51 protein-coding genes, 4 tRNA genes, 1 rRNA gene and 1 pseudogene (1 of these 57 running past the window's edge) are annotated in these 57,671 nt (G+C 41.8%); 18 read left to right on the top strand and 39 right to left on the bottom strand.

Going from position 1 to position 57,671, the window contains the following annotated elements; translation table 11 throughout:
• From mqo to MN869_RS10990, 3 genes are all read left to right on the top strand, one after another.
• On the top strand, positions 1 to 716 hold the 3' end of the coding sequence (gene mqo / locus MN869_RS11000; protein WP_004804731.1) for a malate dehydrogenase (quinone). It extends 925 nt beyond the left edge of the window; only the last 716 of its 1,641 coding nucleotides appear in the window; its start codon lies beyond the left edge, outside the window; the stop codon is at positions 714 to 716.
• 79 nt (positions 717 to 795) lie between these two features.
• On the top strand, positions 796 to 2,037 hold the full coding sequence (locus tag MN869_RS10995; protein WP_033133483.1) for an MFS transporter: 1,242 nt from the start codon (positions 796 to 798) through the stop codon (positions 2,035 to 2,037).
• Positions 2,038 to 2,079: 42 nt separating this feature from the next.
• A complete protein-coding gene (locus tag MN869_RS10990; RefSeq protein WP_171549344.1) occupies positions 2,080 to 2,535 on the top strand; it encodes a hypothetical protein in 456 nt (151 codons plus the stop codon).
• Positions 2,536 to 2,587: 52 nt separating this feature from the next.
• Here MN869_RS10990 and MN869_RS10985 read toward each other — a convergent pair whose 3' ends face one another.
• Together MN869_RS10985 and MN869_RS10980 are read right to left on the bottom strand one after the other, a co-directional pair.
• Complete coding sequence (locus tag MN869_RS10985) at positions 2,588 to 4,648, bottom strand: choline transporter (protein ID WP_005312420.1); 2,061 nt, start codon at positions 4,646 to 4,648, stop codon at positions 2,588 to 2,590.
• Between the two features lie 117 nt (positions 4,649 to 4,765).
• Positions 4,766 to 6,376: a BCCT family transporter gene (locus MN869_RS10980; RefSeq protein WP_033133481.1), complete on the bottom strand. Its 1,611-nt coding sequence runs from the start codon at positions 6,374 to 6,376 to the stop codon at positions 4,766 to 4,768.
• Positions 6,377 to 6,640: 264 nt separating this feature from the next.
• Here MN869_RS10980 and betI point away from each other — a divergent pair, with 264 nt between their 5' ends.
• The 4 genes from betI to MN869_RS10960 all read left to right on the top strand — a co-directional run bounded on the left by betI (position 6,641) and on the right by MN869_RS10960 (position 11,366).
• Positions 6,641 to 7,267, top strand: coding sequence for a transcriptional regulator BetI (betI, locus tag MN869_RS10975; protein WP_004804724.1), 627 nt, complete (start codon positions 6,641 to 6,643; stop codon positions 7,265 to 7,267).
• Complete coding sequence (gene betB, locus MN869_RS10970; protein WP_004804721.1) at positions 7,260 to 8,732, top strand: betaine-aldehyde dehydrogenase; 1,473 nt, start codon at positions 7,260 to 7,262, stop codon at positions 8,730 to 8,732. The genes betI and betB overlap by 8 nt, the downstream gene beginning before the upstream one ends.
• Positions 8,733 to 8,823: 91 nt before the next feature.
• Complete coding sequence (betA, locus tag MN869_RS10965; protein ID WP_033133480.1) at positions 8,824 to 10,518, top strand: choline dehydrogenase; 1,695 nt, start codon at positions 8,824 to 8,826, stop codon at positions 10,516 to 10,518.
• A 65-nt stretch (positions 10,519 to 10,583) separates the two neighbouring features.
• Positions 10,584 to 11,366 (top strand): TorF family putative porin, encoded by a 783-nt coding sequence (locus MN869_RS10960; protein ID WP_033133479.1) that lies wholly within the window; start codon positions 10,584 to 10,586, stop codon positions 11,364 to 11,366.
• Between the two features lie 71 nt (positions 11,367 to 11,437).
• Here the strand turns inward: MN869_RS10960 and MN869_RS10955 are convergent, their stop codons facing one another.
• A complete protein-coding gene (locus tag MN869_RS10955) occupies positions 11,438 to 12,613 on the bottom strand; it encodes a zinc-binding dehydrogenase (protein ID WP_005205683.1) in 1,176 nt (391 codons plus the stop codon).
• Positions 12,614 to 12,969: 356 nt separating this feature from the next.
• Here MN869_RS10955 and MN869_RS10950 point away from each other — a divergent pair, with 356 nt between their 5' ends.
• The 3 genes from MN869_RS10950 (at position 12,970) to MN869_RS10940 (ending at position 16,445) form a co-directional block, all read left to right on the top strand.
• Positions 12,970 to 13,854, top strand: coding sequence for a phosphoribosyltransferase family protein (locus tag MN869_RS10950; protein WP_033133478.1), 885 nt, complete (start codon positions 12,970 to 12,972; stop codon positions 13,852 to 13,854).
• An 18-nt stretch (positions 13,855 to 13,872) separates the two neighbouring features.
• On the top strand, positions 13,873 to 15,360 hold the full coding sequence (locus MN869_RS10945; RefSeq protein WP_243307502.1) for a nicotinate phosphoribosyltransferase: 1,488 nt from the start codon (positions 13,873 to 13,875) through the stop codon (positions 15,358 to 15,360).
• A 329-nt stretch (positions 15,361 to 15,689) separates the two neighbouring features.
• The gene (locus tag MN869_RS10940) at positions 15,690 to 16,445 is read left to right on the top strand and encodes an NUDIX domain-containing protein (protein ID WP_033133476.1); all 756 of its coding nucleotides are present in this window, start codon (positions 15,690 to 15,692) and stop codon (positions 16,443 to 16,445) included.
• Positions 16,446 to 16,484: 39 nt separating this feature from the next.
• Here the strand turns inward: MN869_RS10940 and MN869_RS10935 are convergent, their stop codons facing one another.
• Entirely contained in the window at positions 16,485 to 18,089 is a 1,605-nt protein-coding gene (locus MN869_RS10935; protein ID WP_243307500.1) for a choline dehydrogenase, read from the bottom strand.
• Positions 18,090 to 18,492: 403 nt separating this feature from the next.
• Between MN869_RS10935 and MN869_RS10930 the strand changes: the two genes are divergently transcribed.
• A complete protein-coding gene (locus MN869_RS10930) occupies positions 18,493 to 19,023 on the top strand; it encodes a PAAR domain-containing protein (protein WP_033133474.1) in 531 nt (176 codons plus the stop codon).
• Complete coding sequence (locus MN869_RS10925; RefSeq protein ID WP_033133473.1) at positions 19,013 to 19,654, top strand: T6SS effector amidase Tae4 family protein; 642 nt, start codon at positions 19,013 to 19,015, stop codon at positions 19,652 to 19,654. The genes MN869_RS10930 and MN869_RS10925 overlap by 11 nt, the downstream gene beginning before the upstream one ends.
• Positions 19,655 to 20,034: 380 nt before the next feature.
• Here MN869_RS10925 and MN869_RS10920 read toward each other — a convergent pair.
• The 14 genes from MN869_RS10920 to rpe form a co-directional block, all read right to left on the bottom strand.
• Positions 20,035 to 20,111, bottom strand: a tRNA-Pro gene (locus MN869_RS10920).
• Positions 20,112 to 20,115: 4 nt separating this feature from the next.
• Positions 20,116 to 20,191: transfer RNA gene (locus tag MN869_RS10915), tRNA-His, on the bottom strand.
• Between the two features lie 36 nt (positions 20,192 to 20,227).
• Positions 20,228 to 20,304, bottom strand: a tRNA-Arg gene (locus tag MN869_RS10910).
• A 68-nt stretch (positions 20,305 to 20,372) separates the two neighbouring features.
• Positions 20,373 to 20,449, bottom strand: a tRNA-Pro gene (locus MN869_RS10905).
• A gap of 143 nt (positions 20,450 to 20,592) precedes the next feature.
• Positions 20,593 to 21,657, bottom strand: coding sequence for a quinolinate synthase NadA (gene nadA, locus MN869_RS10900; RefSeq protein ID WP_004655525.1), 1,065 nt, complete (start codon positions 21,655 to 21,657; stop codon positions 20,593 to 20,595).
• A gap of 143 nt (positions 21,658 to 21,800) precedes the next feature.
• The gene (gene argJ, locus MN869_RS10895) at positions 21,801 to 23,021 is read right to left on the bottom strand and encodes a bifunctional glutamate N-acetyltransferase/amino-acid acetyltransferase ArgJ (protein ID WP_033133471.1); all 1,221 of its coding nucleotides are present in this window, start codon (positions 23,019 to 23,021) and stop codon (positions 21,801 to 21,803) included.
• 349 nt (positions 23,022 to 23,370) lie between these two features.
• Complete coding sequence (locus MN869_RS10890) at positions 23,371 to 23,859, bottom strand: methylated-DNA--[protein]-cysteine S-methyltransferase (RefSeq protein WP_033133470.1); 489 nt, start codon at positions 23,857 to 23,859, stop codon at positions 23,371 to 23,373.
• 17 nt (positions 23,860 to 23,876) lie between these two features.
• Complete coding sequence (locus tag MN869_RS10885; RefSeq protein ID WP_004655532.1) at positions 23,877 to 24,194, bottom strand: multidrug efflux SMR transporter; 318 nt, start codon at positions 24,192 to 24,194, stop codon at positions 23,877 to 23,879.
• Between the two features lie 168 nt (positions 24,195 to 24,362).
• The gene (locus MN869_RS10880; RefSeq protein ID WP_033133469.1) at positions 24,363 to 24,908 is read right to left on the bottom strand and encodes a hypothetical protein; all 546 of its coding nucleotides are present in this window, start codon (positions 24,906 to 24,908) and stop codon (positions 24,363 to 24,365) included.
• A 1-nt stretch (position 24,909) separates the two neighbouring features.
• Positions 24,910 to 25,410 (bottom strand): hypothetical protein, encoded by a 501-nt coding sequence (locus MN869_RS10875; RefSeq protein ID WP_033133468.1) that lies wholly within the window; start codon positions 25,408 to 25,410, stop codon positions 24,910 to 24,912.
• Between the two features lie 82 nt (positions 25,411 to 25,492).
• Entirely contained in the window at positions 25,493 to 26,395 is a 903-nt protein-coding gene (locus tag MN869_RS10870) for a copper resistance protein B (protein ID WP_033133467.1), read from the bottom strand.
• A complete protein-coding gene (locus MN869_RS10865) occupies positions 26,382 to 28,403 on the bottom strand; it encodes a multicopper oxidase domain-containing protein (RefSeq protein ID WP_033133466.1) in 2,022 nt (673 codons plus the stop codon). The genes MN869_RS10870 and MN869_RS10865 overlap by 14 nt, the downstream gene beginning before the upstream one ends.
• A 70-nt stretch (positions 28,404 to 28,473) precedes the next feature.
• Complete coding sequence (locus tag MN869_RS10860) at positions 28,474 to 28,899, bottom strand: hypothetical protein (protein ID WP_033133465.1); 426 nt, start codon at positions 28,897 to 28,899, stop codon at positions 28,474 to 28,476.
• 369 nt (positions 28,900 to 29,268) lie between these two features.
• Positions 29,269 to 29,955 carry a ribulose-phosphate 3-epimerase gene (rpe, locus tag MN869_RS10855; RefSeq protein ID WP_004804570.1) on the bottom strand — a complete coding sequence of 229 codons (687 nt, stop codon included), beginning with the start codon at positions 29,953 to 29,955 and terminating at the stop codon, positions 29,269 to 29,271.
• A gap of 181 nt (positions 29,956 to 30,136) precedes the next feature.
• On the opposite strand from rpe, the gene MN869_RS10850 reads away from it, so the two are divergent.
• Both MN869_RS10850 and MN869_RS10845 read left to right on the top strand, forming a co-directional pair.
• Positions 30,137 to 30,412, top strand: coding sequence for a DUF2218 domain-containing protein (locus tag MN869_RS10850; protein WP_004655547.1), 276 nt, complete (start codon positions 30,137 to 30,139; stop codon positions 30,410 to 30,412).
• 116 nt (positions 30,413 to 30,528) lie between these two features.
• The gene (locus tag MN869_RS10845; protein WP_033133464.1) at positions 30,529 to 31,536 is read left to right on the top strand and encodes an OmpA family protein; all 1,008 of its coding nucleotides are present in this window, start codon (positions 30,529 to 30,531) and stop codon (positions 31,534 to 31,536) included.
• Between the two features lie 90 nt (positions 31,537 to 31,626).
• On the opposite strand, the gene fghA is transcribed toward MN869_RS10845, so the two are convergent.
• The 7 genes and pseudogenes from fghA to MN869_RS10810 form a co-directional block, all read right to left on the bottom strand.
• Entirely contained in the window at positions 31,627 to 32,466 is an 840-nt protein-coding gene (gene fghA / locus MN869_RS10840) for an S-formylglutathione hydrolase (RefSeq protein WP_033133463.1), read from the bottom strand.
• A pseudogene (locus MN869_RS10835) lies at positions 32,435 to 33,881 on the bottom strand (C13 family peptidase). The gene fghA and the pseudogene MN869_RS10835 overlap by 32 nt, the downstream one beginning before the upstream one ends.
• A 203-nt stretch (positions 33,882 to 34,084) precedes the next feature.
• A complete protein-coding gene (locus MN869_RS10830; protein WP_033133461.1) occupies positions 34,085 to 34,894 on the bottom strand; it encodes a class I SAM-dependent methyltransferase in 810 nt (269 codons plus the stop codon).
• Positions 34,894 to 35,715 carry an undecaprenyl-diphosphate phosphatase gene (locus MN869_RS10825; protein ID WP_004655558.1) on the bottom strand — a complete coding sequence of 274 codons (822 nt, stop codon included), beginning with the start codon at positions 35,713 to 35,715 and terminating at the stop codon, positions 34,894 to 34,896. Before MN869_RS10825 ends, MN869_RS10830 begins: the two co-directional genes overlap by 1 nt.
• 8 nt (positions 35,716 to 35,723) lie before the next feature.
• Positions 35,724 to 36,422, bottom strand: coding sequence for a tRNA (adenosine(37)-N6)-threonylcarbamoyltransferase complex dimerization subunit type 1 TsaB (gene tsaB / locus MN869_RS10820; protein WP_005205726.1), 699 nt, complete (start codon positions 36,420 to 36,422; stop codon positions 35,724 to 35,726).
• A 131-nt stretch (positions 36,423 to 36,553) separates the two neighbouring features.
• On the bottom strand, positions 36,554 to 37,081 hold the full coding sequence (locus tag MN869_RS10815) for a gamma carbonic anhydrase family protein (RefSeq protein ID WP_162180581.1): 528 nt from the start codon (positions 37,079 to 37,081) through the stop codon (positions 36,554 to 36,556).
• A 24-nt stretch (positions 37,082 to 37,105) separates the two neighbouring features.
• Positions 37,106 to 37,720: a CoA pyrophosphatase gene (locus MN869_RS10810; RefSeq protein ID WP_162180579.1), complete on the bottom strand. Its 615-nt coding sequence runs from the start codon at positions 37,718 to 37,720 to the stop codon at positions 37,106 to 37,108.
• A gap of 120 nt (positions 37,721 to 37,840) precedes the next feature.
• Between MN869_RS10810 and MN869_RS10805 the strand changes: the two genes are divergently transcribed.
• Positions 37,841 to 38,389 (top strand): NUDIX hydrolase, encoded by a 549-nt coding sequence (locus MN869_RS10805; protein ID WP_033133506.1) that lies wholly within the window; start codon positions 37,841 to 37,843, stop codon positions 38,387 to 38,389.
• Between the two features lie 43 nt (positions 38,390 to 38,432).
• Here the strand turns inward: MN869_RS10805 and MN869_RS10800 are convergent, their stop codons facing one another.
• The 6 genes from MN869_RS10800 to MN869_RS10775 all read right to left on the bottom strand — a co-directional run bounded on the left by MN869_RS10800 (position 38,433) and on the right by MN869_RS10775 (position 46,799).
• Complete coding sequence (locus tag MN869_RS10800) at positions 38,433 to 40,451, bottom strand: hypothetical protein (protein WP_033133459.1); 2,019 nt, start codon at positions 40,449 to 40,451, stop codon at positions 38,433 to 38,435.
• A 19-nt stretch (positions 40,452 to 40,470) separates the two neighbouring features.
• Positions 40,471 to 41,709 carry a putative pilus assembly protein FilE gene (filE, locus tag MN869_RS10795; protein ID WP_033133458.1) on the bottom strand — a complete coding sequence of 413 codons (1,239 nt, stop codon included), beginning with the start codon at positions 41,707 to 41,709 and terminating at the stop codon, positions 40,471 to 40,473.
• A complete protein-coding gene (locus MN869_RS10790; protein WP_171066456.1) occupies positions 41,709 to 43,373 on the bottom strand; it encodes an outer membrane protein transport protein in 1,665 nt (554 codons plus the stop codon). Before MN869_RS10790 ends, filE begins: the two co-directional genes overlap by 1 nt.
• Positions 43,374 to 43,388: 15 nt before the next feature.
• Positions 43,389 to 44,537 carry a hypothetical protein gene (locus MN869_RS10785; protein ID WP_243307498.1) on the bottom strand — a complete coding sequence of 383 codons (1,149 nt, stop codon included), beginning with the start codon at positions 44,535 to 44,537 and terminating at the stop codon, positions 43,389 to 43,391.
• Between the two features lie 45 nt (positions 44,538 to 44,582).
• Positions 44,583 to 45,416: a C39 family peptidase gene (locus MN869_RS10780; RefSeq protein ID WP_004804539.1), complete on the bottom strand. Its 834-nt coding sequence runs from the start codon at positions 45,414 to 45,416 to the stop codon at positions 44,583 to 44,585.
• Between the two features lie 423 nt (positions 45,417 to 45,839).
• Positions 45,840 to 46,799 carry a DUF6160 family protein gene (locus MN869_RS10775; RefSeq protein ID WP_033133456.1) on the bottom strand — a complete coding sequence of 320 codons (960 nt, stop codon included), beginning with the start codon at positions 46,797 to 46,799 and terminating at the stop codon, positions 45,840 to 45,842.
• 509 nt (positions 46,800 to 47,308) lie between these two features.
• Here MN869_RS10775 and MN869_RS10770 point away from each other — a divergent pair.
• Positions 47,309 to 48,652, top strand: a complete 1,344-nt coding sequence (locus tag MN869_RS10770; RefSeq protein WP_033133505.1) for an anthranilate synthase component I family protein — start codon at positions 47,309 to 47,311, stop codon at positions 48,650 to 48,652.
• A gap of 14 nt (positions 48,653 to 48,666) precedes the next feature.
• Here MN869_RS10770 and hisC read toward each other — a convergent pair whose 3' ends face one another.
• Positions 48,667 to 49,752, bottom strand: a complete 1,086-nt coding sequence (gene hisC / locus MN869_RS10765) for a histidinol-phosphate transaminase (protein WP_033133455.1) — start codon at positions 49,750 to 49,752, stop codon at positions 48,667 to 48,669.
• Positions 49,753 to 49,813: 61 nt separating this feature from the next.
• The gene (hisD, locus tag MN869_RS10760; protein ID WP_033133454.1) at positions 49,814 to 51,103 is read right to left on the bottom strand and encodes a histidinol dehydrogenase; all 1,290 of its coding nucleotides are present in this window, start codon (positions 51,101 to 51,103) and stop codon (positions 49,814 to 49,816) included.
• Between the two features lie 256 nt (positions 51,104 to 51,359).
• Between hisD and MN869_RS10755 the strand changes: the two genes are divergently transcribed.
• A complete protein-coding gene (locus MN869_RS10755) occupies positions 51,360 to 51,791 on the top strand; it encodes a carboxymuconolactone decarboxylase family protein (protein ID WP_005191407.1) in 432 nt (143 codons plus the stop codon).
• 5 nt (positions 51,792 to 51,796) lie between these two features.
• Positions 51,797 to 52,669, top strand: coding sequence for a sigma-70 family RNA polymerase sigma factor (locus MN869_RS10750; RefSeq protein ID WP_033133453.1), 873 nt, complete (start codon positions 51,797 to 51,799; stop codon positions 52,667 to 52,669).
• Positions 52,670 to 52,714: 45 nt separating this feature from the next.
• Here the strand turns inward: MN869_RS10750 and hisG are convergent, their stop codons facing one another.
• The 6 genes from hisG to rrf all read right to left on the bottom strand — a co-directional run bounded on the left by hisG (position 52,715) and on the right by rrf (position 57,425).
• Positions 52,715 to 53,404: an ATP phosphoribosyltransferase gene (gene hisG, locus MN869_RS10745; protein ID WP_005151374.1), complete on the bottom strand. Its 690-nt coding sequence runs from the start codon at positions 53,402 to 53,404 to the stop codon at positions 52,715 to 52,717.
• On the bottom strand, positions 53,401 to 54,660 hold the full coding sequence (murA, locus tag MN869_RS10740; protein WP_004804524.1) for a UDP-N-acetylglucosamine 1-carboxyvinyltransferase: 1,260 nt from the start codon (positions 54,658 to 54,660) through the stop codon (positions 53,401 to 53,403). The genes hisG and murA overlap by 4 nt, the downstream gene beginning before the upstream one ends.
• Before the next feature lie 6 nt (positions 54,661 to 54,666).
• Positions 54,667 to 54,918 (bottom strand): BolA family iron metabolism protein IbaG, encoded by a 252-nt coding sequence (ibaG, locus tag MN869_RS10735; protein WP_005151378.1) that lies wholly within the window; start codon positions 54,916 to 54,918, stop codon positions 54,667 to 54,669.
• Between the two features lie 137 nt (positions 54,919 to 55,055).
• Entirely contained in the window at positions 55,056 to 55,397 is a 342-nt protein-coding gene (gene raiA, locus MN869_RS10730; protein WP_004655596.1) for a ribosome-associated translation inhibitor RaiA, read from the bottom strand.
• Between the two features lie 172 nt (positions 55,398 to 55,569).
• Positions 55,570 to 57,018, bottom strand: a complete 1,449-nt coding sequence (locus MN869_RS10725; RefSeq protein WP_005205749.1) for an RNA polymerase factor sigma-54 — start codon at positions 57,016 to 57,018, stop codon at positions 55,570 to 55,572.
• A gap of 292 nt (positions 57,019 to 57,310) precedes the next feature.
• Positions 57,311 to 57,425 (bottom strand): 5S ribosomal RNA (rrf, locus tag MN869_RS10720).
• Positions 57,426 to 57,671 lie beyond the last annotated feature (246 nt).

Raw genomic sequence — 57,671 nt, 5'->3', positions numbered from 1 at the left:
CAGCAGTAACAGCAAAACACACAGCGAAAGTCTATGGTCGTGCTGATCTTGGCGCGCCTCCGATGTCTGTACCACATATCGATACTCGTTATATCGACGGTAAAAAATATGTGTTGTTTGGCCCATTCGCAACTTATTCAAACAAGTTCCTGAAAAATGGTTCACAGCTTGATTTGCTTGCATCGACCAACAAAAACAACGTGTTGCCTATGGCTGCAATTGGTCTACAAAATGCTGATCTTGTTCAGTACCTCGTAAGCCAAGTGTTAATGTCTGATGCAGATCGTTTCAATGAGTTGAAAAAATACTACCCTGAAGCTGATCCAAAAGACTGGCATTTACAACAAGGTGGTCAACGCGTTCAGATCATCAAAAAAGAGCCGGGCAAACCTGCTAAATTGCAATTCGGTACAGAAATCTTTGCATCTAAAGATAAGTCTGTAACTGCATTGTTAGGTGCTTCTCCGGGTGCGTCTACATCACCTTACATCATGCTTAACTTGCTTGAAAAAGCATTCCCTGAGCAAACCAAAGGTGTATGGAATGCTAAGTTACATGAAATCGTACGTTCTTATGGTAAAGACCTTTCAACCGATCCAGCGTTGTTAGATCAAATCCGTCAGTACTCAAGTTCAACTTTAGGCTTGAACTATACGACTCCAGCAAACTTAGTTCCTGCTAAGAAAGTTGTTAAAGCTGAAGCTGTTGCTCAATAAGTAACGCTAAGCACATCAAAAAGGGAGGAGTTTCAGCTCTTCCCTTTTTCTTTATTTGTATGTTTTAAATCTACGCCTTATGTCCTCTGCTGTACCTCATTCTGCTTTTGCTGCATTTGCCAGTCGTGACTTCACGTTATTGACCATCAATCAATGCTGCCTAACGTTTGCGGTGCTGATTCAGGAAGTGCTGATCGCGTATTATCTATATCAAATTACCAAGAATCCGCTTATCCTCGGCTTGGTCGGGATCATGGATTTTTTGCCCTTTCTCGTCCTCTCTTTGTGGGGTGGTTATATTGCTGACCGTTTTAATCGGCAGCGTATTTTGCAGATCAGCTTTAGCTTTGCCATCCCCTTATCATTTGCTTTGTGGATAAGCTTTGATCTTTTCCACACTCAAACCATCAGTGCAAATTTATTATTAATCTCATGCTTGAGTATTCTGTTTTTATTTGGCTGTATTCGCGGCATATACAGTCCCTGCTTTAATTCTTTACGTCCTTTTGTCGTACCGGAGCATTTGTATACCAATGCCGCCACTTGGACCAGCATGTGCTGGCAAGCCAGTGGTATTCTCTCTCCCGTCATTGGTGGCTTCCTGTTGGCTCATCTGGATTTAGATATTACGTTTAGCGTCATCGTGGCACTTTTTTTAAGTGGTAGTATTGCCCTCTGGTGTTTGCAAAAACGAGATTTTCCTCAAATCCAAACAGAGTCAGTAACTCAGAGTCTAAAAGAAGCGCTGCATTTTATTTTTAAAACTAAAATTATTTTTTGGGCGATGTTTCTCGATATGAGCTCAGTTTTTTTTGGTGGCATCATCGCGCTCTTGCCCATTTTTGCCCAAGATATTTTACATATCGGTGCAGATGGTTTTGGTCTATTACGCGCGGCACCTGCTTTTGGCGCATTGGTGATGATGATCATTTTAATTCGCTATCCACCAAAATCTAGACCGTGGCAGATGATGTTGATAGCAGTGACAGGCTTTGGCCTGTGTACCTTGTTATTTGCTGTTACCAGACAGCTGTATTTTTCAGTCGCAGTTCTCATTATTATGGGAGCATGTGACAGTATAAACATTGTCATTCGTCAAACGATTCTGCAACTGATTCCACCCAAGGACATGCTTGGACGTGTCGCTGCCATTAATGGCATTTTTGTCACCTCGAGTAATGAGCTTGGTGCGTTGCAATCCAGTGTGATGACGCGCTTTTTCAGCGTGATTCCTGCAATGTTGATGGGTGGTTCACTGTCTTTGCTCTGCGTTGTCTTAACCAAGCTCAAGACCAAAGATTTATTGAAGTTCCGTTTTTAATCCCCGTATTAAACAAATAGTTATTTTAAAATTCAATGTCATATGAAACATACTTTGCCCGCGTCTTCAGGCCTCTCTAAATTTATTATTTTTTCCGTTTTTGTATGGCTGGTCTTGCTGTGGCTGCAATCGACCTATATCGTCATTATCGGTGGGCATGCCTATCTATTCTGGACCTCGTTTGGCCTTTTGATATTGAACATTCTGAGCTTGCGCCCAACGATTTTAAAAAACCGAATTGCTTTGGTGACGACCGCTGCCTTGCTGATTTATCTGGTGTTTAACTCACTGTTTTGCACCTATTTGATGATTGCCTTCTATTGTATTTTCTACCTCTATTCAGATGAATATAAGAATAAACGCGCCATTAAATTGATCAGCTTATTCTTGATCATGATCATCTTTGCGATCTACCAGACCCAATCGCTGCATGAACTCAAAAGCCACTATGAAACCTATGAAACGGGTGAAACATGGCAAAAATATGGCGCCTTATAATCAGGCCAATAAAAAACCTCACTTCACGTGAGGTTTTTTATTATTCAGCAGACTAATCTTGAGAGTCTGGATACAAAGGACGATTTCCGGGACTAATACGATTGATATGCAAGAAAGTCATATGCCGTTCGTACTTATCAAGAATGTCGTTAATCACCTGTTCTTTGGTGTATCCAACCAGATCATTGTCCTGCGAACCCTCATACAAGAAGGTTTCCAGACGGTAGTAGAACTGCTTACCGCGTTTACCACGTTCACTGAAGTTAGGCGCGATATAACGTACCGGCCAAATTTGATAAACGAAGTTGTGCTCTTCTTCCAAGTAGATGGTTAAATCTAAATGATAGAGTGCATCGTTGTCTTCCAATGCTGTTTGGGTGACATCGACTTGCATACCACGTTTAACCAGTTCATCGGCAACTGTGCGTACTGCAGGCTCACAGACACTATCAAGCATGCGTTGGGTTTCACTGGTACCTGGGTGATGCATCACACGGGCTAAACGCTTTTTCCAGTTCAGGATATCCACGTTTCCGACCACGGGCGCTGCATTCATACTACGACTCGCCTTCCGATAATCTTCCAGACGCAAAGACTTGTACAGACCCGCCATCACCAACAACATGACAAAACTAAAGGGTAAGCCCATGATTACCGTAGCACTTTGTAGCGCGGTAATCCCGTTTGCCATCAGCATTGCCAAGGTGAGCAAGCCAATTGCCGTTGCCCAAAACACTCTTAACCAGCGTGGCGCATCATTATCAACATTGGAAAATTTAGTGGTGAAGTTCCCTAAAACCAACGCACCAGAATCGGCAGAGGTTACATAGAACAACAGACCTGTAATCGTCGCCACACCTGCAATAAATGCAAACCACGGATATTGCGCCAATAGGTCATAAAAACCATGCGCAGGATCAGTTAGAACCGTTTGAGCCAGTGCCGTATTGCCTTCAAAAATGACGTTATATAAAGCACTGTTTCCAAAAATAGATAACCATGTGATGGTAAACAACAATGGAATAATTAAGGTACCGCAAACAAATTCACGAATGGTACGACCACGGGAAATCCGCGCCAAGAACAGACCGACAAAAGGTGACCAAGCTACCCACCATGCCCAGAAGAACAAGGTCCAGCTATTCATCCAATCCTTAGGCTGATCAAAGGCAAAACTTTCCAAGGCCAAACTTGGGAATCGACTGATGTAGTCACCAAAGTTTTGTACCAATGCATTGAGTAAAAATCCGGTATTGCCCAAGAACAAGACAAACAACATTAAGCCAATTGCGGCAAAAATATTGATTTCAGATAAAACCTTAATACCTTTATTGACCCCAGCTGTCACCGAAATAATGGTGACAATCACAGCAACCAAAATCAGTGCCGACTGAATCAACAGGTTTTCAGGCCAACCAAATAAGACATGCAAACCATAATTGATCTGGACGACGGCGATACCACAGGTGGTGGCAATACCAAAGATGGTCCCGATAACTGCTGCAATATCTACACTATGCCCAATTGGACCATCAATTTTTTTACCAAAAATTGGGTAGAGCGCGGAACGAATGGTGAGAGGTAGGTTATAGCGATAACTAAAGTAGCCCAAGGCCATCCCGACCAGCGCATACATGCCCCAACCCGTTAAACCATAGTGGAACAGCGTCCAAACCATACCCTGACGCGCAGCTTCATAGGTTTGACCTTCACCCACAGGCGGATTCATATAATGAGATAAAGGTTCTGCAACAGAGAAGAACATTAAATCTGTTCCGATCCCCGCCGCAAACAACATCGCTGACCAACTGAGTAAGCTAAACTCAGGTTTGGAATGCTTAGGACCAAGTTTGATATCGCCATAACGTGAGCAAGCAATAAAAACCACAAAGATTAAATACAATGTTGCAGCTAATAGGTAATACCAGCTGAATTTATCACTGACCCAAGCCAGCACCACGTTGAGTAAATGGTTGGCAAAATCGTTAAATAAAATCGTAACAAGTGCAAATGTTAAAATAAGTAGAGCTGAAACATAGAAGACCACACGATTTAAATGGTCTTTATTCGCTAATGTAGCATCATCAACCGCTCTTGGATTATCTGTCGCCATACAATCCTCAGGGAGTTAGAGAAGAAAAAGAAAATATTCATCCACGTCTTTTCATCACGAGATCAATGAAAAGACATATCTGAATAGAAAATGAAAAACAAAAGTTATTTACCCGAATTACAATATTTCTGATTTTTCAGTGGTGTGATGTGATGACTGAGTTACCTGCGTTATCACTTGCGGTGGTGTAGGACTAAATTGATCCTGTTTCAGTGCTTTGGCCAAGCCAAACATATACAGCAAAATAATAACGGAGAATGGCAAACCACACAGCACCACAGCGCTTTGCATAGAGTGAAAACTCCCTGCCAACAGCAGCCCGATACTGACAATGGTAATCACCACAGACCAGAAAATTCGCAACCAAATCGGTGAGTCACTTTCATTGCTACCCCCTTTCGAGGACAGATTTGCGATCATGAGTGTACCAGAACCCACAGGGGTCAAAAACAATACGAAACAAATCACAACAACAATCCCAGCAACATAAGGATTGAATGGTAGAAATTCGAGAAGCTTAAATAAGGACAAAGCAGGATCGGTTAACACCAGATCACCTAAGATTTTTTGCTTTTGTTCCAAAATAAAATAGATTGCGGTGTTACCAAAAATCGAGATCCAAGCCAACGTAAAACCTAATGGAATCAGACAGACACCGAGCACAACTTCACGAATGGTACGGCCTTTGGAAATACGCGCAATAAACATACCTACGAATGGCGCCCATGCAATCCACCATGCCCAATAGAACACTGTCCATGAACCTAACCACTCACCTGCTTTGGCATTGTAGAGGTACATATCAAAGCTCTTCGCTAGAAAATGATCGAGATAATCACCCACGTTCTGTACTAATCCATTGAGCAAATGGTTGGTTGGTCCTGTAAGGAATACAAACAGCAAGAGCGCATAGAGCAAACGCAAATTGATACGCGATAACCAAGCCAAGCCCTTTTCAATCCCGACCACAGTGGTAATGGTCGCAACTGACATCATCAGCAACACCACCGTAATTAGAGTGGTTTGGTTATTTGGAATCTCAGGCAAGAGATAATGTACACCCGAAACCAGTACCAAAGCACCAATACCGAGATTCGTCACCAAAGAAATGACTGTGGCTAAAATCCCAAAACCATCGACAAAATCACCGATCAAACCATGAATACGTTCACCAAAGATTGGATACAGCGCAGAGCGCAACGCCAATGGCAAGTTCTGACGAAAAGCAAAATAACCGAGTGTCACACCCAATAAGGCATACAACACCCAACCATGAATGCCCCAATGTAAAAAGCTATACATCATGGCATCACGTGCGGCTTGAATGGTTCCACCCTGACCTTCTGGCGGTCGAATAAAATGGTCAACGGGTTCAGCTACACCGTAATACAGCAGCGCAATCCCGATTCCTGCGGAAAACAGCATCGACACCCAAGCCAGATAGCCAAACTCAGGTTTATCGTCATCTTTACCTAAAGGAATCTGCCCAACCCGAGAAAAAGCCAGCCATGCGACAAAACCTAAACAAACTACAATCACCAGCATGTAGTACCAGCCAAATAATTGATTGGCCTGCCCTTGTATATAGGTTAACCAGAACTGACTGCGCTGTGGAAACAACACAAACAATAGGCCAAAAATGCCGATACTGATTGCGGAGCTCCAAAAAACAAACAAATTTAAACGTATAGGTTCAGATGGGGACCCTTCATTACTTTCTGACACCATGTTCTTGCTCCTTGCAATTGGTGTTTTTTCTTAAAAAATAATGTGATAAGTGTTCAATTCTGCTTATCGCCTTATCCATAAGAATCTTTGATTTATTACGCTACTTCTATTCTTTCCAATCAAAAATTCATTGATTTTTACAGATTATACTTTTTATTGATTGAACGTTCAATCAATAAAAAGTATGATAAAAAAATGTTATGATGCTCTACATCGAGAAATGTTGAATAAAAAGCACCTTGGCAGGGCTTTAAATGGATAAGCATGACAAAGCGTAGAGTAAAACCAGAGCATGTGCGACGTGAAGAAATTATTAGCGCCGCATTTTATGTAATTTCTGAAGTGGGGTTATCCAATACCACCATTGCACAGATTGCAAAAAAGGCCGAACTATCGACTGGTATTGTGAGTCACTATTTTGGTGACAAACAGGGATTGATCAATACCTGTATGCAAGAAATGCTCAACGTTTTGCGTCAAAAGACTGACCAATACAAAGCCGAAGCAGATACGCATCCAGAAAGCCAGATCAAGGCCATTATTGATTCCAACTTCGATATCAGTCAGGTCAACAAACAAGCCATGCGGGTCTGGTTAGACTTTTGGTCTGCCAGTATGCACCTTCCCGAACTTGGACGTTTACAACGAATTAATGATCAACGCCTGTATTCCAACTTGAAACATTATTTTCTTATGTTGGTCGATGATAAACAACAGGCAAGCATCGCTGCTCGCGGATTAGCAGCTTTGATTGACGGATTATGGTTACGCGGCAGTTTAAGTAGTCACGACGAGTTTGACAGCCAACTGGCCCGTTCCATTGCTTACGATTATGTAAAAACGCAAATTCAATTTGCGAACAAGCCTTTGCAGGAGAAACAGAATGAGTGATGCACAAGTTCACCAGTTATATATCCACGGACGTTATGTCGCAGCGACCAGTGGCAAAACATTTAACAGCATTAACCCTGCCAACGGTGAAGTGATCGCAACACTTCAACAAGCATCACAACAAGACATTGAAGCGGCTGTTCAAAGCGCACAACAAGGCCAAAAAATCTGGGCAGCGATGACGGCGATGGAGCGTTCACGCATCTTACGTCGTGCAGTTGATATCTTACGTGAACGTAATGACGAACTTGCCCAGCTCGAAACCCTCGATACCGGTAAAGCCTATAGCGAAACCTCAACTGTGGATATCGTAACAGGCGCAGATGTACTCGAATACTACGCAGGTCTTGCAACCGCGATTCAAGGCGAGCAAGTGCCACTGCGCGAATCAAGCTTCTTTTATACTCGTCGTGAACCCCTCGGTGTAGTGGCTGGTATCGGTGCTTGGAACTATCCAATTCAAATCGCCATGTGGAAATCTGCGCCTGCCCTAGCAGCGGGTAATGCCATGATTTTCAAACCAAGCGAAACCACCCCACTGACTGCATTTAAACTTGCTGAAATCTATACCGAAGCGGGCGTACCAGACGGCGTATTTAACGTGGTCCAAGGTGCGGGTCGTGATATCGGTCAATGGTTAACTGAACATCCTGTGATTGAAAAAATCTCGTTCACGGGTGGTGTCGAAACAGGCAAGAAAGTGATGGCCAGTGCTGCGGGTTCAACCTTGAAAGAAGTCACGATGGAGCTGGGCGGTAAATCCCCCCTGATTATTTGTGATGATGCCAACCTCGACCGCGCTGCGGATATCGCAGTGATGGCAAACTTCTTTAGCTCAGGTCAAGTCTGCACCAATGGTACCCGTGTGTTTGTACCAAAAGCCTTGCTTGCTGACTTTGAAGCAGCCGTTGTGGAACGGGTAAAACGTATCCGTATCGGTGATCCGATGGCTGAGCAAACCAATTTCGGACCTCTCACCAGTTTCCCGCATATGGAAAAAGTGTTGTCTTTCATTGAGTCAGGCAAACAGCAAGGTGCAAAACTGTTGATCGGTGGTGGCCGTGCCACTGAAGGCGACTTAGCCAAAGGTGCTTATGTACTCCCGACGGTATTCAGCAACTGCCAAGATGATATGGCAATTGTGCAAGAAGAAATCTTTGGCCCAGTGATGAGCATTCTCAGCTATGAAACTGAGGAAGAAGTAATCCGTCGTGCCAATGACACCACCTTTGGCTTAGCCGCAGGTGTTGTGACACAAGACATCACCAAAGCGCATCGCATGATTCATCAACTTGAAGCAGGTATCTGCTGGATCAATACCTGGGGCGAATCGCCTGCGGAAATGCCAGTCGGTGGCTACAAGCAATCTGGTGTTGGCCGTGAAAATGGCTTAACCACTTTGGGTCATTACACCCGTATCAAATCCGTTCAAGTTGAGTTGGGTGAGTATCACAGCATTTTCTAATGCCCTTAGCTTTCACCCTCAAAATTAATCCTCAATGCCGAGCAATCCCATGATTGCATCGGCATCCTCAAGAATAGAAAAAGGGATAACGATGAATACTCAAGCATATGACTACATTATCATTGGCGCAGGATCTGCCGGAAATGTGCTCGCAACACGTCTGACTGAAGACAAAGACGTGACTGTTTTATTATTGGAAGCAGGTGGTCCAGACTACCGTTTAGATTTCCGTACTCAAATGCCAGCTGCTTTGGCTTTTCCTTTACAAGGTCGTCGCTATAACTGGGCCTATGAAACCGATCCTGAACCACACATGAACAATCGCCGTATGGAGTGTGGTCGTGGTAAGGGCTTAGGTGGTTCTTCTCTGATTAACGGCATGTGCTATATCCGTGGTAATGCCATGGACTTGGATCAGTGGGCAACAATGAAAGGTCTGGAAGACTGGACCTATGCAGACTGCTTGCCGTATTACAAAAAAGCCGAAACTCGTGATATCGGTGGTAATGACTACCACGGTGACAAGGGTCCAGTATCCGTCGCAACCCCTAAAAATGGCAACAATGTCTTATTCCATGCCATGGTTGAAGCAGGCGTACAGGCAGGTTACCCACGTACCGATGACTTAAATGGTTATCAACAAGAAGGCTTTGGCCCAATGGACCGTACTGTGACCCCAAAAGGTCGCCGTTCTAGTACAGCCCGTGGTTATCTGGATCTAGCCAAAGGTCGTCCGAATTTGACCATCGTCACGCATGCCACCACCAACCGCATCCTGTTCAATCAAAAACAGGCCGTGGGTGTGGAATATATTATTGGTGCAGACAAAGCCAATATGAAACAGGCACAAGCGAAACGTGAAGTCTTGCTCTGTGCAGGTGCAATTGCATCGCCACAAATCTTGCAACGCTCAGGTGTGGGTGAAAGCAACTTCCTGAAATCGATGGATATTGATGTCGTGCATGACTTGCCGGGCGTAGGTGAGAACCTGCAAGACCACTTAGAAATGTACTTGCAATACCAATGTACGCAACCTGTATCACTCTACCCTGCACTGCAATGGTATAACCAGCCTGCAATCGGTGCTGAATGGTTATTCAATGGCACTGGCGTTGGCGCGAGCAATCAGTTCGAAGCGGGTGGCTTTATCCGTAGCTCGGAAGAGTTTGACTGGCCGAATATCCAATATCACTTCTTACCTGTTGCGATTAACTACAACGGTAGTAATGCAGTAAAAGAGCATGGCTTCCAAGCCCATGTCGGTTCAATGCGCTCACCGTCGCGTGGTCGTATCAAGCTGAAATCAAAAGATCCGTTTGAGCATCCAAGTATTCTGTTCAACTACATGTCAACTGAACAAGACTGGCGTGAATTCCGTGATGCGATCCGTATCACCCGTGAAATCATGGCGCAACCTGCACTTGATCCATATCGTGGTGAAGAAATCAGTCCGGGTAAACATATCCAAACCGATGCAGAACTAGATGAATTCGTCCGCACCCATGCCGAAACAGCATTTCACCCATCATGTAGCTGTAAGATGGGCGAAGACGATATGGCCGTAGTCGATGGTCAAGGTCGCGTTCATGGCGTACAAGGCTTACGTGTGGTTGATGCTTCCATCATGCCACTGATCATTACTGGTAACCTGAATGCCACCACCATTATGATCGCAGAAAAAATTGCCGATAAAATCCGTGGCAAGAAACTCCCTCGCTCTGAAGCGGGTTATTACAAAGCGGGTACAGCACCTGTACGTCAAGCGCCGTTACGTCCAATACTATAAGGAAGATATTCCTCAGGGGATACCCGAAGCTCAGCTTCGGGTTTCACTTCATTCAGGGAGAAATGATGAAAAAAACTTTATTCTTAATTGCACCTTTGGCTTTTTACTTTCAAAGCACCCACGCCACTGAAACCCCTTCACCCTACTCGGCCAATATCACTGCGGCCAGCCAATACGTTTCTCGCGGTTTTCAACAAACTTGGGGTAAACCTGCCTTACAAGGTGGACTGGATTACAACCATGCCAACGGTTTTTATGCAGGGACTTGGGCATCGACGGTAAGTGATCATTTTATTCGGGATGCCTCGGTCGAGTGGGATGTATATACTGGCTATAGCCACAGTTTTGGTGATATCACCGTTGGCACCAAAGTCGCTTATTACTATTATCCTGGGGCAAAAACCACTGCGGATACCGGCCATACCCGTTTTGATTATGGGGAAATTATCCCTGAGATCAGCTATGGGCCACTCAGCGTTAAATATGCGATGACCTATACCCAAGATTATTTCGGCAATAACTCGGATACTTTGGGCGTCGGCAACAATAAGCATTCACGTGGCTCGGGGTATTTGGATGTCAATTGGCATCAACCGATTACGCAAGGTTGGTCTGTCGATGCCCATTATGGCAACCAACGCATTAAAAACTTTTCTGCAGCCAGCTTCCAAGATGCCAGTTTTGCCGTCAACAAAGAACTGCCATATAACCTTTCAAGCAGCTTGACCTATAGCAAAGCATGGGATAAAGACGGTTTTTATCAGCAATACAGCAATGGTAATCCCAACGCCAAAGTATCGAATCCGATTGATTCAACCGTAACCCTGTCATTGACCAAAAGTTTCTAATCCAAACGGGATCAAGACTTCTGACATAAAAAAGCCGCTTCATTGAAAGCGGCTTTTTAGAATCTTGAATATTAAGGCTTGATCAGTTCAATCGTTGAACCTGCACGTTTTGGATCAATCAAAATCTTGGCATGTTGCTCTGGGTCGCGCAGCGCCTCAAACGCATTGCCGACGCCTTCCAAACCGACCACACCCGTGATCAATGGTGAACAATCAACTTTACCTTCCGCAATCATATGCAGGGTGTCACGGAACTCAAGTGGGGTATAACCCAGCACATACTGGATTTCTAATTCTTTATTGATCGCCAACGCAGGTTCGATCTTATCACTTTGCATACAAACCCCTACTCCGACAATACGTGAGAATAAAGGTGCACCCTCCAAGATCTGCTGCATGATCCCAGCCACACCCACGCATTCAAAAATCACCGGACGTTTTGGCAGTAACCCGAGTTTATCCCCGACACGCATGGCATTCACCCACGGTAATGAGTAGGTCTGAACCTTATCAAAAATCCCCATGCCCATATTAATCGCTTCTGAGACATTGCCCAATAAGCCAAGCTCTTTCCAACTGCTAAATGGCGATTGCTGTTTAGGATCAATCAAGATATCTGCACCACACTGCTCGGCCAAGCGACGGCGATTCGGTGAAAAATCACTGGCGACTACGGTTTTGACACCCGCTGCTTTGAGCATAATAATCACACCCAAACCCACGGGACCACAGCCAATCACAATCGCTGGCTCATTTTTCTTGATTCGACTACGACGTACTGCATGCAGCGCAACAGCCATCGGCTCAGTCAGTGCGGCACTGTCCGCATCTAAACCATTCGGCACTTCAAACATCAAACTGGATTGCACTAAGACCTGTTCTGCATAACCACCTGAAGCACTCGGTGACAGCCCCGTCGGCACATAGCCTTGTGGATCGACATTTAATAAGGGCATGGCACAAACCAAAGTATCGGCTTTCAATTTACGGCGTGTTTTTGGACCGTAATCCAAGACTTTGCCGCAGAACTCATGCCCGAAAACCAATTTATCCGAGGACTTTGCCACCCCATTAAAGCCAACTCGCGCTGCCAAATCATGCATATGATCACAGTGATGCTGCATGTGTAAATCAGAACCACAGATACCGCAACGTACCACTTCAAGTAAGACTTGCCCCTTTGCAGGAACCAATTGAAGGCTGTCTTCCAGTTTTAACTCAGCGTTATGACAAATCAGAGATTTCATAGGATGCTTTCCTTTTTTGTTTTATTCCCATTGTTCGCTTTTAGCACTTTGACCCGTTGCTGTACCAAGCAAACAACACATGACTCAATCCTGACAAGGATAATTGTCAAAAACTATGACCTAAATATCAATATATCGCAGTAATAAAGTCAGCAAATGATGTATTTTAAAATCGCTCAATTGATTCAAAAAAAGTTTAAAAATTATTCTCTTTTAACTTCAAATAGATGAATCTATTTTTCTAAATTGCTTCCCTATTTTTATTAAAACAATCAAATTTAAACCTTGCATTTAATAGTGTCTTTATGACACTATATATTTACTGGCTTTAAGCCACTATAAAAGAGAAATTAAAAATGACGATTCAACTTATGACAACTCAAGCCAATGTTCCCATCGAGTTTTTGCAGTTTTCAGGTGGTGAACGTCATATTCAACTACAACCTGAGTTATTGAACCAATTACAAGCTGACACGCAGATCAAAGCCTCACTTCAGAACAGTACAGATGTGATGGATTATCTATTATTGGAAAATGTGTTACTAGAACAAGGCACTCGCCTTTCGGTGGAAATCCCTTATTTTCCCTATGCACGTCAAGACCGTATCTGTGCACAAGGTCAGGCCTTCTCTCTAGATTTAATGACCAAGCTATTGAATAGCAATAGCGAAAAATTTGTGGGACAACGTCAGAAAATTGTGGTGTGGGATTGCCATAGCCCAGTGACCCTTGAGCTGTTACGCAAAAATACCAGCTTCCAACAGGTAATCAATATTGAACCGATTGAGATTATCCAGCAAAGCCCAGCATTAATGCAGATTTTAAGCGCCGACAATACGGTATTGATCTGCCCTGATGCAGGTGCAATACAACGCACCCAAGCGATTGCAAACGGTATCAATCCGAAACGCCAACAGACCATTGAAGTGATTCACTGTGAAAAGAAACGTGATCCAAGCACTGGCAAAATTAGAACAACGGCGGTGGATAGCCCTGATTTGACAGGAAAAACAGCCGTGATCACCGATGATATTTGCGATGGTGGTGCCACCTTTATTGGTATTGCCAAACAACTACGCAGCCTAAATTGCCAAAACATTATTTTGTATGTCACCCATGGCATTTTTAGCAAAGGTCTCGCGGTATTTGATGGCTTGGTCGATCAGCTCTTTACCAGCAATAGCCTGCCACAAGCAGAAGCAAGCAAACTCAATATCATCAATTTTCAAAATCAAGATTAAAGCAAAAGGCCGATAAAAATGAGTATTAAAATTAACCCACTCAATGCAATTGATTTCTATAAAGCAGACCACCGTCGCCAGTATCCAGTGGGAACTGAATACGTCTATGCCAACTTTACCCCGCGTTCATCACGTTTAGCCAAAATGCTGCCTGACTTTGATGACAAGATTGTGTTCTTTAGTCTGCAAGGCTTTATCAAACACTTTCTGATTGAAACTTGGAATGAAGGCTTCTTCAATCAAGCTAAAGCCAAAGTGGTGGCAGCCTATAAACGCCGTATGGACAACGCTTTAGGTGAAGGTGCTGTGCCCGTCGAGCACATCGAAGCCTTGCACGATCTTGGTTATTTACCATTAAAAATTAAAGCCTTGCCAGAAGGTAGCCGCGTCAATATCAAAGTACCAGTATTGACCATCATCAATACTGATCCGAATTTCTTTTGGTTAACCAACTATATTGAAACCGTGCTCAGTGCCGAACTCTGGAAAAGCTGTACCACCGCCAGCATTGCCTATGAATACAAACGCTTGTTGACCCAATATGCAGAAAAAACAGGTGCACCTTTAGACTTTGTTGCTGTTCAAGGCCATGATTTTAGTAGCCGTGGGATGAGTGGGATCTATGATGCAGCCCAATCAGGCGTGGGGCACTTGACCAGTTTTATCGGTACCGATTCAGTTGCATCAATTGACTATGCTGAAGAATATTATAACGCCACTGGTGTCATCGGTGTTTCAGTGCCTGCAACAGAACACAGTGTGATGTGTATGGGCAGTGAAGAAAGTGAAATCGAAACCTTTAGACGCCTGATCTGTGAGCTTTATCCTGCTGGGGTAGTCAGTATCGTTTCAGATACTTGGGATTTCTGGCGTGTGATTACCGAGTTTAGCGTGGAATTAAAAGCAGAGATTTTAAAACGCCAACCGAATGCCCTCGGACTCGCCAAAGTGGTGTTTCGCCCTGACTCAGGTGATCCCGTGAAAATTATCTGCGGCGATCCTGATGCTGAGCGAGATAGTCCTGCTTATAAAGGTGCAGTGCAATGTTTATGGGAGATTTTTGGCGGCACAGAAACAACGCAAGGCTATAAAGTACTGAATGAGCGTGTTGGCTTAATCTATGGTGACTCAATTACCCTAGAACGTGCACAAAATATCTTAAAAGGTTTGGAAGCCAAAGGCTTTGCTTCCAACAATCTGGTTTTTGGAATTGGCAGCTATACCTATAACTATTTGACTCGCGATAGCTTTGGTTTTGCTGTAAAAGCCACGTGGGGGCAGGTCAATGGCGTCGGTCGCGAACTGTTTAAAGATCCAGTGACCGACTCGGGTGTTAAAAAATCAGCCAAGGGCTTATTACGGGTTGAACAAACCGAAAATGGTTTTGAGCTCTTTGATCAACAAAGCTTTGAACAGGAGAAGATGGGGGCACTGCAAACAGTATTTGAAAATGGTCAATTGTTAAGAGAATGCTCGCTCGATCAAATTCGGGAGAGATTGGTCTAAGCAATATCAAGACCTCTAATTTGCAGTTCATCTACGTTACATCATGACAGGCGGCATGAATGCCGCCCATTTAACAATCTTGCACGAAATTCAGAATGCTATTTTGAACTGGGCTCAGGATGCAGCATCAACTAACCGCAGCAATGAACAGTTTTTGCTTAGGCCTTATCCCCAAAAGTATGCAATTGCCAATACACAAAAGTTTTGATTTCTCGATGACGAATGTTGCTATGCCGAAACAAGCTAAACTGTTTTTTCATTTATAAACAGCACATTCAAATCTATAAAAACCTTTATACTTGATTCACTCATCCATGAGATAACACCAAATGACCTATACGTCCGAACAGGAATACCTTGCCCACTACCAAAAAACAGACTATGACACCCCACTGTTTACGGTCGATATGGCAATTTTTTCTGTGGCAAAAGGTCAATTACAAGTCTTAATGATTCAGCGCTCCAACTTTCCCGAAAAAGGCAAATGGGCGCTACCGGGTGGCTTTGTCGATTTAAAAACCGACCCAGACTTAATGGCAACGGCACACCGCAAACTACTTGAAAAAACAGGGATTCATTCCCCTTACCTAGAACAAGTCGAAACCATTGGCAATCAACATCGTGATCCACGCGGCTGGTCGATTACCGCTTTATATTTTGCCCTGATTGATTTTGACAAATTTGAAATTCAAGCAAGTCACACCACTGAGCATAGTCAATGGCTTCCGATCGATCAAGCATTACAACTGGATTTAGCCTTTGATCATCAACAACTGCTCCAACTCGCTTATGATCGCCTTGGCAACAAAACCCGTTACACCGCTCTACCCGCCAGTCTCATGCCTGAGCTTTTTACCCTGACCGAATTACAAACCATTTATGAAATTATTTTAGGTCATACATTAGAAAAGAAATCATTCAGACGGCGTATGCAGGAAGCAGGTGCAGTTGAAGAAACAGGACAGCAAAAAATTGTCGGCAAGCGCCCTGCTCAATTGTTTCGCTATGCACTGGAAAATTATAACTTCACCTTTCCACGTATGTTGGAAACGCCACGCAACAACGCTGAAAATGAAAAGAGCTAAGATATTTCTAGCTTAGCTCCAATTACTGATCGTTTAAGTTTACTTCCACGTTTGACGAATTAAGTCCACCGCTTTTTCAGCAATCATAATCGTCGGTGCATTGGTATTACCATTCACCACGGTTGGCATAATGGAGGCATCAATAACTCGCAGTCCCTCAATACCATAGACTTTCAGTTCAGGATCAACCACGGCCATCTCATCCACACCCATTTTACAACTGCCGACTGGGTGATACACCGTATCGACACGTTGGCGTAAAATCTCACGAATTTCATCATCAGACTGCACATTGGCGGTAAACATATCCTCTTTAATTTTTTCACTTAAAGCGGGTGCGTTCATTAACTTTTGCGTGACTTTATAACCATCGACCATATCCTGAAGATCTTGTTCATCCTCAAGGAATTTAAAGTCAATCAGCAATGGATCATCCACATGTTTACCACTGAGTTTGACTGAACCACGCGCACGCGGATTCAACAAACAGACGTGGCATGAAATCCCGTGTCCCATATGCATGGTGCGCGCATGGTTATCCACCACCGCAATCACGAAATGCAGTTGTAGATTTGGCTTATCCAGCTCAGGACGAGTTTTTAAGAAACCACCACACTCAGCAAAATTGGTGGTGATCAAACCGCGACGCTCTTTACGATAACGTCCAATCTGCTTGACTAGATCTAGGCTTCCACCCACTGACACCCCAAAGGTTCCCTCCATTTGCTTGGTCTTATAAGCAAAAATAAAGTCTGGATGGTCATGCAGGTTTTCACCCACACCCGCCAAATCTTTAACAACGGGAATACCGTGCTTTTCAAGCTCTTGACGTGGGCCAATACCAGATAGCATCAAGATTTGTGGTGACTGGAATGCTCCTGCTGACAATAAGACTTCTTTCTTGGCTCGAACAACTGTGCTTTGTTCATTGTGTTTATATTCGACCCCAACAGCACGACCATTTTCAATCACAATTTTTGACACCAAAGCTTTGGTAATCACATGTAGATTGGAGCGCTGGCCTAAATGAGGAAATAGATAACCTCGGGCAGCACTCCAGCGTTCGCCATTTTTTTGCGTGACCTGATAAACACCGAGTCCTTCTTGTTCTGCACCATTGAAATCATCATTGAGTGGATAATTCACCTGCTTCGCAGCTTCAACAAAAGTTTTTTGATAAGGATTATCTGAACGTAATTCACTGACATTAAGTGGACCATGCTGCCCATGATATTCATTACGAATGCGCTCGTTATGCTCTGATTTTATAAAATATGGTAAAACATCGTCATAAGACCATCCCGCATTACCCAAAGCAGCCCAATGATCGTAGTCACTGCGATGTCCACGGATATACACCATTGCATTGATGGCAGAACTTCCACCTAAGCACTTACCTCGCGGTTGATAGCCTTTTCGGCCATTCAATCCTTTTTGTGGAATGGTTTCTAAAGCCCAGTTATTAATTTTAGTCGGAATACTAATCACTGCTGCTGAAGGTGTATTCACCAACCAACTATTGCCATCACCACCAGCTTCTAATAAACATACCGAAATATTTGGATTTTCTGATAATCGCCCAGCCAGTACCGATCCTGCTGAACCACCACCTATAATTACAAAATCAAAAGCTGTTTCTGTCATCGCTATACTCTGTTTTTTCTTTTTAAAAAGTGGAAGCATTATGCCGAACACGGCATTTAAATACTGTTGTAGTTGTCTAACCAATTCATATCAATATAAGCAACTTAACTGGATCATCCTCAAAGCGCAATAGCCAAATCAAGCAATGCCCTTGCAGTAAAAATGCAATCTTTCAGAAGCCAATAAGTCACCTCCTAATAATATTCATTCATGTCTATTTAAAACTGGCAAAAGGCTCAGAATGGACTCATCAATCAACACTTCAAACTTACTCCTTTAACACATCAGGACAATGTTTGCATTCCACTTTACTTTGAATAGCCAAACCAAGTAAATAAATCACTTATTAGTTTTATTAAAACAAATTTTTCAAATAACTGAATATTATTTACTGGATAAAATAATGAAGGCACTCATCACCAAAGGTTGTCATACAGACCACGGTGGCATAGTACAAGAGGCAGATCACACCTTTCTCATTGAAGGGATTCCAGCACATGTAGAAGGAATGAAGCACTATTGCCCCAAATGCCAAGTGATGGCTACAGCTCAATCCTCAGGCAAAGGCTTTTTAATGGCAGGCACTAGAACAATTATTATGGCAGGTGACAAAGCCACTTGCGGCGCAACCTTTTTCCCGAATCAAAGCCTTGTGGTGAGAGATAACGGAATCGGTACAGGCCCGAATAGTTCATCCGCTGTTAGCAACTTCCTCAATACCAGCAGCCCTCAGGTTTTCGATGAACAAGTGGCAGCTGAGTTTAGTTTTGCCGAAGGTATGCCCTACTTGATCGAAACAGCTGACGGTAAAATCTTTCAAGGCACAATTGGTACTGATGGGAAACTGCCACGGATTGAAACCGAGGGACATGCTTCTTATAAACTCTATTTAGGTGAAGAAGCACTCACCAAGCGTGGTGGTGATGCCAGTTAATCAATCGGGGACTGTTAAAACAAATCCCAAACGAGGTTCTGTTGCGGCTTGTAGTATGGTGGGTATTGTGCCAATAACATTTAAAGAGTTATGGGATAATTACTATGGTGACAAAACTCCACCTTATACTGTAAATGGAAAAATACCTGACGAGTTTGAAAATCAATGTGCAATTCGAATGAGTGTTACATTTCATCGCACTGGTATAAAAATGACTTCTTTCTCAGAAAAACTAATAAAACCAGAAAAAAATGAAGCAACTATTGGTCGCTTACTTTTAAAAGGATTACCCACCTCAACAAGAGCAAATGAATTTGCCCAGTGGTTACAAACACGTCCAGTTTGTGGTATCGGCCCAGCGGAGGATATCACTGGCAAAGATTGGCAGAAAAAAATTAAAGGCCGTACAGGAATTGTTTACTTTGGAGACTTTTGGCAAAGAGATGGGCTAGAAGAGCTTAGAGATATTGCCTCTGGAGGACATATAGATCTATGGAATAATTTTAGGCTAACCAATAATTGGACAACAGTACCTAGATTCTTTTTTGGTATAAATAGAATGAATATAGGTCGATATCAATATACGGATTATGCTCAATCCAAGCGAATATTATTTTTTGAGGTCAAATGATAAAAAAGATTATATACCCTATCTTAAGTCTCATCATTATCATTGTTTTAATGCAACTTTCGCATGAAATTTTTATTAACTTATTAAAACATAAAAGGCCATGTATAGAAGGTTGCAGTGGTTCATTTAAGAACTTTTTAATGATCTATACTTGGTTTTGGTTCATCTTAAGCATGTTGGCTGGTTATCTTATAGCAGCCAAAAAAGCGAGCTATAAATTCATCATGATCTTAGTTCTTGTATTTTTAATCTCTACATTTATCGTGAATTGGTACGCCGCGACCTACGGCTACGGACTCAATTTAAGCTATTAAATTTAAAAAATCCAGACGTAAAAAAACCGCTAACTTAGCGGTATTTTATCTCATCTTTTAAGATGATGGTCGGAGCAGTAGGATTCGAACCTACGACCCCCTGGTCCCAAACCAGGTGCACTACCAGGCTGTGCTATGCTCCGAAATTGGGGTGAATGACGGGATTCGAACCCGCGACAACTGGAATCACAATCCAGGGCTCTACCAACTGAGCTACATCCACCATCAAAACTTTGATTCTATATACCAAGCTGCCAAATGGCGCGCCTGACAGGATTCGAACCTGTGACCATCCGCTTAGAAGGCGGATGCTCTATCCAACTGAGCTACAGGCGCATAACGATGATAATACTATCACGATACTTCGCCGATATTTAAAACTATGTTTTTCAACACATTTTAAATGGTCGGAGCAGTAGGATTCGAACCTACGACCCCCTGGTCCCAAACCAGGTGCACTACCAGGCTGTGCTATGCTCCGATTTCTTTTCAGCTTTTAGTATATCGCACATCGTGCGGTACGGTGTGCATTCTAGGCGCGACGCCCTAGAACGTCAACACCTATTTTCCAAAAAACTAATAAATCCTTATCAAATGTATATTTAACAAGCATTTTCAGACATTTTAGCGTTTCAAAGAAGCACTAAAGTTCAACATTCGATCTAAGGGTAATTTCGCACGTTCAGCTAAGGCTGGATCGACGTGTATTTCTTGATCAGCATGCTGCAATACATGCAAAATACCATCCAGTTCATTCATTGCCATCCACGGGCAATGTGCACATGAACGACACGTTGCACCCTCACCTGCAGTTGGCGCTTCAAATAATTCTTTATCTGGTGCGGCTTGCTGCATTTTATAGAAAATGCCGCGATCTGTTGCCACGATCATTTGTTTATGCGGCAAGGTCTGTGCTGCTTTAATCAATTGCGAGGTACTTCCCACCGCATCAGCAATATCTACCACCGATTCAGGTGACTCAGGATGAACCAAGACCGCAGCATCAGGATAGAGTGCCTTCATTTGCGCAATACCACGGGCGCGGAACTCTTCATGCACGATACATGCACCATCCCACAACAACATTTCAGCGCCTGTTTTCTTTTGAATATAGCGACCTAAATGCTGATCTGGCGCCCAAATAATTTTTTCACCCAAGCTATCTAAGTGCTCAATGATCTCTACCGCACAACTTGAAGTCACCACCCAATCGGCACGTGCTTTCACAGCCGCCGAGGTGTTGGCATAGACCACCACGGTATGATCAGGGTGCTGATCACAGAATGCAGTGAATTCATCCACAGGACAGCCCAAATCGAGTGAACAGGTTGCTTCTAGGGTTGGCATCAACACGGTTTTTTCAGGGGATAAGATTTTTGAGGTTTCGCCCATAAACTTCACGCCTGCCACCACAAGCGTTGTTGCAGGATGATCACGACCAAAACGCGCCATTTCCAATGAATCAGAAACACAGCCACCCGTGAGCTCGGCAAGCTCTTGCACTTCCGGATCACAGTAATAGTGAGCCACAAGCACTGCATTGCGTTTTTTCAACTCTGCTGCAATTTGGGCAAACTTTTCTTGTTTCACTTCTGGGCTAAGGCTATTGTCCTTTGGCTCGCCCAAACGATCTAAATGCGCCTGCACAATATTTTTGGCTTCGTTCGCAATTAAATTCGCATCATTCATAAAACGTCTTCTCTATCCTGCGTGCTTGCATCACTGCAAACTTTTAACGTGGGTAATGGCGTGATCATTTGGGAAAAATCACCTCATCCACAAACTAGCTTATAAAAAAAGCCCCACTGTGGAGGCTTTATTATAACGCAAATTTATGAGCGATAATCGGCATTAATTTTGACATAGTCGTAAGAAAAGTCACAGGTATAAACCGTATCTTTTGCTGTACCACGACCAAGATCGATACGAATGCTAATTTCCTTCTCCGCCATGACGGCTGCGCCTGCTTCTTCGGTATAGTCTGGGTTTGCACCACCATCTAAGCAGATTTGTACATCACCAAGCCAAACTTGAACTTTGCTGCTATCTAGGTTTGGCACGCCCGCCTTACCAATCGCCATTACAATACGCCCCCAGTTTGGATCTGAAGCGAATAAAGCCGTTTTAATTAACGGTGACTCAGCAACACTATAGGCCACATCACAACATTCTTGGGTATTGGCTCCGCCTTCCACCTGAACAGTAATGAACTTGGTCGCGCCTTCACCATCACGCACAATCAATTGCGCCAAACGATTCATAATACGTGCAAGCACATCGAGCACTTGTTGATAACGTGCATCGTCTTGGCTCTGAATTTCAGCACCGCCAGCTAGACCCGTTGCGACAAAGATACAAGAGTCATTGGTCGAGGTATCACCATCAATGGTAATGCGGTTAAAGGAATGCTCAACCGTGGTTTGCAATAAACGCTGTACCAATTCAGCACTAATCGGGGCATCGGTTGCAACGAAGCTGAGCATGGTTGCCATATTCGGACGAATCATGCCAGCGCCTTTGCTAACTCCCGTCATGGTATAGGTCACACCATCCAGCTCAAACTGTTCAGATGCACCTTTTGGTGTGGTATCGGTGGTCATGATGCCTGATGCCGCGTCCGCCCAACGATCTGCATTTAAATCATTTAATGCAGGTTGAATGCCTTGTACTAAACGTTCAATCGGGAGTTGCTCACCAATCACACCAGTTGAAAAGGGTAAAATCTGATTGGCTTGAACACCGGTTAACTCAGCTAACTTGGCACAAGTCGCTTCTGCATTTTTATAACCAACTGTTCCTGTTGCAGCATTGGCATTACCCGTGTTGATAATCAGGTAACGTGGGGTATTTTCTGTTAAATGCTTTTTACTCAATTGAACAGGCGCAGCCGCAAAAGCGCTTTGGGTAAATACCCCTGCAACATTTGAGCCTTCGGCAAATTCAAAAATGACTAAATCTCGTCGATTTGGATAACGTACATACGCCTCAGTTGAGCCAATTTTTACACCCTGCACCACATGCATAAGTGGCATTGTTACGTCACCAACAGCCATTTTTAAACTTCCATTCAATTTGTTATGAAAAAGAAAATGAATACATACCCTATATATGAGACTCGGAAAGGTCATCTACAACCTGCGTGGTATTTGTAATATCCCGTTTCTGCGATAGATAAAACAAATGCAACAAGTGAACAGGTTTTGTAGATGACAATGCCTTTGGTTACTTTGGGCGAAACCAAAGTAACTCGAACCGAAGGTTATTCCTAATATTGAATTACACTAAGCAAGACACCGCCTCGCTAATAACTGAGTTACGGTTCAAGTCATAAAATATGTCGATTCATATCTGTTAAGTAGCTTATTCCAAAAAGAAATGAAAATCGAGTATTAACACTACAGATTATGGAATTTGGCTTTGCTCTAAACTCAGTAAAATCTGCTTCTTATCCAAACCACCCGCAAAACCCACCAAAGCCCCACTCGAACCAATCACCCGATGACACGGCGCAATAATCGAAATCGGATTCTTACCATTGGCTGCCCCAACCGCACGAACCGCTTTTTCATTCCCTAACTGAATAGCAATGTCTTTATAACTGCGTGTTTCCCCATAAGGAATGCTCAATAAAGCCTGCCAGACTTGTTGCTGAAATGCAGTACCTTGGAAATCAAGTGGTAAATCAAACTGCTGACGTTGCCCTACAAAATATTGTTCTAATTGTTGTTTGACACGATGCAGCATTGGATGCTGGCGATCTTCAATCAGCTCAGAAAGCCGCACCCGTTTATGGTCTTCATTGTCCCACATCACGGCGACAAGTGCCTGATCATGAGCAACCAGTTTTAATGCACCCACAGGAGAATCCATGTACATATACACCAGTTGCATCACGCTCTCCTCAATCATTAATTTGATGATAACTTCATCAACACAAGACCTGAAACGATTAATACCGCTGCGATCATGCGCATAGCCGTCATCGGTTCATTCAAGATCAAAATGCCGACAACAAATGATCCAATCGCACCAATTCCCGTCCAGATGGTATAGGCCGTCCCAAGTGGTAAAGTCCGCATCGACATCGAAAGTAATACCACACTTAAAATCATGAAAACAATGGTCACGATACTTGGCGTTAACTTGGTAAATCCTTCAGACATCTTCATAGAATATGCCCAAATAACTTCAAAAATACCTGCCAAAATTAAAATTGCCCATGCCATTTTATTACGCTCAACTTTATCGAGTGTCGGGTCGTCCCAACGTGATTTTTTCGAGGGAGGTCGTCCTCCTAGGTGCAGTAGTGTACTGTGGAATTTTTAAATATGTGATTTGTTCTGTATCTATATTGACTAAGCTTTTGAAAAAATGAAGCTCTTTATTTAATTCGACTACTGCCAGACAATTTGATCGACCCGCATCAACTCACACGCGCCATTACCCGTATCTTCTCGAGATAAAGAGCTTTTCCAACGCCAACCATCTTTGGCCTGAATCTCAATCAGCGAGCCTTTTAAATACACCAAATCATCTTGTTTAATTTTTTTCATTTGTGTTGCAATTGCGGCATTGGCGGGGACGAGATGCATATTGGCACTGTGTGTTGCAATCTGACGCAGTGGAATGGGTGGCTCATGATCGATAGACCAACGATACCAACGGTTACTTTGGGAAATATCAATCTGTTTATACACCTGAGGGTTGGCCATTTCACCCCAACCTACGGCAATATCCATAGGAGAAAACTCAGCTTCACGCCCCAAGTTATAGTCTTCTCTGGAAAGCACACGGAAGGAACCCTCATAATTTTCTAATGCCACAACTTGTACACCTTGCTGAGTCGTAATCTGACTGATATCAGGTGTAGGCTTAATCCATTTTGTCCACAGCATCCAGCCGAGTGCAATCACTAGCAAGCCATACATCCATCTCGGCATGTTATTGATCCTGTTTATTGCCTAAAGCTTTTATCCATTGCTTAAATCGTGTTAAAGCAGTTGAAAAGAACTGTTGAATCAGGCTTAAGACATTTTCATCTTGCTGCTGATCTTTATTCTGAGCGACTTGTGGTTTAGAGGTCGCCAGTTCCATCGGTTCATAATGCGGCATGGTTTGCTGTAATTCTGCACCAAGATTCAAGCGCTGTAATGCGGCAGTCACCTCAGCAATCGGGTCCTGATGATAGAGGGCTAAATGGCGTGCTTCTAAATCAATACAGTGTTCAATGAGTTGATCTGAAAAAGGCAGTAATGCTTTTCTTACGCGCTGTGCTTCTACTGGGCTGCACATATGGGGAATATAATAAAAACTCACATGCATACTGCCATCGGCAGGAATCAACTCAAGCTGAGAAGCCGACACACGTTGAGATTTTTCTCTCAAGTTAGTCGACGCGTTTAGTTTATCTATTATTGGATTGTCTTGTTGTTCTAAAGCCATTTATGCACCATGAATGACTCAAAAAAGATACTGTCAGTATAAACCAACAGTATCTCGAAAAAATGACATTTTAAACAAAATATCAGAACTTTAGCGACAGACCAGCACCATAGACCCAACCGGTTTTGGAGTCACTGGCAGTTTGCCAGTTGGTTTCCTTACGCCCTTTGCTATAACCATAGCCAACATCGATAAAAGGCATCACTCGATTCTTGACGATTTCATAGCGGGTTTTAACCCCCACTTCAGCATCGGCAAGACCTGTTTTAGCAGCATACTTGGATTCATCTCGCAGTACCCATTCCATTTCCAGATATGGTTGCAGGATCAACTTTTGAGTCAGCAACAAATCTCGTTCTGTTTCCAACACAAAGCGCCATTGTTGGTCTTGTCCGACATACAGATGTGCATCGGTTTCGAAGAAATACTGCGCCATGCCGTGAAAACCGACAACACCCTCAAATTGTTCCTTATCCACCTCACGCTCAGGGTTATAGCGATAATTTACCCCAGCCTGTACATCCCAGAAATCTGCAATATTCCGACTGTATAGCGCAGCCAGACTTTGCTCCGATTTTTCTGACTCGGCCTTGGCATAGTCCGCAATGATGAATAATTTATTTTCATCAGTTCCCACCCAAGTTTTTAACTTGGATTTGAGCGTGCCCTGCCCATCTTCATCAAGTAGCCATTGCGTATCTAACTGCGTCGACTGATAAATCTGTCCGCCATGTTCCTTATAATGGTCAGCATGCCCATCTTGATTCTGTATCTGAGAGGAAATACTTGGGCTTTGATGCTGTGAATGGTCCATCGGCATGGATGCATTCATTGTCATGTTCTGCTGTGCCGACATATCCATTTGCATCGAGTGATCATGTCCTTCATGTGCATAGGTCAATGCACTGAAAGAAGAGACAATGCCACCAATCGCCAATAATTGTGTATAACGTTTCATCTTAGAAGATTGCTTAGTGATGTGCATGGCTCGCTCCTTGAGATGATTGAACTGGTGTTGTTTGTGCTGCTTTGCTGTCATCCACATTGGCGACAATTAACTTACTCATCATGCCCGCACTCATGTGATACAACAGATGACAATGGATCGCCCATTCACCGATTTCATCCGCAGTCAATAAAGCCGTAACGGTCTTACCCGGTGGTACGACCAGAGTATGTTTATTTGGCATATCTTGAGGTGCCTGACCATTTTCCAGCTGCATAAACATGCCATGTAAATGCATCGGATGCGCCATCATACTGTCATTGACAAATTTGAGTCGGATACGCTCACCATAACGCACGGTTAAAGGCTTGAAGTCAGGATCGCTAAATTTCTTGCCATCAATGGTCCAGATATAACGCTCCATGGTTCCACCCAAACGAATTACCACTTCACGTTCTGCTGGACGGCTATAGCTTTCAGGTTGTGGCTTTAAAGATTGCAAATCTGCATAACTTAACGCTTTATGACCTGCTGGCGTTGCTGCATTGGCCCAACCCTGCACGGTATCCGTGTTTGAAGTGTCCGTAGTGGCAGTTGATTGATGCTGGCTATGGTCCATATTGCTCATATCCATTTGAGCATGTGCACTGTGATCCATAGTGGACTGCGAAGTTGTTGCAGTCTTCGCCATGTCTTGCGGCATCTGGTGCTGACTATGATCCATATCCGCCATATTCATTTGAGCATGTGCACTGTGATCCATAGCAGGCTGCGAAGTCGTTGCAGTCTTCGCCATATCTTGCGGCATCTGGTGCTGGCTATGATCCATATCCGCCATATTCATTTGGCCATGTGCACTGTGATCCATAGCGGGCTGTGAAGTTGTTGCAGTCTTCGCCTTATCTTGCGGCATCTGATGCTGGCTATGATCCATCTTGCCCATATCCATTTGACCATGTGCACCATGATCCATCCCCATATCTTCCATGGTTAATAAGGCACGTGGACGCGCTTTAGGAATCTGAACCTTTTGGGTATTGGGCGTCATGCTATTGTGCAGTGAGCCAATAGCAAAGCCAGTACGGTCAATCGACTCTGCTTCAATCTGATAATGGGCTTGTTTAGGCTCAACCAATACATCATAAGTTTCGGCTGTTCCAATACGGAATTCATCCACAGGAACAGGTTTCACGGGCTGGCCATCGGCACTGACCACCGTCATTTTTAAGTTGGGAATACGTACATCAAAGAAAGACATTGCTGAAGCATTGATAAAACGTAAACGTACTTTTTCACCCGCGTTAAAAGCACCAGTCCAGTTTTGTTGTGGTGTCTGACCATTGACCAAGAAGGTGTAGCCATCTACATCGCCCATGTCGGTTTTGGCCATACGCATCTGATTCCATGCGGAACGGTCTTGCCAGGTGGCTTTTAAACCCTGCGTTTTAACTTGTTTCCAGACATCACCCAGTGTTTCACGATGATTTTGGTAGTATTCAGCAGATTTTTTCAAATTCGCCATGATCTTGTCACTTTCCGTTTCATGGAAATCCGACAACATCACCACATAATCACGTTCAGCTTTTTCATGGGCAGCAACAGGTTGCTTGCCTTTTGGATAAATCACCAACGCGCCATACAAACCATCTTGTTCCTGCCCTTTGCTATGTGCGTGATACCAATAGGTGCCGTTTTGACGTACTTTGAAGCGGTATTCAAAACTGCCATTCGGCTTAATCCCTTGGAAACCATTAAAACCTGGTACACCATCCATCAATCCAGGTAACAGCAATCCATGCCAATGCAAAGAGGTATCTTGATTTTTGAGTTGGTTATGCACATGAATGACCGCTTCATCACCCTCTTCAAACTCTAAGAGCGGGGCGATAAATTTACCGTTTACGGTAATGCGTTTGACGGGCTTGCCAGTGACATTCACCATCCCTTCATTAATGTTCAGATGATATTCTTTAATTGCAGCCAAAGTATAAGGCGCAAACAATAGGCTTAAGCTAGCGACAACACCAGCATATAGTTTTGAAGACATGATAATTTCCTAATCTGTTAGCTTTTCAAATTGCTCTGTTCATGAATAGAAAGAGCCGAGTAAAGACAGATCAGGCTTTAGGAGGGCGTAAAATCTCTTGCCAATAACCAGCAAGATGTCGAGCTTGATAGTCCGTATTGGTACGTGTGCTGAGCTCTAAAAATGGTGAAGATGCTAAACTTGGGCTGTTTTGATCTAATCCCAGATTTATGCTTTGACAATGTGAGGTACTATTGCAGTCCAGACAATGTTGATCGCTATGCATGTTCCCATCATGGCACTGTGCTGAACTCAGTGAGTCACTTTTCGAATTTGGCATCTGATGATGTTGATCCATCATTTGCTGATCGTGACACGCCATGCTTGGCATAACCGTTGAAGTATTTTGATCGGATTGAATCGCTTGTACAGCAGCAACAGCCACGCCACTTCCCCCGATGAAAAATATCATCAGGAATACAAACCACAGGCGTTTGTATCGCTTAAGAAGTTGCACTTATGTTCCTTATTCCAATCATCAAAAAAATAACTTAATCTGCCTAGGATAATTTCTTTTGCAGTTATGCACAATCATCTTTGTGTTTGAATTTCGATCATCCCACCCAAACCTCGCTCCAAACTGCTGCTTTATCAAGCTAAACAGCACATCAATAAGTATGAGCAAAAATAAAGCAAAATGAATAAGTTAATGCACAAAAAAAGGACAGAAAACTGTCCTTTTTTCATCATTTTGTTGCCAATATAAACAACTGAAATCATTTTGTTTATTTTAACAACATTTTATCCACCTGGTTATCAACACGGTTATCCACCGAGTTATAAACAAAGTTATCCACAAGACTATGTGAATAATAGAATGAAAATACTAAACTTCTTTTGCACCAACTTGTGCCAACTCTGCACGCATTTGATCAATCACGGTTTTATAGTCTGGCTGACCAAAAATTGCTGAGCCTGCAACAAACATATCTGCACCAGCTTCTGCGATTTCACGAATATTGGCCGGTCCTACGCCGCCATCTACTTCTAAACGAATATCACGACCACTGGCATCAATAATTTTGCGTGCTTGACGAAGCTTTTCCAAAGTCATTGGAATAAATTTCTGCCCACCAAAGCCTGGGTTTACACTCATCAACAAAATTTGGTCAACTTTATCCAATACATAATCAAGATAGTGCAATGGCGTTGCTGGGTTGAACACCAAGCCTGCTTTGGCGCCACCGGCCTTAATCAACTGTAATGAGCGATCAATATGATCCGTTGCTTCTGGGTGGAAGGTAATAATATCTGCACCGGCTTCTAAGAAATCACCGATCATACGATCAACAGGTGAAACCATGAGATGCACATCAATCGGCGCTTTGATGCCATAGTTTTTCAGTGCCTTACATACCCCTGCACCAAAAGTCAGGTTAGGTACATAGTGGTTGTCCATCACATCAAAATGTACAACGTCTGCGCCCGCAGCTAGAACTTTCTCTACGTCTTCACCTAAACGTGCAAAATCAGCAGATAAAATCGAAGGCGCAATTAAATAAGGCTTGGACATGGACGACCTGGCAAACTCTAAGAAAATAATGCAAGGATTATAGCAAATTTAGCGAACTTAAGTCTGTTACAAAGTCATTATTAGGACATTGCAAACTTGCAACAACGCGTTGCATCTGAACTATTTTTATCTTTTCTCAGCTTTGCTATGGTATGGAGTGAAATAAGAGGATGTCTAAAACATGAACAGTACGACTCAAATCACAACCACTGAAGGAAAACGAATCAGTAAGCGCTTACTGAACCATTGGAAACATAAGTTTGAAGTCTTAGAAACCGAAACCCATTCAAAAATTTTTATGCCGACTGCTACGGTGACACTTACACCACAGGAACAACATTTGGCTGTACTGATTGAAAATCAACAAGAAGATGTAGCGCGTCTAGAACAGGTGGTACTGGATCATTTAAACCGGATGGCGCAACAGGAATTCGTTGCTGAATGGCAGCATAGTTAAAAAATAAAAAGTGTTAAATCAGCGGGCAGATCCGTATTTCAACTCAATCTGTCCGCTTAAAATTAAAAATAGTATTTTGTTTTGGATATCATGTATGCCTTAAATAGGGAAAGCATATGAATAAGAAATTTTCATCCGTCATGTTAATGACGGCAATCATCAGCCTAACGACCATCGGTTGTAGTAAAAAACCAGAAAAACAAGAGTCAGCCGAGACAAGTGCCCCGACTCCAGAACATCAATCAGCTGAAGCACAAACAAAAACCGATAGCTTCAATATCGATCAAATTCCGATTTCGAATGTTGAACTTGGAGATTTTCCATTTATTCAACTCCCTAAAGGCTATCATTTTGCTCATCAATCCACTGAAAAATTCGCTCAAATGGAGTTTTGGGTCGGAGACAAACTTGAGAAAGTTGAGGGTCAGCTTTTCAATGGACGGATCGATGCGGAAGAAAATAACAAACAAGCCTCCTTCTTGGAGCTACAGCGTAATTTGGATGCGGTTATTAGCAGCCTAGGCGGCAAAAAAATTACAGACAGTAAAATTCCGACAGAACTCAGCACCCAACTTTCAGAAAAATATGGTGTAGCTTATGTGGATGGATTAGGTGATATTTATAACAATCCAACGCAAAGCTATGTGATTCATCAAAATCATCGAGATATCTGGTTTCAAATCACTCAAAGTGGACTATCAGCGGGTTTATTGGTCTTAGAAACCCGACCTATAGAAATCACCGCACAAGCCCTATCGGCAAATCAGTTAAAAGCAGCTTTAGATCAAAATAATAAAGTTGATATACAGATTAACTTTGAAACAGATAAAGCAACACTATTAGCAAACTCAGATGAACAAATCACCCAAATACTGAACTTATTAAAAAGTGATGATGCGCTAAAACTTGAAATTAATGGCTATACCGATAACTCAGGCGAGTCCGCACATAATTTAAAACTCTCTCAAGCAAGAGCACAAACTGTTGTCAAAGCATTGACCGATGCAGGGATTGATCCATCTCGTTTAAAGGCGCAAGGCTTTGGCGATACCAAACCGGTTTCAAGTAACGAGAGTGAAGAAGGTAAAGCAAAAAACAGAAGAGTCGAATTAGTAAAATTATAATGCTCTAACAAATTAGGGGCTGCTGGCATTTTCAGCTATGCCTTATGTTATAGGCTCAAACAACAGCCCCTAAGCAGAACCTTTCGGTTGTTAATTTTTTTCTAATTGAATCGCATGGAACTGTAAATGATCATCGATAAAACTTTGAATGAAGTAATAGCCGTGATCATAGCCTTGGTGTTGACGTAAAGTCAGGTGTTGCCCTGCATCCAGACAAGCTTGCTTAAACTTTTCAGGGTTCAATTGCGCATAGAACTGATCATCCAAACCTTGATCAATTAAAATTTCATCAAATACACTGCCCTTTTGCTGAACCAAAGCCGTCGCATCATGTGCGAGCCATTGTTGTTGATCAGGACCCAAATATTGGGTGAATGCCTTTTCACCCCAAGGACAAATACTTGGTGCACAAATTGGCGCAAACGCCGAAACCGATTTAAATTGCTCTGGGTATTTAAAGGCCAAGGTTAGAGCGCCATGTCCACCCATTGAATGCCCGAAAATACCGATTTGGTTTTCGATCACAGGCAATTCTTGCAAGACATGTGCATACAGTTCATCTACTAGATAGGACTCCATCTGATAATGCGCAGCCCAAGGCTGTTGCGTTGCATTGAGATAAAAGCCAGCACCCTGACCAATATCCCAGTGATCACCTTGAGCCACATCATCTCCACGTGGAGAAGTATCAGGCGTAATCAAAATCAGACTTAATCGAGCAGCCATTCGTTGCGCATGTGCTTTGATGGCAAAGGTTTCTTCAGTACAGGTCAGCCCTGCAAGATAAAACAAAGCTGAACAAGGCTTCCCCGCTAAAGCAGCAGGAGGCATATATACACCCACCTTACTGCTTCCCTTTAAATGTTGAGATTCCAGCTGATAAATACGTTGCTCACCCTCAAAACAGCGGTTTTTTTGCAGTAGCTGCATGTTCATCATCCTGTGTTTTGGTTATATCTGTCGAAGCGATATTCTGAGTTGGAAATAAATAGGGCTCAAGCTGTGGCAGCATCAGTTCCATATTGCGTCCAATCGCCCACTGGGGTTCAGAAGGTTCTACGCCCTGTGCAATTTCCCATTTAGTCACGGTTTGTTTGGCTTGCTCAAATGCAGTTTTCATTGAATATTGTTCGCGCATCGCCAAATCAAAGAACGCTCGACCAAAATAAGTATAATCCGCTTCATTATTACAGCCAAACGAGGTTTTATCTGCGGCAGACGCCGTAATAATTAAAGTATCGGGTGACTGTAATGCAGGAATAAAACTACCTGAATAACAGGCTGAAATCACGATCACACGCCAGCGAATCCCCGATTTATCCAATGTTTCTCTTAACCATTTAGGATCAACTTGGTCTAAATTTAAGGGTGCATTTTCAATTTCAAAATGATTACGCTCACCATGCGAGGTCATATACAGAAACAAGACATCACTATCCCGATTCATCTGCTGACCAATACGGCGTAAAGCCAATTCCATACTGGTTTTAGAGGCAATCGGGACCTCTAAACGTGTCGCAGGATTATTAATCAGCATAATCGAGCGCCCAAAGGTTCCAAAACGCGTATCGAACTGTTCTCTTATTCGCTCAATTTCAGATTTAAACACATCCACATAGCTATCACCGGCCACCCCCATAAAATACCAATGGCTTTTGGCGATATCACCATATTGAATTTGATCCAGCGCTTTATCTAACAAATGACTTTGTGCATAAAAAGCATCTTCAGCGAAGCTTGGTGGGGTTTCTTCCACTTTCCAAATCGGCTGATCTTTCACTGAAAGCTGCCAAACCACCATAGTGGCAATGGTTGCGACAAAAACCAAGGCACGTTCCCACCACGGCCAATTCAAGGCACGTGAAAAAACCCAGATCACAGCCAAACTTTGCCAAACAAACAGTCCAACAAATAAGGGGGGGCAGGAAGCCGTTATAAATACTGTCAGGAATAAAATTGAGATAGCCGTTCGAGCCCAAATACTGAATGATGCATTGCAACAGTAGAATATTGGTATCCAGCACCAACCATAACAAGGCAGGTACCAGCATCAGACGTGGCTGGTTCATGCGTTGCGAAAGGAATATACCAACAATGAGAGCAATGAAAGGCCAAAGTGCATAACCAATTAGACCTTGGGAGTTAAACTCTCCCACTTGGCCTGCGACTAACCAGCTATATAAAGAGTTGGTACATCCTCCGAGAATTCCCCAAATAATCAGTTGGGTAATCGAGGGATGAACGATCTGTAAGGAACGACGAGACCCGAGGAACAACCACATTCCAGCAATTTGGTTACTTTTAAAATCATGCCAAATATTAATAGAGGGTTTAAGGTCTATCATAAAATTCTTCGGGAGTTTCTCTTTTCAAGCCTAAACTGAAAATATGCCATTCTAATCATTGAATGGACAGTACTTTTCCTAAAAAACGCGATGCGCGACTGTAGTGTAAGCTCGACAAGAATTTTTTAGCAATCATGCTTTTGCACTATATCACAAATCTTTACCGAGCATTGACGCAAGCCAAACAATCATTCAATTCTGATTCAAATTTGACCTTTTGGAAAATAGGCATCAAAACGGCAGGCATCACCGAGCCATTGATGATCAGGGGCTTGATCTGCCAGATAAACTGCGTGACGTGGACGCTTCACAATAACACGTTTGGCAATCTGTTGAGCCAAATGCAGTAGCTGATCACCTAAATCCATCTCGCCATCTTCAGGCAACAACATATGCAACAATTGCATTTGTTTTTTGACTTGTGCCTGTTTTTTGACTGCTTGTTGATTCTGATCACGCTGTGGGAACATTGGATCTAAATACACCACATCCACCTGCTCGCCTTGCTGACCTAATTGCTGTAAATAGGTATTGGAATCTGCATAAATTAGCTCAATTCGCTGCATAGAGCTTTGCAAAAATGGATCTTGCTCAGCGTTGGCTTTGCTATATTCCAATAGCATAAACAGAATCGGATGGCGCTCAACTAAACGAACATTCGCCCCCAGATGGGCCATCAATAAACTGTCATGCCCTAAACCTGCGGTGGCATCAATTAAGGTTGGCTTTTCACCCAACTGACAGGCTCTGGCAATCATTTCTGATTTCAGGCTGGCTCTTTTCAGACGAGGAATTTCAGCACGCCAATCAGGCTGCATTTTCATGCCATTGGCAGCGAGACTGAGCCCATCCTCATCCAAAATCAATGCCATGTCAGGATTCAAACGTAAAAAACGTGCATTAATTTTTTCAACCACCTGCCCGTTGAGCTGCACATTTAGTTCAGCCAAACGAGTTTGCAGTTGTTGAAACGGTTGTTCATATTCCGCTGGATACCAACATCGCATTTGCATTACCAATGCACCCAACCTGTCCACCATGTTGCAAGAATAAACAAGCCAAAGATAATGCGATAGTACGCAAATGCGGTGAAGTCATGTTTAGAGACATAGCGAATCAAAGCGCGAATCACCACCAAAGCCGAAACAAAGGCAACAATGATTCCTACGCCTAGCACAGCCATATCATTGCTATGCAACTCATGACGCATCTTGTACATATCTAGTAAGCCTGCACCCATCAGCACTGGAATCCCTAAAAAGAAGGAAAACTCTGCCGCAGCTTTACGTGATACGCCTAAGAATAATGAGCCAATAATGGTCGAGCCTGAACGAGACGTTCCTGGAATCAAAGCCAGACACTGAATCAAACCAATTAAAGTCGCTTGTTTAAAACTCAGATCATCCACTTCTTGAGTGACGATCTGATGTGGACGGCGTTCCGCCCATAAAATAATAAAACCACCGACAATCAAGGCGATCGCAACGGTAATCGCATTAAATAAATAAGCTTTAACCACATCGCCGAAGGTCAAACCAATAATCACAATTGGAATTGAGGCAATGATCAGATTCAGGCTTAAACGGCGGCCTTGCTCTTGCCCTGTTAATGCACCAATCAGTGCACCCCACAATTTACCCCAATATTCATAGATCACGGCCGCAATTGCACCAATCTGTACAGCCACCGCAAACATATCCCTTTTTTCAACAGTCCAGAAATCCAACAGCTGACCTGTTAAAATCAAATGTCCTGTACTTGAAATCGGTAGAAATTCGGTAATCCCTTCCACCAACCCCATAATTGCTGCTTTAAATAGCAATAAAAGATCCATAATTAACCTTAGTTCGCTTTACCTTGTTCGGGAATTTTTTTCCAAGCATCATCACGTAAATACACAGGCAGCGCATATTCAGCATCGACCCATTTTTGTTGTGCCGCATACACGCGTGCAATCGTTGCAATGTCCTGCGCCGTTGCCTTAATGTTGACATTTGACGTGTGCTGATTGGAAGCCGCTTCTGAGTCTATGTCAGTTGGCTTAATTAATTCTGAACCCGAACCGATCGCTGTAAATTGACAATACGCTGTGGCCTGCTCATAACTTAACAATTTCTCATCATCAATGGCCTGCATCATGCCCTGCTCATCTAGACTAAAATTGGCAATATAGACTTCTTGCATACGCGCATCGAGAACAGCTGTCACCTGCTCTAAACCATTGAGACGATAAGCCGCCTGCGCCAAAGCCTGTAAACTTGAAACAGGAATAACAGGTAAATCTTGCGACCACGCTAAGGCCTGTGCTACCGCCGCATTGATGCGTACACCACTGAATGATCCTGGACCACGACTAAATGCGATCGCAGTTAAGTCAGCCAATTGCGTATCCGTTTGCAACAGGGCTTGTTCCGTTAAAGGTAAAATGGTTTGAGTTTGTGCCTTGGTTCGCTCATCCAATTGAAAATAGAGTTCTTGAGTATCATCAATTAATGAAACAGAACACTGCTCATTTGCAGTTTCCAATGCAAGCAACTTCATGCAAAAACCTTAGAGAAAAAGAGATAAAAAACGTCGAGTATCATACTCCACTCAAACGCGATAGGCGAGTTATTGTCTTTTTATCACCATAAAAAAGCCAAGCATAAACTTGGCTGATTACACTGAAATGATTAAAACTGGAACGGCGCTAAATCTAAGAAATTTTTATAATGTTCGGCATAATGCAAGGCACTTAAACGCAATCGGGCAGCGCCCTGCTCATCCAGCGTTTTCACTACTTTACCCGGTGATCCCATCACGACTGAATTATCAGGAATCACTTTCCCTTCAGGAATCAGTGCATTGGCTCCAATAATACAATTCTTGCCAATCACTGCATTGTTAAGGATTACAGCATTCATGCCAATTAAGGAATTATCACCAATCGTACAACCGTGCAGCATCACCTTATGCCCAATCGTGACATATTCCCCCACATTCAATTCGATGCCTGCATCAGTATGTAATACTGCATTTTCCTGAATATTGGAAAAATTGCCAATTCTTATCACACAATTATCGGCACGAACCACAGCGCCAAACCAAATACTCACCTGACGACCCAATTCTGCTTGACCAATTACTGTTGCTGTTGGAGCAACCCAGCCATCCCAAGGTTCATGTAACGCTTTTGGGCTCAATCCCTGATAGGTATACATCATGATTAATAACTCTTAAAAAAATTAGAATTTAGATAACCCAAAATGAGGTGGATTCACCAAGAACGGCCAATTTTTTTGATAACCTAAACCATACTGAAATAAGGAAATTAACATGCGAGCCGTAAGTCCCCACACAATTTCACTTTCCACCTGCATACTTGGAAAATACAGCGATTGCCTAGCCAAACGGACTTCATAAGGCAAAGGTGGAGCATCCATCAACTCTTGTAATGGTGCAAAGAAAATTCGATCAATTTCTGTAGGTTGAGCGATTAAATCGACCTGAGCAGGGATTAATCCCACAATGGGTTTAACCGAGAGACCACTGCGTGCACGCTGAATCGGTAAATCACCCAGAAGTTTAACATCAAATGGATTTAGGGCTGTTTCTTCCTGTGCCTCACGTAAGGCAACCACGATATTACTGGTATCGCTTGGATCACGTTTTCCACCGGGAAAAGACACCTCTCCCGCATGTTGAGACAACTGCATAGAACGGCGGGTCAGTAAGACTTTCGGTTGAATTTCTTGGGTAATTGCAATCAAAACCGCAGCATCCGCCTGCTGGATTCGTTTGGAAAAACGCAACCGTTGTTGTAAAAGTTGTATTAACGATGGTTCTTCCATATGACTCATCTCTTTTTCTCTTTTTCCTTATTCAGCATCATAGCCGAAATTTTAACTGCAATCATAGATCATGATGCCAAGTCATCAAAATTCAGTTATGCTGAGCTATCTCTACGGTTGATGATAATTATGAGCTTTTGCGTTGCGTGTGGACATCAAACTGAAGCAAAAATTCCACTCGGTGATCATAAAACACGACTTGTCTGCACTCATTGTGGCAACATTCACTACGAAAACCCCAAAGTGATTTGTGGTGCATTGGCCCTATGGGATGACAAGGTGCTGTTATGTCGCCGCGCAATTGAGCCACGCTATGGTCTGTGGACCTTACCTGCTGGTTATATGGAGCTCTTTGAAACCATGGAGCAAGGTGCGGCACGTGAAACCCGTGAGGAAGCCGAGGCCGAAGTAGAAATCGAACAGCTGTATTGTATGTACAATATTCCACGTATTGGCCAAATCTATGTCCTATTCAAAGCGCATTTAAAACAAGGCTTATTTGGTGCGGGTGAAGAAAGTATCGAATGCCGTTTGTTTGAAGAACATGAAATTCCTTGGACCGAATTGGCTTTTCCGAGTGTAGAACAAACACTTCGACATTATTTTGCGGATCGTAAAATAGGGACTTTTCCAACCCATTTAGAAACGCTAGGAACACGACTCGACCATACGGGTTAAAATAAAAAAAGACCGCCATTGCGGTCTTTTTTATTGATATATACTAAGATTTCACTTTAATTGCATTACATGCTGGTATTCTTTGGTCTGCAATACGGATACTTGCAGTTCCTTGATAACCTTTTGCAAAAGCACGCTCTTGAGCCGTTGGTTCAACCAACTTGCTCTTATCTGTTCCTTCTTTATCGTAAGCATTGATATAAGCGGTCAGATATAAAGCAGAATTATTCAACCAAGAAACCGTATTATTTGAGAAGTTGGTTAAGTTAATTCCTGTGGCTTGGCCATTTAATAAGTTATGCACATTAATTTTCGCACCACTAATATTATTTTGACCATTTAAGGAGGTAAAGTTCAAACCGAGTAATACACCTTCGATAGCACCAAATTTTGGATTTGCTAAAATCATACGCACGGTAATTGATTTATCATTCGCCGAATAAAGTGCCCCACCTGTCGTACCCACTCGATATTGTGTTACACCATACTCATCAATAAATGTACCATCAGCTTGTGGTTCTGCTTTAGCACAGCTCCCTGACATATCTGTTGCGGTTGCATCCTTTTTAATATCAGTGCGAATATCACCGTGTTCATCAATCACGATCCCTAAATCAACTGATGGAAGGGTGGTCTCTTGAAATTTAAAAGTCAGAGTTGCATATAATGGGAATGCATAACGCTGTCCCGATCTAACATTCTCTTCTGTAGTAAAGACATCTTTTGGTAAATAACTAGCTGGGTTGACCTTAAATACATCCGTCACCCCTTTATAGTTTACACCAGCAAGGCTCTGCTGCCATAAACCCAAATCTTTTGCATTGTTAAATGGATCCGTCGATTTTAATTTCATCAACTGTCGATAGACAGCCTCAGTACTGGCGATGTTGGTTCCATTAATCAACTTACCCTGTGTCATTAACACATCTTCGCTTGCATTATTGTTTAATGTAAAACGTAGTGGCTGATTCGAGTTAATCTCTTGATTAACCAAGTTAAACCATTCTTTTTGGGCATTGACTTGTAGCTTTTCTGGTTTCGTTGTTCCTAGCAATACAATAGGCGGAGATACGACACCATTGGTAATAATCGGGCTTCCTCGCCACTGTTGACCAAAACCAATCGTATAACCCTGACGATCTGTTAATAATTCAAACCGCCCCATCGAGTGCCGTAAACTAGCCCCTTTATCTTCACCGATATTGAGACAGTCCTTATAAAGTTCTCTATTACATCCAAAGAGGCCATCAGGAAATATACCACTGCCCTCGTTAGGAACTGCCACAACTGTACCATTGCTACCGGCTTTAAAAAGAGGGAGTTCAGCATACAATACCCCCACATTACTTAGATTCAGTAATTGTGTGACAACGGCAAAAGCCTGCTCATCATTGATTTTGCTTACATCCAACCATGGCTTTAAAATTTCAGCATATGCGCCACTACTTAGTTCGGTCACACCAATATCACGACTGATAGCAGCAAGCGCATTTTTCTTTTCCGTGCTGAACTCAATTGGTTGTACATCACCAATGACATTCATATCATTTGCAACACTCTGGCTCTGAAAAATTTTAGCCAAAGCCATGGCAACTCTGATCGTATCATCACTGACACTTAAGCTAGCAGGTGTCTGTCCCGTTAAGCCTGTCGCTAAATCAAGAATTCTGATTCGCGCAGGTACTGCTGCTACTTTCGTTTTTGTAATGTTATCTAATTGAACTGTACCTAAACTAATTTTTCTTGGACTTTCAGCACCTTGAAGATAAAAAGTTACAGTATCACCTAACTTACACGCACCTGTAACGATATTACCGTCTAGTTTTGTAGCAAAGTGATTGACCTTATCACTGCTACAATCAAAATTTAAACCCGCTACTGGGTAATCTAGAACAAACTGTAAACAATCCGTCGCAGTAATATCACAACTGGTATTTGAAGTTACCCCTGTTACACCTTTATTGGGGTCTTCATTGATTTTGGCACTTTCACCACCGCAACCATGTAAAAAAATAGCCAACGTTGAAAGTGCAAATGGCAATAATATTTTTTTGTTCATCATTGGTTAATCCTATCCATGATTACTGTAAAACAGAAATTTTTATCTGTCCTTGATTAGAAAGTTCTTGTTCAGAAACATCGACCGCCGATGCTAGTGGCGTCATCATCATGTAATGCGCACCTACTGGTACTTTTATCACACCTTGGATACCCGAATGTTGTAACACTGTCGCAGCAGTTTTACTATTTTTAAATCCACTTACACCCTCTTCAATACACCCTTTTTCGTCCAAAAATACAACTAAAGGCCAGTAATAAACAGGTTTTTCATTATTGGAAGAATATGAATCAATTTGCATATACTGAATAGAAGAGTCTAGTTTCACTAGCTCATATTCAAATTTTTCCTTAAGAGGCTTTCTTGGCCATAATCCGATATCTTTTTTAAGTGTCAGAGTTTTGATTGATTTTTTATAACTCTCTAAAAAACAACGATCATTTTCAAAAGCTAATTTTAGATCATCACTCGATAAACGAATATAAGTGCCAGATAACGCAATTGGAGCTGTTGATTGCTGTGATCGATTTAGAATTTTATCTAGAACTGACCGACTTACTCCTTTTTTCCGTTCTATCGTTTCAGTACGCCCAGTGCCATCAGGTATCGTATAAAAGCGTTTTTTTCCATCCAAATTAAATTCTTGATTTTCTAAATATTCATTATTGACATAATCCACACCATCAACCTTATTAAATCCAACTATTGAGGTAGTTTCATTTGAAGAATTAGAAACACTTTTAGTTAATGGTGTTTTTTCAACTGTTGGCTTCTCTATTGTCAAAGGGTTGGAAGAAACTTGAGTCTCACTTAATTTTTTAGTTGGTACTGAAGATTCTTTTCCAGATTCATTATTGACTATCTTCGTCGTTTTAGATGAATCGACTGCTCGTTCAATAACTTTGGGCTCTGGGACTTTTGACTCAATTAAAATCTTTTCAGCTGTATTTTGTTGGCTTTGTTTGGTTTCAAATGATTTAGGGGTTTCTACCGCCCTTTTCTGTTCAAGTGGTACAATTCCTGTTTCTACTGGATTGATCTTAGTAATCGTTGGTTGTGATGCTTTTTCAGCATGAGGTTCCTGTTGCTGCTTACGAGGCTCTGCTTCTTTTTTTCCAATTTTCATAGGCACAACCATTGGACGACCATCTGGACCAATAATCGTATAGAAACCATCCGCATAAACAGTCGAAACACTTGATACCATTAAAAGTAATAATGAAATAGCAAGTGCCGATTGCTGAGTCCTTTTCTTTTGCATTACCATCTTGTTCTGTAGTTAATCCCGAGTAAAGTGACTTTTGTATTTGTTTTGACGTTCAAACCTGCATAAGGGTTTAATAACAGGTTATTCACCCCTGTTTGGTTTGAAAGACTACTGGTATTTGCAGGAATATCGTCACGGCTACGTAAAAAGCCAAGTGATAAATCTAAATCTGTGTCCTGATCAAAACGATAACCGATCCCTAAACCGAACAATTGTGCATTGTTAATCGGCACCATGGTATTCCGTTTATCATCAGGAATTGAACTAGTACGAGGCTCATAGCCCATACGTAATTTCAAGCGATCTGTTGCAGAATACTCAAAGCCAATCCCCCAACGCCAAGAAGACTGAAACTTTAATGGTAAAGATAATGATCGATCGGTTACATCGTTAGATAAAAGCTTAGCAACTTTTAACAAAGAAATTTGGCGATCAAACTCAAATCTAAACTTGTCCCAAGCAGAGAAATCCGTCCAACCTAAATCAAAGTTCATTTGCAAATCAGGGAAGATTTTATATTTAATCCCAGCTTTAAAATGCTGTGGATATTTAAAATCCATTGCTAACAACCCAGATTCTATTGGGGGTGCATAACTTGGAAATCCTAAAATTGCTGCAAGAATCTGACCTGTTGCAGATGAGTTCAACCCAGCAATTAATTGTTGTGGCGCTTCCGCAACATTAATTAAATATTTACCTTTTAACCGCATCTTCGCCTCACTTTGGTACACCATCCCAAAGCTAAAGTCATCCGTAGGTTCCCACAATAAACCCAAGTTATAGCTTGGACTTAAAGACTGTTCTAGTGAAACATCCAGAGATCCGACCTTACTAAAAGGATCCATTCCTTCTTTGGCATTACAAATACCAAAAAGCAGGAGGTCAGTAATAATGTCTCCATTTTGTTTAAATGGTCCACAAACGACTTCATCGACCATACGTAATACCCCAATCAGCTCATTTGGGAAACGTAAATCCGTTTTCATCGCAATGGCTTGATAGGACATCCCAATTGAAGCACCGAGATATAAATTATCATTGACCTGATAACCAAATGAAGGCGATAAATAGGTAATTCGCTCTAGAGCAACCTGCTGCCCCATATAGTTACTTGGATTACCATCTTCTGCACCAAAACCAGCTACAAGTGGTGCATAAATTGCTGTTGCGTAAGTTACTTTTGAGCCAGGTGGTTTATAAGAAATACCAGCAGTGGGCGCAACTAATGGGGAGTTCGGTCCTAAATCTACAATTTTCTTTAAAACAGGCACATAAATACTGGCATATTCAACATCACCACTTACCGTTCCTTTAAAGTCAGTACAAATATTCGAGTCAACTTCAGGCCCATCATTACAAACAATCGGATCATCCGAATAGCCAAAAACATTGTAGCCAGCAGGCGCAGCATAATCTCGTTTAATAGCAAAGTTCGCTAGAATCCCTTGCACATCAGTTTGTAAACCGTCTAGTTTAGCAAGTGCTGCAGGGTTGAAGTGAACTGCACTAATTCCAGGGGGATCCGCGGTAACTGCATTCCCTAATGATAAAGAACGCAAATCTACAGATAGGTCTTGTCCGAGTTGTGCATGGGTAGCACTCGATAGCCCAGCAAAAAAAATCGCTATCGTTAATGGACATAATTTAAGGTGTTTCACCATTATTACATCTCCTTAACGAGCTTTTTTACCAAAACCTATGATATCAAGCGGGAAAGATAAGCCTAGTGATACATCTGGTGCATCTTCCGTTAAACCGATCCCGACAGTACCATTCACAATTGTTTCAGGTGATACACGTACCCCTAAAGCAAATGACAACATAGCACTACTCTGGTCAGCAGATTTATAACTTTCATCATTCTCGAAATAGAATTTCGCCCCAGTATTAAAACTTTGTTGATATGACATGGTCAATGACACGTCATAGTTAAATGAATAGGCAAAACCAAAAGAGAATCCACCGCTGAGACCTGGATCAAAACTTTCTAAAACGCGGCTTCCGCGCAATTGATTGAGTCCAGACTCTTTTAGACCATAACTAGTTGAAACTGATGCAAACAATACGACAGGGTCAATATATTTACGTGTACTTGCTCCAGCACCAACTGAATAATGACCTTTACCTGTTGATAGCTCATCGACCCCTACTTCATATGGGCTATCACCTGTTTTAGTTGATAAGCTACCAAATAGGACCAATGGCAAACGGCCCTGTTTTAACGGAAAAGGTTCCCAACGCGCACCAAAATTAATATCACCTAAACCTGCAGCTGTTTGGTCTTTCAATAACTCTTTTTTCGCCACAAAAGGTAACGAAGCAGATAACGTCAAATTGTCTAATAAACCGTATTGAACCGTAAACGTATTGGTTAAGGTATGGTTAGCATCTTCTTCAACACGTAATCTAGATAATGAGCTATTACTATCATTCAAGGCCAAGTCAAGGCGGCTATCACGATAATAGGTATAGTCCAAATCATAATAAGATGAAAAAATGCCTTTCTTAATTAATGAATACTGGCGCTCATTGGACGTGAATACTTCTTGTAAATTAGTTTCCTGTGTTGCATCAGTTTCTTTTTTTTGTAAAGCACTTGCAGCTTGGTCTGCTTGATTCCCCTCAGCGACCGCACTGGTATCTACAACAGGATTTGCTGGACTTTCAGCTACTGTATTCACTGGTACTTCAGCTACTGATGCCTGATCTGTTCCAGATGCTACAGGCTCAACAGGTGATGCTTGTTCTGCTGCGTAAAGTGTTGATGTGATTGCACTTAAACTTAAGGCCAACACACTCATATTCATCCATGTACGATTCATTTTACTTTGCATCCTATTACATTAATTTTACTGATTTTTCTAAATTTACTTCCGCTTGTAATATAAGCGCATATAAGTCGTTATCGGTTGGTTATACGTTTCTGAATTAGGATCTGCATCCAATACTCGACGCATTGTCGAAGCTTTGTCCGCAAGATGCTCAAATTTTTGCGTTGGAAATTGAATTTCAGCAAGGGCATACCGATTTACAGTTGCATCCTCAACATGACGCATATCCGCATCTTGCAATGCTAATAAGCTCTTTTGGTATTGTTGAGGAATATCAACAATAAATAATGTATTGTTATCCCATATTTCTTTGAAACGAGTTTCATCAAAGCTAATATTACCTAACGCAGGATCAGCGACATAAACTCGCCCATCTTTATATGCTTTATATACAACAAAATGCTTAAAGCCAGCATAAGTAATAGGAACAATCGCTGGTTGCTTTAACGAGATAAGATCTGAAAATTCCCCACGATAGCCTCCACTATTAATCCCTAAAGCGGAAACAAAACGTTTCATATCTAATAAAGAGAAACTACGACGCTCAATAATACGCTGATACTCACCATACTGGAGTAGACCGCTCATTGTTTGCTGTTCAGTTAAACGTAACCCCCCATAACCGTTTAATAACGTTGTTAAGGCAGCCGAACCACAACTATAATCATAAGCCTGACGAACGATCCCCCGAAACTGATCCTCTGTAGCAGGTTTAATCACTACTGCTTCACGGTGGTTGCGAGTAAAGGAAGGATAACGAGAATCCAAGGTTTCTGTATAATATACAGATCCTTCTGGTTTTTTTTCTATTTCAAAGGCTTGCGTTGTAAAGTAATACATCAATGCCGAGCCTAAAGCGATCTCTAACATAAGTCTCTTTTTCTAACAATGGCAGCACTTGCCTTATTCATCTTATTTTTAGTGTCTATGACACTACATCCCTGCAAGATGAAGATACCTTCTTTTATAAAAAAATACATCTTTTTTTTGGTTTTTTTTGACAGAATGTTATTTTTTTTATTATTACACCGACAATTTGACAAATCTTGCCTTTAAGCAAACATTTTTATAACAATTATTTATAATTTTAACTTTTTTACTTCTAAAAATAAAACCGAATAATTTACTTAAAGCCTATGAATAATAGGCATAAAATTACAACACATCAGCAGCATAATTTAAAACACTCAAACAACTCAGGATTATTACTTCCTTCTGCATTATTTACCTTATAGAAACTCTACTTAAAAACAAAAAAAGCGCAAAATGCGCTTTTTTTTGTTTGATAACTGATTAGTGACCAGAAATCGTAATTACTGCGCCAGAACCAGCTGTAGGACCAGTACCGTAAGTAGTTTTTAAACCTTGGATTTCTACATCACCGATTGAACCAGCAGTCGCACTACCTAAATGAACACCTTTAATGTAAATATCTGTACCGTTTGCTGGAGATTGACTTACAATTCTTAAGAACCCGTCATTAGCACCTGCAACACTTTCACCAACTACACTTACATTTGCCTTAACAGTCATGTCATTACTGCCATTATCAGCAACTTTAATGCTGTCTAAACGAATTTCACCCGCCAATGTACTTGCAACAGCTCCTGAAGTTTGCTGACCAATTGTTGATTTATCTTTAATACCTAGATTGGTAATTTCCAAACCACCAGCCATCGTCGTATTCAACATGATCATTGCGCCTTGAGGAGCAGCACCTAATTGGATATTCGCATCCATCGTACCTGTTTTTAATGTTAAACCAGATAAGATTTCATTTGCTGCGCCAGTAGTGCCACGTTGAATATTTGTTGTACCTTGAGTTCCAGAAGCAGCAACTTCGATTTTACCAAGACTAATATTCAAACCAGATACTTTAGCTGCAACATTAAGGAACGCACCGCCAGTTGCTGTAGTACCAGCATCCGTATCAATTTTCAAATCAGCCAAGTTATGAGAAGGCAACAATGCAGCCGTATTTGGTGTAACTGAAACGTTGTTTACAACAATTGCACCAGCAACACCTGTTCCACCAGAACCAATTGTACCTGCTGCGCCGCTGTTGTTCGCATAACCATCAGTATCATGAATTAATAATTTATCGATCGTAACAGAGCTAATACCAAGACCAATATTAATCCCATCTTGACCTGTTGCAGCGCTTAGTGCAGCATCATCCATTGACTGCATAGCCATTGCATTTGCGCTAATCGCCATTGAAGAAACTAAAGCTAGTTTAGTAAACATTTTCATTGAGCACTCTCCCAAGAGCATTTATTTTTTGACTTACACTACTCTAAACTGTCCACGGTCGTTTTATTCTTAAATGACAACTTGAACTTCCAATCCTTGAGTAGTTCGCTTAGCAATTACTAAATTACCTGTTTGTTATTTTATGTTCAACTCCTGTTAACTGCTTTTTATCCACAAACCGACAAACGGCATATAAAACAATCGACAATAATTTTTTTAAAAAATTGTGACAACAACATGTAATTATTCATGATTTTTATTATATTTTTTTGAACACCAAATCTAAACTTAAATCTGTTAACCATTTATCATCGTCAAAAATCAGATAAGAAGTGTTAACAAAAGTGCTTTATTCATTCTAATCTGATAAATACATCATTTATTTGATCTAAGCAATCTTCGAGCAAAAGCATCCGTTTTTTCATCAAACAGTAGGATAAACATCAGTTTGATATTTTTGGATGTAGTACAATTTCTCTCTTCAAATGTATAGCCAGTATTTCCGTTTTATGTCTTATTTTCAGCAAAAGCTTAACACGCAACTCACTTCTGCATTTGAGCTTCTGTCCCGACTGTTTGATTTGACTGGCTTAGTTTATTTGCATGACCAAGGTGCACCTGTTATTGCATTTTTACCCAAAGAGTTTCTAATTTTTCAGCAATCTAAGCTTCAACAATTTCAACAAATACAATTCAATCAATATCAAATCAAATCAGAAGTACGCTCTCTCCTCGACTTCTCTCAGTTTGATGGCACCTCCTCTTCTGATCATCCTGATGGATTTTATGGTGGATATATTGGCTTCTTTAGTTATGACTATAGTGCAGATCAATTTACAACAATTGATGCATGCCCACAGCCAAGTTTTTTCTTGGGTCAATACACCAGCTTTTTAAAGTTTCAGCAAGGTGAATGGTACTTTTATAGTGATGAAGCTCAGGCCGAAAGTATCTATCAACACATTTCCGATTTGATCAATACACCAAAACAACTCAATGCACTATCTTTAAATCAGCAATGCCACCCTCGTTGGACGAAACAGCAGTACTTCACTGCATTCAACCAAGTTCAGGAGTACATCAAAGCGGGTGATTGTTATCAAATTAACTTGACTCAAGAATTTACAGCGCATGTACAAGGTTCATTATTAAGCCGCGCCAATGATTTATGGGAACTCACCCAAGCACCTTATGCTGGTTATCTCAAAATCAATGATTTTGAATTGCTCAGTTGCTCTCCTGAACTGTTTATTGAATTCAAGCACAACCGAGAAATTAAAACACGTCCAATCAAAGGCACCATGCCACGTTTTAACGATCCACAACAAGATCAGATCTCAAAGGATAAACTCAGCCACTCTGAAAAAGATCAGGCTGAGAATGTCATGATTGTCGATTTGCTCCGCAATGACTTGAGTGTCTATGCTGAAACAGGCTCTGTTGAAACAACCAAATTATTTGAAATTGAAAGCTTTAATCAAGTCCATCATATGGTCAGCGAAATTACGGCAACTTTAAAAGCAGACATCAATCCAATGCAAATGCTACTGTCTGCCCTGCCTGGCGGTTCAATCACAGGTGCACCAAAGATTCGTGCTATGCAAATCATTGAAGAATTAGAAGGTGCACCGCGTGGCGCTTATTGTGGCAGCTTAGGTTATTTTAATTTCGATGGTACAGGTTGCTGGAATATCTTGATTCGTAGTATTCAAAAATATCAGGATCAATTATCGATGTGGGCGGGTGGCGGCATCACCATTGCCTCTGATGCAGAAGCAGAATATCAAGAATGCTTTGATAAAATTTCTGCCATGCTTGATTTACTCAATACATGGCAGACTTCTGAACAATAAGCGTCAATACAAATTTATAAAATTTGCGTTTTAAGCGTATCGACTAAACGCTGGTTTTGTTCATCTGTACCAATCGTGATACGCAAGAATTGATTAATACGCGGCTTATTGAAATAACGCACAATAATCCCCTGTTCACGCAATTGTTGAGACAACTGGGCAGCATCATGTTGCGGATGTGTGGCAAAGATAAAATTGGCTTTCGAAGGCAATACCTCAAAGCCTAAAGCTATGAGATCACTCACTAATTTTTCTCGACTCTCAATCACTTTGGCACATTGCGCTTCAAAATAAGCTTGATCTTCGAATGATGCCACGGCTGCTGCTATTGCAAAACGATCAATTGGATAGGAGTTAAAACTATTTTTTACGGCTTCAAGTCCCGCAATCAAATGTGCTTGTGCAATGGCAAAACCAACGCGTAAGCCTGCCAATGAACGTGACTTAGAGGTCGTTTGGCAAACCACTAAATTTTCATAGCGATTAACCAATTGCACTGCTGACTCAGCACCAAAATCAACATAGGCTTCATCAATTACGACCACGCGATCTGGATTTGCCTTGAGTACCTGCTCAATCTTATCTAAACCGAGCGCGATACTGGTTGGCGCATTTGGATTGGTGATGATAATACCGCCATTTTCCTGTTCATAATCCGATACATCTATTTCGAATTTTTCATTCAAAGGAATCTGTTTGGTTTGTGTTGCAAAAAACTGGCTATAAACAGGATAAAAACTATAGGTAATATCTGGATAGAGAATCGGTTGTTTCTGGATAAAAAAAGCTTTGAAGATATGTGCCAATACTTCATCCGACCCATTACCGACAAAGACTTGTGCCACATCAACATGCTGCTGCTTGGCAATCGCCTGTTTTAACACCGTCGCGTCTGGGTCAGGGTATAGACGTAAGGCATCAGCATGATCTGCTAAAACAGCTTGCACTGCTTCTACCACTTTTGGTGATGGCGGATATGGGTTTTCATTGGTATTGAGTTTGAGTAAGTTTTGAATTTTAGGCTGCTCACCGGGTACATACGGCTCTAATTCACGAACCTCGGGGCTCCAAAAACGCATTTGTTCTGCTGTAAACGTCATTATTCTACTCTCATGTATCCTAAAAAAGGGGCTAACCAGCCCCTATCAATCTTTGAATCGGTTATTGGTAACGATAACGGGCTGAGCGCGCATGGGCATCAAGATTTTCTTGCACTGCCAGAACATCGGCTGCTTTTGCCAAGCTTTTCACCCCCTCTTCAGAGCACATAATTAAGCTAGAGCGTTTCTGAAAATCATAAACACCGAGCGGTGAAGAAAAACGTGCCGTACCCGATGTCGGCAAGACATGGTTTGGACCAGCACAATAATCACCAATGGCTTCTGGGGTATAACGTCCCATAAAGATTGCACCCGCATGACGAATCTCCTGACTCATCAATTCAGCATCATCAAGACAAAGTTCTAAATGCTCAGGTGCGACCTGATTAATCAATTCAACTGCTTCTGCACGATCTTTTACCAACACCAATGCACCACGATTTTGAATCGAAGTTTTGGCAATTTCTGCTTTTGGTAATTCAGTTAAATGCTTTTCAATCGCGGCTTCAACTGCATTTAACAGCGTTTCATCTGGAGTAATGAAAATCGCTTGTGCAACCGTATCGTGCTCAGCTTGAGACAATACGTCCATGGCTAACCATTCAGCATTATTTTCACCTTCGGCATAGACCAAAATTTCCGAAGGCCCTGCAATCATATCGATACCAACTTGACCAAAGACCGCACGTTTTGCGGCTGCTACAAATCGATTGCCTGGTCCGGTAATTTTGTCTACTGCTGGAATGGTTTGTGTTCCATAAGCCAATGCTGCAACGGCCTGTGCACCACCAATGGTAAACACTCGGCTCACCCCAGCTAAATAGGCAGCTGCTAATACCAATGGATTCAACTCACCATTTGGTGCCGGAACCACCATAATAATTTCAGGAACCCCTGCAACATGTGCAGGCAAAGCATTCATAAGTACCGATGATGGATAAGAGGCTAATCCGCCAGGCACATAAATCCCTACACGATCCAAAGGTGTGACTTTTTGACCTAAGGTATTACCCAACTCATCGATATAGGTCCAACCTTCCTGCTTTTGTGCTTGATGGAACGAACGAATGCGTTTTGCAGCAAGCTCTAATGCTTCACGGATTTCAACACTTAAACCATCAAATGCGGTTTTGAGCTGTGCTTGAGTCAGTTCTAAATCAGAGAATTGATGCGCTGGATGTCGATCGAACTGTTGCGTTAATTTAAGCACATGATCATCACCATGCTGACGTACATCAGCAATAATTTGATCTACAGTTTGAATTAATTGAGGATCATTAACCGTTTCAAATGCTAAAAGTTCAGCAAATGTCTGTTTAAAATTTTGATCCTGAGTCGATAAACGTCGCATCAATTTACCCACAAGGCGAATAAGAGAGCACTAAGTTTACTCTTTTTCAGTGTGCTTGTGGGCACAATATAGGCTAAAAAAATCAATCAGAAAGAGAAGGTTCTTCGATCAATCCACAATCTCTACTTTTATCTTTTTAATCAAAACATTTAGCTATCAAAAACAAAAGTTAAATTTTTTTTATTCCATTTGTCACAAAACAAAAGGCTGAGTCGTCAAATGAATACCTACGTTGATTTTAATCAGGAACACTATAATGACGACACTCAATATTCATCCTAAAAAACACTTACCAGAGTCAATTCATCACCTCTATCAAGTCCATCAAAATATTCTTGATTCAGCTTTGATAGATCGCTCGCTTTATCATCTTGTTCTATTACGCGCCTCACAAATCAATGGCTGTGCTTTTTGTGTGAAGATGCATATTGCTGAAGCTTTGGCAGATGGTGAAATACAATCACGTTTGGACCGTTTGGTTGTATGGCGACATTGCAATGATTATACGGATCAGGAAAAAGCTGCCTTTGCTTGGGTTGAAGCACTCACGACTTTACACCCGCTCACTGATTATGAGCCGTTACGTATAACACTATTAAAATATTTCAGTGAGCCACAAATTTCAGCTTTAACTTTACTGATTGGCATGATTAATTTGTGGAATCGAATTGCAATTTCACAGCATTAACATCCATGAAAGCATCAGGCATGATTAGCCAACAAGATTTAACTATTTTTGAGACAAGCCGAACATTCCTGTTCGGTCTTGCTTATCGACTATTAGGGACAACAAGTGATGCTGAAGACGTCTTACAGGATATTTTTATAAAATGGCAACAGCAACCTAAGCAAGATATTCTCAATCCTCAAGCTTGGCTGACCTCTGTATGCACACGCCATTGCATTGATCTACTCCGTGCTCACCACAGGTCTAGAACTGAATATACGGGAACATGGTTACCTGAACCCTATCATCATACAGAAACATTCTCGGTCGAATCCGACTATACCCTCTCCACAGCTTTCCTTTTGATTCTTGAAAAACTTTCAGTTAAAGAGCGTGCGGCATATTTACTACATGACATCTTTAATCTTGACTATGTTGAAATTTCGGAAATCCTTCGGGAACAACAAAGTAATTGTCGACAATTGGTGGCCCGCAGCAGAAAACGTATTGCAGATGAACCGAATGTTCTCTCGAATCATCCGACTCAGCAGCAAATCAACTTACTCAATGCCTTCAAGGTCGCCATTCATTCACATGACCTGAATCAACTCACACAGTTACTTAGTGACGATATCCAATTTGCAGCGGATGGCGGTGGTAAAGTCTCAGCTATTCGACAGCCTTTCATTGGCCAACCACCTATATTACGTTTCTTTGAACGCTTGCTTTTTCAAGCGTGGACAGAGCTCTCTTGGGAAATGGGCCATATCAATGGCAGTGTCGGTTTTAAACTCTATGACTCAGACCATTGTTGTGTCATGGTACTTACTTTTGCTTTCAATGATCAGCAACAACTGCAAAGCATTTATTCTTTACGTAATCCAGATAAACTCAAATAAAAAGGCCAACCGAAGCTGACCTTTTTATTCAATTCAATCTAAAACTTAGTTTTGACGTGCTTTAATGGCTTGTTCGAGTTGCGTCAAAATCGGATTTAACACCGCTTGCTTACGCTTAAAGCTTGCCTTATTGACGATTAAGCGTGAAGAAACTTTGCAAATTTCTTCTAATGGCTCTAAGCCATTAGCACGTAAAGTATTACCTGTATCGACCACGTCGACAATGTAATCACCCAAGCCAACCAAAGGTGCAAGTTCCATTGATCCGTATAGCTTAATGACATCCACCTGCTCACCAAGGCTTGCATAGTATTGACGAGTCAAATTGACGTATTTAGTCGCGATCTTTAAACGGCCTTTTGGTCGTTCCATGCCGACTTTACCCGCCGTCATCAACTTACAATTGGCAATTTTTAGGTCAAGCAACTCATAAACATGTTGCGCACCATGTTCCATCAATACATCTTTACCCGCTACACCAAAGTCTGCTGCACCATTCTCAACATAAGTCGGAACATCAGACGCCCGTAGAATCAAAATACGAACTTTTTTGTGCGTAGTTGGAAAAATCAATTTGCGTGATTTATCTGGATCTTCAAGTAAATTAATACCCGCCTTTTCAAGCAACGGTAATGTTTCCTTTAAGATACGACCTTTACTGAGTGCTAAAGTTAAACCATGATCAAAATTGCCCATTACGTCAAAATTTGGATCATCGTTTCTTAAGTCATTCATCCTTTTACTCGCTTAATCTGAGCACCTAAACTTTGCAATTTTTCTTCTACATGTTCGTAGCCACGATCGATATGGTAGATACGATCAACCAGTGTTTCACCTTCAGCAACCAAAGCAGCTAAAACAAGTGAGAATGAAGCACGTAGATCGGTTGCCATTACAGGTGCAGCCTGAAGTGTTTCCACACCTGTTACCACCGCATCATGTCCCTCCACTTGGATATTCGCACCCATACGTGAAAGCTCTGGTACATGCATAAAACGGTTTTCGAAAATGGTTTCAGAAATCGTTGCAAAACCACGACCAATCACATTGACAGCCATAATTTGTGCTTGCATGTCTGTTGGAAATTCTGGATGTGGCAGTGTTCTAAAGCTCACAGCTTTAGGACGTTTGCCCTGCATATCCAACTCAATCCAATCATCACCACGCGTGACTTCCGCACCCATTTCTTCGAACTTATCCAATACTGCTTCTAATAATGAAGGATCAGTATGGGTAGTCTTCACTCGTCCACCAGTAATGGCAGCGGCAGCTAAATATGAACCTGTTTCAATACGGTCTGCAACTACGGCATATTCACAACCATGCAAACTTTCAACACCCGTAACAACTAAAGTATCTGTATCTAAACCTTCAATTTTAGCGCCCATCTTAATCAACATTTGCGCAAGATCGGTGATTTCTGGTTCACGAGCAGCATTACGAATCGTGGTCACACCTTCAGCAAGTGCAGCAGCCATCAAGATATTCTCGGTACCACCAACGGTCACCATATCAAAAACAACTTCACCGCCTTTCAAACGACCATCAACTGAAGCATGGACATAGCCATTTTCAACTTCAATCTGCGCACCTAAAGCTTCTAAAGCTTTTAAGTGTTGATCGACTGGACGTGAGCCAATCGCACAGCCGCCTGGTAATGATACTTTTGCATTACCATAGCGTGCTAACAAAGGACCGAGCACCAAAATAGATGCACGCATGGTGCGTACAAGTTCATATGGTGCAAACTGGTTATCTAATGTTGATGCGTCAGCACAAACCGTTTCACCTTCATAGCTCATGGTCACACCAAGACCAGCAATCAACTTAACCAATGTGTTTACATCTTTTAGATTAGGTACATTGGTTAGCTTAATCGGAGAGTCAGCAAGGATCATTGCTGCAAGTAAAGGTAAAGCAGCATTTTTAGCACCAGAAATGCGTACTTCACCTTCGAGCTTAACACCGCCCGTAATTAAAAATTTATCCATTAATATTTAAGCTCCGAAAAGGCTTGCTTTGCGCCATTCGTCTTTTGTCATTGCGCGAATCGTAACAGCGTGAACTGCGCCACTCGCAATATAAGAATTTAGAGGTGCATAAACGGCTTGTTGACGAGCAACGGTACGCTTACCTTCAAACTGATCATCCACAATACGAAGGTCAAATTTCCCAGCTTGACCGCTCACTGCTACTTCTGCTTCAGGGAAAGCTTCTTTTAAAATTTGCGTGAGCTGCTCACTATTCATTACAAGGCCTCTTATACAACCATTGGTGTAAAACCAGCTATTTTACTATAACTTTTTCACATAATTCAGTAAGCAGTTTCTTTTTTTATCAATAAAAAAAGAGGCTTCACAAAAAGCCTCTTATACAAAATAAAAAATTAACTCAAAAGTGCCAGTTCATGCTGATACGAACATTGAATTTTTCGATGTTTTGCTAGCTGGCGTTTTAATTTGTCTGTCAGTTTTCGAATTGAAGTATACATATCATCGGCTGTCGCCTGTGCAAACAGTTCTACCCCCGGCAAACGTATAATCGCTTCAGCGATATGATTTGCACTACCTTTGTGTGAACGTTTGTCAATTTGATGATCTTTAGCCAGCTTGATTTGCATACTATTGACCTGATCTAGATGCTTGGTCATTTGACTAAACTTTTCTTTTATATTTTCTTCAATGGCTGGTGTAATGGTTAAATGGTGCCCACGAATCGTTATTTGCATAATTCTATCCCTCACCTTTTTCTCAGGATACAAGAAAATCGCTTCAGCAAATTTAATGCACATTATCAGTGGTTCAATATCCATTAAATCATTTCAGCGATTCCTCTAGTGATCATTAAAAAAATTCATTATTCCGTAATAATGAACCCCTAGAATAGTCACACCTTGAAATTTAGATCAAGACTTTTCTTTCAGAAGATGAGGCAATATGTAACGATTCACGATATTTTGCTACCGTGCGTCGAGCCACCTCAATCCCTTCATTCTTCAACATTTCAGCAATTGCATTATCCGACAAAGGCTTACGTGGATTCTCGCTTGAAACGAGTTTTTTAATCATGGCTCGAATTGCCGTCGATGAAGCCTCACCACCTGTTGTTGTTCCAACATGACTAGAAAAGAAGTATTTCAATTCAAATAAACCACGTGGTGTCAGCATATATTTATTGGTTGTCACACGAGATACGGTCGACTCATGTAATTCAACCTCTTCTGCCACATCACGAAGTACTAAAGGCTTCATCGCTTCTGGGCCTTGCTCCAAAAAAGCTCTCTGATGCTCAACAATGCAGGTTGCTACTTTCAACAATGTCTTATGACGCTCATCGATACTCTTGATAAAATTCTTCGCTTCCAGCATTTGATTGCGCAAATAGACATTATCATCACTTTGATCAGCTCTACGAATCATGCCTGAATAAAAAGAATTAATGCGTAACTTAGGCAATACATCAGGGTTAAGCTGAACTTGCCAATGTTGATCTTTCTTCGACACGACTACATCAGGGACTTGGTATTCAGATTCTTGTTGATTGAACTCTAACCCAGGATAAGGCTTCAAAGTCTTTAACAAATCAACGGCACTTTTTAATTGCTCTTTAGATAACCCTGTTTGCTTTAACAACTTATTCAAATCATTCGAAATCAATAACTCATAATATTTCAATAAATTTCTAGCTTCCGCTAGATAAGGAACTTTTTCATTAAAAGTTTCAAGTTGGATTTTCAAGCATTCTGCTAAATTTCTGGAACCGACACCAATAGGATCAAGACGTTGAATATGTTTTAAAACAACAATAATTTCATCTTGCTCAACTTCTTCCTCACTCTCCATTTCCTGTAAAAGACGGGAAACAGCAAGTAAAATGTCATCCAACTCTGCGTCGAGGAATCCTTTATCATCAAGGGAGTCTACGATGCAATATGCAATCAATTTATCTACCGTTGAAAAATGCAAGAGATTGACTTGATCTAAAATATGCTCTTTGAGGCTTAAATGTACCTGACGATTGTCTTCTCTTTCTTCATATTCTGGTGAGGCCAACGCTGTAGATTGATGGGTATAAATATCATCCCATTCAGTATCAACGGGTAAATCATTTGGAAGATGATCCGCATTCAGTTCAGTGGTTAAGTCTCCATTCTCTTTTTCTTCTAGTGAAGAAAGACTTTCCATGGTCCCCATGTCTTCTATTTTTTCAAGTAATGGATTACTGTCTAACTGGATTTGAATTTCTTGTTCAAGTTCTAAACTGGATAACTGTAAAAGACGTATGGCCTGCTGCAATTGAGGAGTTAACGATAAGCTGTTCGCAACTTTCAATCCAACAGATAATTTCATAGTCTTTCCTTTTATTAAAATAAGCAAAAAACATGCCTATAAAAATATTTATAACATAAAGCAATGTTTCCGCATACAAGGAAAAAGCTTTTCAACTGACTAATCTGTTCAAAAAACTAGCACATGTACAATCTTTTATAAAAAACAATCTAAAATTGTCAGAAAGGACTTTTCTTTACACCTTCTATAAAAGCCCTAGCTCAGATTTTACGACTGATTCCCTCCACTACCTATTTTCGTCCGCCCAATAAAAAACACCCCCAACGGTTGGTTGGGGGTGTTCTAATTTAAAAGCTGGCGATGACTTACTCTCACATGGCAAGTGCCACACTACCATCAGCGCTAAGAGGTTTCACTTCTGAGTTCGGGAAGGGATCAGGTGGTTCACTCTTGCTATTGTCGCCAGCAAACTGTTGTGGTGCTTTCGGGTCTTAATCACGATGTATTCATCGTATGCCTTACTTACTATCCAAAGAGTTATTAACGGATTAGATTATTGAGTCGGTATTGTAACTAGTTTATTCACTAAATCAAGTTATGTATTGAATTTATCTTGAATACAACAACTGTTTGGGTGTTGTATAGTCAAGCCTCACGAGCAATTAGTATTGGTCAGCTTCACACGTCACCGTGCTTCCACACCCAACCTATCA

It is taken from the genome of Acinetobacter sp. NIPH1876, assembly GCF_022808535.1.
GTDB classification, from domain to species: Bacteria; Pseudomonadota; Gammaproteobacteria; order Pseudomonadales; family Moraxellaceae; genus Acinetobacter; species Acinetobacter higginsii.
This window is presented reverse-complemented; position numbering and strand designations above follow the sequence as displayed.

Excerpts from the sequence above, each read along its gene's own strand:
- raiA (WP_004655596.1), bottom strand. The coding sequence starts at position 55,397 with ATGCAAATAACGATTCGTGGGCACCATTTAACCATTACACCAGCCATT.
- MN869_RS10845 (WP_033133464.1), top strand. The coding sequence starts at position 30,529 with ATGAATAAGAAATTTTCATCCGTCATGTTAATGACGGCAATCATCAGC.
- MN869_RS10825 (WP_004655558.1), bottom strand. The coding sequence starts at position 35,715 with ATGGATCTTTTATTGCTATTTAAAGCAGCAATTATGGGGTTGGTGGAA.
- hisC (WP_033133455.1), bottom strand. The coding sequence starts at position 49,752 with ATGACGTTTACAGCAGAACAAATGCGTTTTTGGAGCCCCGAGGTTCGT.
- betB (WP_004804721.1), top strand. The coding sequence starts at position 7,260 with ATGAGTGATGCACAAGTTCACCAGTTATATATCCACGGACGTTATGTC.
- MN869_RS10945 (WP_243307502.1), top strand. The coding sequence starts at position 13,873 with ATGAGTATTAAAATTAACCCACTCAATGCAATTGATTTCTATAAAGCA.
- MN869_RS10725 (WP_005205749.1), bottom strand. The coding sequence starts at position 57,018 with ATGAAATTATCTGTTGGATTGAAAGTTGCGAACAGCTTATCGTTAACT.
- MN869_RS10780 (WP_004804539.1), bottom strand. The coding sequence starts at position 45,416 with ATGTTAGAGATCGCTTTAGGCTCGGCATTGATGTATTACTTTACAACG.
- nadA (WP_004655525.1), bottom strand. The coding sequence starts at position 21,657 with ATGAATGATGCGAATTTAATTGCGAACGAAGCCAAAAATATTGTGCAG.
- filE (WP_033133458.1), bottom strand. The coding sequence starts at position 41,709 with ATGCAAAAGAAAAGGACTCAGCAATCGGCACTTGCTATTTCATTATTA.
- MN869_RS10865 (WP_033133466.1), bottom strand. The coding sequence starts at position 28,403 with ATGTCTTCAAAACTATATGCTGGTGTTGTCGCTAGCTTAAGCCTATTG.
- MN869_RS10815 (WP_162180581.1), bottom strand. The coding sequence starts at position 37,081 with ATGTATACCTATCAGGGATTGAGCCCAAAAGCGTTACATGAACCTTGG.
- hisD (WP_033133454.1), bottom strand. The coding sequence starts at position 51,103 with ATGCGACGTTTATCGACTCAGGATCAAAATTTTAAACAGACATTTGCT.
- MN869_RS10805 (WP_033133506.1), top strand. The coding sequence starts at position 37,841 with ATGAGCTTTTGCGTTGCGTGTGGACATCAAACTGAAGCAAAAATTCCA.
- MN869_RS10940 (WP_033133476.1), top strand. The coding sequence starts at position 15,690 with ATGACCTATACGTCCGAACAGGAATACCTTGCCCACTACCAAAAAACA.
- fghA (WP_033133463.1), bottom strand. The coding sequence starts at position 32,466 with ATGCAGCTACTGCAAAAAAACCGCTGTTTTGAGGGTGAGCAACGTATT.
- murA (WP_004804524.1), bottom strand. The coding sequence starts at position 54,660 with ATGGATAAATTTTTAATTACGGGCGGTGTTAAGCTCGAAGGTGAAGTA.
- tsaB (WP_005205726.1), bottom strand. The coding sequence starts at position 36,422 with ATGAAGTTGCTTGCATTGGAAACTGCAAATGAGCAGTGTTCTGTTTCA.
- ibaG (WP_005151378.1), bottom strand. The coding sequence starts at position 54,918 with ATGAATAGTGAGCAGCTCACGCAAATTTTAAAAGAAGCTTTCCCTGAA.
- MN869_RS10850 (WP_004655547.1), top strand. The coding sequence starts at position 30,137 with ATGAACAGTACGACTCAAATCACAACCACTGAAGGAAAACGAATCAGT.
- MN869_RS10985 (WP_005312420.1), bottom strand. The coding sequence starts at position 4,648 with ATGGCGACAGATAATCCAAGAGCGGTTGATGATGCTACATTAGCGAAT.
- MN869_RS10810 (WP_162180579.1), bottom strand. The coding sequence starts at position 37,720 with ATGAGTCATATGGAAGAACCATCGTTAATACAACTTTTACAACAACGG.
- MN869_RS10750 (WP_033133453.1), top strand. The coding sequence starts at position 51,797 with ATGAAAGCATCAGGCATGATTAGCCAACAAGATTTAACTATTTTTGAG.
- MN869_RS10875 (WP_033133468.1), bottom strand. The coding sequence starts at position 25,410 with ATGGCTTTAGAACAACAAGACAATCCAATAATAGATAAACTAAACGCG.
- betI (WP_004804724.1), top strand. The coding sequence starts at position 6,641 with ATGACAAAGCGTAGAGTAAAACCAGAGCATGTGCGACGTGAAGAAATT.
- MN869_RS10880 (WP_033133469.1), bottom strand. The coding sequence starts at position 24,908 with ATGCCGAGATGGATGTATGGCTTGCTAGTGATTGCACTCGGCTGGATG.
- MN869_RS10870 (WP_033133467.1), bottom strand. The coding sequence starts at position 26,395 with ATGCACATCACTAAGCAATCTTCTAAGATGAAACGTTATACACAATTA.
- MN869_RS10950 (WP_033133478.1), top strand. The coding sequence starts at position 12,970 with ATGACGATTCAACTTATGACAACTCAAGCCAATGTTCCCATCGAGTTT.
- MN869_RS10980 (WP_033133481.1), bottom strand. The coding sequence starts at position 6,376 with ATGGTGTCAGAAAGTAATGAAGGGTCCCCATCTGAACCTATACGTTTA.
- MN869_RS10830 (WP_033133461.1), bottom strand. The coding sequence starts at position 34,894 with ATGCAAATGCGATGTTGGTATCCAGCGGAATATGAACAACCGTTTCAA.
- rpe (WP_004804570.1), bottom strand. The coding sequence starts at position 29,955 with ATGTCCAAGCCTTATTTAATTGCGCCTTCGATTTTATCTGCTGATTTT.
- MN869_RS10925 (WP_033133473.1), top strand. The coding sequence starts at position 19,013 with ATGCCAGTTAATCAATCGGGGACTGTTAAAACAAATCCCAAACGAGGT.
- MN869_RS10755 (WP_005191407.1), top strand. The coding sequence starts at position 51,360 with ATGACGACACTCAATATTCATCCTAAAAAACACTTACCAGAGTCAATT.
- MN869_RS10960 (WP_033133479.1), top strand. The coding sequence starts at position 10,584 with ATGAAAAAAACTTTATTCTTAATTGCACCTTTGGCTTTTTACTTTCAA.
- MN869_RS10890 (WP_033133470.1), bottom strand. The coding sequence starts at position 23,859 with ATGCAACTGGTGTATATGTACATGGATTCTCCTGTGGGTGCATTAAAA.
- MN869_RS10885 (WP_004655532.1), bottom strand. The coding sequence starts at position 24,194 with ATGGCATGGGCAATTTTAATTTTGGCAGGTATTTTTGAAGTTATTTGG.
- MN869_RS10990 (WP_171549344.1), top strand. The coding sequence starts at position 2,080 with ATGAAACATACTTTGCCCGCGTCTTCAGGCCTCTCTAAATTTATTATT.
- MN869_RS10935 (WP_243307500.1), bottom strand. The coding sequence starts at position 18,089 with ATGACAGAAACAGCTTTTGATTTTGTAATTATAGGTGGTGGTTCAGCA.
- MN869_RS10785 (WP_243307498.1), bottom strand. The coding sequence starts at position 44,537 with ATGAATCGTACATGGATGAATATGAGTGTGTTGGCCTTAAGTTTAAGT.
- argJ (WP_033133471.1), bottom strand. The coding sequence starts at position 23,021 with ATGGCTGTTGGTGACGTAACAATGCCACTTATGCATGTGGTGCAGGGT.
- MN869_RS10770 (WP_033133505.1), top strand. The coding sequence starts at position 47,309 with ATGTCTTATTTTCAGCAAAAGCTTAACACGCAACTCACTTCTGCATTT.
- MN869_RS10930 (WP_033133474.1), top strand. The coding sequence starts at position 18,493 with ATGAAGGCACTCATCACCAAAGGTTGTCATACAGACCACGGTGGCATA.
- MN869_RS10775 (WP_033133456.1), bottom strand. The coding sequence starts at position 46,799 with ATGAAAATGTTTACTAAACTAGCTTTAGTTTCTTCAATGGCGATTAGC.
- betA (WP_033133480.1), top strand. The coding sequence starts at position 8,824 with ATGAATACTCAAGCATATGACTACATTATCATTGGCGCAGGATCTGCC.
- MN869_RS10995 (WP_033133483.1), top strand. The coding sequence starts at position 796 with ATGTCCTCTGCTGTACCTCATTCTGCTTTTGCTGCATTTGCCAGTCGT.
- MN869_RS10800 (WP_033133459.1), bottom strand. The coding sequence starts at position 40,451 with ATGATGAACAAAAAAATATTATTGCCATTTGCACTTTCAACGTTGGCT.
- MN869_RS10955 (WP_005205683.1), bottom strand. The coding sequence starts at position 12,613 with ATGAAATCTCTGATTTGTCATAACGCTGAGTTAAAACTGGAAGACAGC.
- hisG (WP_005151374.1), bottom strand. The coding sequence starts at position 53,404 with ATGAATGACTTAAGAAACGATGATCCAAATTTTGACGTAATGGGCAAT.